Here is a 57,671-nt window from a genome sequence, read left to right as displayed (position 1 = left end):
CATAGTTGCATTTTTAGCAGCCGGTACAGGGTAGTCTTGGAAATCAAGTAAGTTATCAAGTGCGCGTACTGCAAGTTCAGCTAGCTCTTCAAGCTCATCAAGTGACTCTATTGCACCTAGGTTAAACGCAGAAAGTGTACAAAGGGCAATTTCGCCTTCTTCGTCATTCACGTTATTAAGTGGCTTAGTTGGCAATGCAATTTCTAAACATAAGTTAGATTGGCGAATTGGCGCAACTTTAGAAATAAATGGGCTGTGTGTATTACAGTGATCCACATTTTGTAAATAAATACGACCAGTACTTGCACGCTCTTGCGCAAACATAGAGAAAAGCTCTATGGCTTTAATGCGTTTTTTACGAATAGACTCGTCTTGTTCATATTTAACGTAAAGTGCGTCAAACTCAGCTTGGTCTTCAAAAAATGCATCATAAAGGCCAGGTACATCTGATGGGCTAAATAATGTAATGTAATCATCTTTAATTAAACGAGAGTACATTAGTTTATTAAACTGTACGCCGTAATCTAGGTGGCGTACGCGGTTATCATCTACACCACGGTTATTTTTAAGTACAAGTAGGTTCTCTACTTCTAAATGCCAAAGCGGGTAGAATAATGTTGCTGCGCCGCCACGTACACCACCTTGTGAACAACTTTTAACCGCTGTTTGAAAGTGCTTATAAAAAGGGATACACCCTGTGTGATACGCTTCGCCGTTACGAATGTGGCTACCTAGCGCACGTATTCTACCTGCATTAATACCAATTCCCGCACGTTGTGAAACGTATTTAACAATAGCTGACGACGTTGCATTGATTGAATCAAGGCTGTCGCCACATTCAATTAATACACACGAGCTAAACTGGCGAGTAGGCGTACGTACACCCGACATAATTGGCGTTGGTAGAGATATTTTAAATAAAGATACTGCATCGTAAAAACGTTTAATGTAATCAGTACGTGTTTCACGTGGGTAATCTGAAAATAAGCTTGCCGCAACTAAAATATATAAAAACTGTGCACTTTCGTATATTTCACCCGATACACGGTTTTGAACGAGGTACTTACCTTCAAGTTGCTTTACAGCAGCGTAGCTAAAGTTAAGATCGCGAGAATGATCAAGGTATGCATCAAGCTCATCTAACTCTTGCTCTGTGTAATCTACTAGTAAATGAGCATCGTAGCGTTTATCGCCAACCATTTTTGTTACGTGGTCAAATAAACGTGGTGGCTCAAATTGACCGTACGCTTTTTTACGTAAATGGAATACAGCTAAACGTGCAGCTAAGTATTGGTAATCAGGCGATTCTTTTGAAATCTGATCCGCTGCTGCTTTAATGATGGTTTCGTGAATGTCTTTAGTACGAATACCGTCGTAAAACTGAATGTGCGACTTTAATTCAACTTGCGAAACCGAAACGTTGTTTAAACCTTCGGCGGCCCACTCAATAACGCGATGGATCTTATCCAGATCAAGAGGCTCTTTACGCCCGTCACGTTTGCTTACAGATAACTGTTGGTTCATTTGCCTGTATTCCTTGGGAATTATGTATTTTGACCAATGCTTTATACCTCGCCGGGGCAAGGTATATACTCATTTATTATAAGTTTCGCCATATTTGCGAATTTAATTGAATAACATTTGGCCACAATATCTGGTGTTGTTCAATTTAGAGATCACAAGATAGTGTGGTCTGAGTTGTTTTGCAAGGGACATAATTGCCCCTATTTGTGGATAACTTCGGGATAACGTATTTGTGTTAGTAGACACTCACCTTCGAACAATCATTTAAGTTGAAATATGCAAAAATCAACTAATGATCTGCTAAATTTACGCATTTTAAAAATAAATTTTGACTGCTTTTTTTATCAGCAAGCTTTGCGTAAAAACTAACACAATCACAATATATAGTGTTTATTAATTAACATGGCACTATATATGGTTAAAACCATCAATTGGGCTTTGCCAGTTAAAATCAGCATTCCAGCTGTTGGCTTCATCAATACTTGGTATGTAGCCCCAAAGTGCCGTTGCTGTGCGCATACCTGCGGCTTTGCCTGCTTGTATGTCTCGCTGTGCATCACCAATGTACAAACAGCGTTTTGGTTGCACTCCCATAAGCTGTGCACAGTGTAGCAGCGGTAAAGGGGATGGCTTAGCTTCAGCTAAGGTGTCGCCACTTATTACTACACTAGCATTTTTCAATGCGGGAATTGCTGCCACTAAAGGATCAGTTAAAAACCCTGGTTTGTTAGTCATGATCCCCCATTTGATCTTTTTCTGATCAAGGGCAATAAGCAACGATTCAACACCGCTGAAGCAATGCGTGTGATTTGCTATGTTTGCAGCGTATTCGCCAACTAATTGCTTAATAAGTTCGCTTTGAGGTTGTGTGTCCCATAACTCTTTAAAACCAGCCTCTAATAATGCGCCTGCGCCGTGAGATGCCGCAGGGCGGTATACATCACTACTAACAGGCTCTATTTTATTATTAATGAGAACTGCATTTAAAGCCGCACCTAAATCATCAGCGGTGTCGAGTAGAGTGCCGTCTAAATCAAATAAAAATGCATCGTACTCAATAAGGGGGAGGGGGGCTTGAGAGTTAGCCATTAAGCTAACTTCTCAAAGTACAGTATGTAATTTACGCTAACGTCACTATTGAGCGTATATTGCTTTGATAGTGGGTTATAAGAAAGGCCTGTACTTGCACGAACTTTTAAACCCGCTTGCTCTGCCCATGCAATAAGCTGCGCAGGTTTTATAAACTTTTTATGGTCGTGTGTACCTTCAGGGACCATTTTTAATAGCTTTTCAGCGCCAATAATAGCGTATAAATATGCCTTAGGTGTTTTGTTTAGAGTTGAAAAAAACACGTCTGCGCCTGGTTTGGCAAGTGCGGCTACGGCATGAATGATAGATGCAGGATCGGGAACGTGCTCAAGCATTTCCATACAGGTTATTACATCAAAGCGCTCTGGGTGTTGCGATGCAAACTCTTCTGCTGGCACTTTTATGTAATCTACATTTACGCCAGTTTCTAAACTGTGCAACTTAGCAACAGTTAAAGGCTCTTGCCCCATGTCGATGCCAGTTACTTTTGCGCCCATGCGCGCCATGCTTTGGCTTAAAATACCGCCACCACAGCCAACATCGAGTGTTTCTTTATCGAATAAGCCTTGCGTTTTGTTTGCTATAAAGTCTAAACGTAACGGGTTAATTTCGTGAAGAGGTTTGAATTCTCCGTCTAGGTCCCACCAACGCTCGGCGATGGCTTCAAATTTTGCTATTTCTGCGTGATCTACATTTTGATGTTCGGTCATAAAATACTTCCTCGTCAATCTGAGGCCATTATATAGGGCTAAATTGATAAATCGCAAAGTTTTGCGCCTGTAAATTAAAATTAATTGTGATAGCATGGCTGTTAGAAATAATAACAATACTCTTAATACCCAATACCGGGTTGTTGAGAGCTGATACTGAAGGAATGTGATATCAAATGACTGATCTCGCCAATGAAATTCTGCCAGTCAATATTGAAGACGAGTTAAAAAACTCCTACTTAGATTACGCAATGAGCGTAATTGTAGGACGTGCATTACCAGACGTACGTGACGGCTTAAAACCTGTTCATCGCCGCGTTTTGTTTGCAATGAACGAGCTTAGTAATGACTGGAACAAGCCTTACAAAAAATCGGCCCGTGTGGTCGGTGACGTAATCGGTAAATACCACCCACACGGCGACAGTGCAGTTTATGACACGATAGTTCGTATGGCTCAGCCATTCTCACTGCGTTATATGCTAGTAGATGGCCAAGGTAACTTCGGTTCGGTTGATGGTGATTCAGCAGCGGCAATGCGTTATACAGAAGTACGTATGGCTAAAATGTCGCATGAGTTATTAGCCGATCTTGAAAAAGAAACGGTTGATTTCGTTCCTAACTACGATGGCACTGAGTTCATCCCTGATGTTTTACCAACGAAAGTTCCTAATTTATTAGTGAATGGTTCGTCAGGTATTGCAGTAGGTATGGCTACAAATATACCACCACATAACTTAACTGAAGTTGTAAATGGTTGTTTGGCACTTATTCAAAATCCAGATTTAACTATTTTAGAGTTAATGGATTATATCCCTGGTCCTGATTTCCCAACGGCTGCAATTATCAACGGTAAGAAGGGTATTGAACAAGCCTACTTAACTGGCCGTGGTAAAGTGTACATGCGTGCACGCGCCGACATCGAAACCGATGAAAAAACAGGCCGTGAAACAATCATCGTTCACGAAATTCCTTATCAAGTTAATAAAGCTCGTTTAATTGAAAAAATTGCTGAGCTAGTTAAAGATAAGAAAATTGAAGGTATTAGTGCGCTACGTGATGAATCAGATAAAGACGGTATGCGTATCGTTATTGAAATTAAACGTGGTGACGTAGGCGAAGTTATTTTAAACAACTTGTATTCACAAACTCAGTTACAAACTGTGTTTGGTATGAATATGGTTGCGCTAATTAATAACCAACCTAAATGTTTCAATTTAAAAGAAATGTTAGAAGAGTTTATTATTCACCGTCGTGAAGTAGTAACTCGTCGTACAGTATTTGATTTACGTAAAGCCCGTGACCGTGCACACACGCTTGAAGGCTTAGCGATTGCGCTTGCAAACATTGACCCAATTATCGAACTTATTCGTAAATCCCCAACACCTGCTGAAGCTAAAATTGCTTTAACAGCGCGTCCGTGGGAATTAGGTAATGTACAAGGTATGCTTGAAAAAGCAGGTGAAGATAATGTTGCTCGTCCAGATTGGTTAGCGAGCGAACTTGGTATTCGCGATGGTCAATATTATATCTCTGAGCAACAAGCTCAAGCAATTCTTGATTTGCGTTTACATAAGCTAACAGGTCTTGAACACGAAAAAATCTTGACCGAATACCAAGCGTTATTAGAATTAATTGCTGAACTACTTTATATTTTGGCAACTCCTGAGCGTTTAATGGAAGTTATTCGTGACGAGCTAGTTGAAATTAAAGAGCAATATGGTGATGAGCGTCGCACTGAAATTAATGCAGCTGCTCACGATATCAGCCTTGAAGACTTAATTACCGAAGAAAACGTAGTAGTAACGCTTTCTCACGAAGGTTATGTGAAGTATCAAGCATTGTCTGATTACGAAGCACAGCGTCGTGGTGGTAAAGGTAAGTCAGCAACGAAGATGAAAGATGAAGATTTCATTGAGCGTCTATTAGTTGCAAATACACACGATACTATATTGTGTTTCTCTACGGCCGGTCGTTTATATTGGCTTAAAGTGTATCAGTTACCACTAGCGAGTCGTGCAGCGCGCGGTAAGCCAATTGTTAACTTGTTACCACTTGAAGCTGATGAACGTATTACTGCTATATTGCCAGTACGCGAGTACGCAGAAGATAAATACATCTTTATGGCAACAGCATTTGGTACAGTTAAGAAAACACCATTAACGGCTTACAGTCGTCAACGTGCAAGCGGTATTATTGCTGTTAACTTGAATGATGGCGATAGCCTGATTGGGGTTGATATTACCGATGGTAGCAACGAAATTATGTTGTTCACTGATGCAGGTAAAGTTGTACGCTTTAAAGAAGCTGAAGAAACAACAGTTGTTGATGAAAACGGTAACCCAGTATTAGACGAAGAAGGTAACCCTGAGATTCGTTTCAAAGGTGTTCGCCCAATGGGTCGTACTGCTACAGGTGTTCGTGGTATTAAAATGGCCGATGATCAACGCGTAGTATCGTTAATTGTACCAAAAACTGACGGTGCTATTTTAACGGTAACTGAAAATGGTTACGGTAAGCGTACACAACTAGAAGATTACCCATCTAAGAGCCGTGCAACACAGGGTGTTGTATCTATCAAGGTGAGTGAGCGTAACGGTGCTGTTGTTGGTGCTGTACAAGTTGATGATAACGACGAAATCATGATTATTTCAAATCGTGGTACCTTAGTACGTACTCGCGTTAATGAAGTTTCTACGGTTGGACGTAACACCCAAGGTGTTATTTTGATCAGAACTATTGACGAAGAGCAAGTAGTTGGTTTACAACGTATAGAAGAGATTGAAGTTACAGAAAGTGACTTGATTGATATTGAAGACGTTGAAACTGTAGATACGGTTATTGATGAAGTAGCGGATGATAATCCTCCTTCAGAATAATTGATATTGAAAAAGCGGCCTTGGCCGCTTTTTTTAATGTTGTTGAAAAAAATTAATAGGGTGTGAAGTTATATTCACTCACTAAAACTCAAAGGTTTAGTGGGTGGGTATTGAGCGTTCATGCTTAGTAGTTAAATTACTGGAATGAGGCAAAGGTAATGAGTAAATATAATTTTTGTGCGGGGCCAGCTATGCTTCCGCAAGCGGTTATGAAAAAAGCACAAAAAGAGTTTCTAGATTGGCAAGATTTAGGTGTGTCTGTGATGGAAATAAGCCATCGTAGCAAAGAGTTTTTAGCCCTTACAGCTAAATGTGAAGCCAGCCTTCGTCGTCTAATGAATATCAGTGATGAATTTGAAGTGCTGTTTATGCATGGCGGTGGTCGTGGTCAGTTTAGTGCTGTGCCATTAAATTTACACCAAGAAGGCAAAGTTGCGGTTTATTGCGAAAACGGCGTGTGGTCAAAAAGTGCAACAGACGAGGCCAACAAGTTTACTCAAGCAACCTCTATTGATGTGCGTAATGATGACAATGGCGAGTTTTCTATTAAACAGGTTGCTGATTGGGTGTTACCAGAAGATGCATCTTACATTCACTATTGCCCTAACGAAACGGTTGACGGCTTAGAAATTTTTGATGTACCAAGCCACCCAATTGCACCGATCGTTGCTGATATGTCGTCAACTATTTTATCACGCGAAATAGACGTTAATAAATTTGATTTAATTTACGCTGGTGCGCAAAAAAATATCGGCCCGTCGGGCATATCAATCGTTATTGTTCGTAAAACATTACTTGAGCGTGAAGGCTTACCTAAGCCAGGCATTTTAGATTACGCATTAGAAGCAAAACAAGGCAGCATGTTTAACACGCCTCCTACATTTGCTTGGTATTTAGCTGCTGAAGTATTTCAATGGCTTGAAAGTAATGGTGGCGTAAAAGCGATGGAAGTTCAAAATATTGCTAAAGCGCAGCTACTTTATGACTTTATTGATGAATCGAGCTTTTATACCAATAAAGTAGCTAAACATTGCCGTTCACGTATGAATGTTCCGTTTTGGCTTAATGATGAAAGCTTAAATGATAAGTTTGTTGCTCAGTCTAAAGATGCAGGGTTACTTGCTCTTGAAGGCCACAGAATTGTGGGCGGTATGCGCGCAAGTATTTATAACGCAATGCCTATTGAAGGTGTTCAAGCACTTGTAGACTTTATGGCTGCTTTTGCAAAGGAGCACAGCTAATGGAGCAGCTTCGTTTAGAACCTATTTCTAGAGTAAATGGCACAGTAACCCTACCAGGTTCAAAGAGTCTATCGAACAGAATTTTATTATTAGCAGCACTTGCAAGCGGTACTACCGTTGTAGAAAACTTACTTGATAGTGACGATATACGCCATATGCTGGGCGCCTTAAAGTTATTAGGTGTAAATGTAACTTTAAATGATGAACGCACTGTAGCCACCGTAGAGGGTGTTAGTGGTGTGTTTAATACACCGACTGAGCCATTGTTTTTAGGTAATGCGGGTACTGCTTATAGACCTTTAACGGCAGTACTTGCTGCCGTTGCTGGTGAGTACGAGCTAATAGGCGAGCCACGTATGGAAGAGCGCCCAATAGGGCACTTGGTTGACGCGCTGCAAGCATTGGGTGGTGATGTTACTTATACAAAGCACAAAGACTACCCACCACTTAAAATTGTGGGTGGCCAAATAAAAGGCGGTGAAGTTGAAATTGACGGCAGTATTTCAAGTCAATTTTTAACCGCTCTATTAATGGCAGCGCCATTATTTAACGGTGATACAACAATAACTATTAAAGGTACTTTAGTCTCTAAACCTTATATTGATATTACACTTGATGTAATGGCACGTTTTGGGGTTAATGTTGAGCACAGTGATTATGCAACTTTTAAAGTTAAAGGTGGTCAACAATATCAATCATTAGATCGCATAATGGTTGAAGGCGATGCATCTTCTGCTTCTTACTTTGTTGCTGCGGCTGCAATTGCAGGCGGTGAGATTGAAATTAAGGGCGTTGGCGCTAAATCGGTTCAAGGTGATATAGGCTTTGCCAAAGTAATGGAGCAAGTAGGCGCAAAAATTGATTGGTATGATGAACGTTTAGTTGTTCGCAAAGGCGAATTAAAAGGCGTGGATATTGACGCCAATGCAATTCCTGATGCAGCCATGACTCTTGCAACTGTTGCTCTTTTTGCCAAAGGCCCAACAGCCATTCGTAACATTTATAACTGGCGAGTAAAAGAGACAGACCGTTTATATGCAATGGCAACTGAGCTTCGTAAAGTAGGCGCACAGGTTGTAGAAGGTGAAGATTTTATAGAGATCACCCCACCTGAAACATTTAATGATGTTGCTGTTGATACTTACGACGATCACCGTATAGCCATGTGTTTTGCAATGGTTGCCGTTGGTGGAAAGCCAATAACAATTAATGATCCAAAGTGTACCTATAAAACATTTCCTACATTTTTCAATGTTTTAGCGTCAGTCAGTGAATAAGCTAATTAGAAGTAATTACAAAAGTTACACACTAATAGCAGATATATTTTAATAACTGACGTATAATGTCGCGGTTTATTTAGGTGTGCATTGCAGGAGGTTTTAAATGCAGGCGTTATTAATGCCCGTGATCACCGTTGATGGCCCAAGTGGTTCAGGTAAAGGAACTGTTTGTCGCTTGTTAGCCGACAAGTTAGGGTGGGATGTATTAGATAGCGGTGCGATTTATCGTGTTTTATCTTTAGCTGCACTTCATCACCAAATTGCATTAGACAATGAAGAAGGGCTTGTCCCGCTTGCTGCAAATTTAGATGTGCAGTTTTTGGTAGATAGCCAAACTAATGCAGGAAAAGTTATTTTAGAAGGCGAAGATGTAACCACTACTATTCGTAATGAAGAAGTAGGCGCTGCGGCTTCAAAAGTTGCAGCATTACCTCGCGTTCGTGAAGCGTTATTACGTCGTCAGCGTGCATTTCGCACTGAAAATGGCTTAATTGCCGATGGCCGTGATATGGGCACTGTGGTTTTTCAAGATGCGCCGTTAAAAATATATTTAACAGCAAGTGCACAAGAGCGTGCTCGTAGACGCTTTGTTGAGTTGAATACGCGCGGCCTTGATGTTACACTAAGTGGTCTATTACAGGACATTCAAGCTCGTGACGAGCGCGATATGAATCGCACCGTTGCTCCGCTTGTACCTGCAGAGGATGCTATTGAGATCGATACTAGCGATCTTAATGCACAGCAAGTGTTTGATAAGGTAATAACTTTATTGGATATTGCTATCTCTGAAGGTAAGCTTCCTAAACGAAGCTAAACACATTTTATGCGCCAGCAGGATGCCAGTGCTATTTTAACAACCCCATGCAGCATGGTTGCTTATTGGTATTAATATATGAGACGTATATTCGTATGTCAGAAAATTTTGCGCAGTTATTTGAAGAAAGCTTAAAGGGTTTTGAAGCAGAGCAAGGCTCTATCGTTAAAGGTACAGTAATCTCTATCGAGAATAACATTGTACTTGTAGATGCTGGTCTTAAATCAGAAAGTGCTATCCCTGCAGAGCAGTTCAAAAATGCTGCTGGTGAACTAGAAGTTGCTGTAGGCGACGAAGTAGATGTTGCACTAGATGCAATTGAAGACGGTTTCGGTGAAACTATCCTTTCTCGTGAGAAAGCTAAGCGTCACGAAGCATGGATCCGTCTTGAGAAAGCATGTGAAGAGCAAGAGACTGTTACTGGTGTTATCAACGGTAAAGTTAAAGGCGGTTTCACAGTTGAAGTTGATTCAATCCGTGCTTTCCTACCTGGTTCACTTGTTGATGTTCGTCCAGTACGTGACACAACTCACCTTGAAGGCAAAGAGCTTGAATTTAAAGTAATCAAGCTTGACCAAAAACGTAACAACGTTGTTGTTTCACGTCGTGCAGTTATCGAATCTGAAAACTCACAAGAACGTGAAGAGCTTCTTGCTAACCTTGTTGAAGGCCAAGAAGTTAAAGGTATCGTTAAGAACCTTACTGACTACGGTGCATTCGTTGACCTTGGTGGTGTTGATGGTCTACTACACATTACTGATATGGCTTGGAAGCGTGTTAAGCACCCTTCAGAAATCGTTAATGTTGGCGACGAAATCGCAGTTAAAGTTCTAAAATTCGACAAAGATAAAACTCGTGTTTCTCTAGGCCTTAAACAGCTTGGTGAAGATCCATGGGCAGCTATCGCTGGTCGTTACCCAGAAGGTTCTAAACTTTCTGGTCGTGTTACTAACCTTACAGATTACGGCTGTTTCGTGGAAATCGAAGAAGGCGTTGAAGGTTTAGTACACGTTTCTGAAATGGATTGGACTAACAAGAACATCCATCCTTCAAAAGTTGTAAGCCTTGGTGACACTGTTGAAGTTATGGTTTTAGAAATTGACGAAGAACGTCGTCGTATTTCTCTTGGTCTTAAGCAATGTATTGCTAATCCTTGGCAGGAATTTGCTCGTCTACAAAACAAAGGCGATCAAGTTACTGGTAAGATCAAATCAATCACTGACTTCGGTATCTTTATCGGTCTTGACGGTGGTATTGACGGTCTTGTACACCTTTCAGACATTTCTTGGAATACACCTGGCGAAGAAGCTGTACGTGAATTCAAGAAAGGCGACGAAATCACTGCTATCGTATTGCAAGTTGACCCAGAGCGTGAACGAATCTCTCTAGGTGTTAAGCAAATCGAAGCTGACCCATTCAATAACTACCTTGATGCAAACAAAAAAGGTGCTATTGTTAAAGGTAAAGTGACTGAAGTTGATGCGAAAGGCGCAACTGTTGAACTTATCGAAGGCGTTGAAGGTTACATCCGTGTAGCTGATATCGCTCAAGAGCGCGTTGAAGATGCAACTACTGTAGTTTCTGTAGGCGACGAGATTGAAGTTAAATACGTTGGTGTTGATCGTAAGAACCGCACTTTAAGCTTATCTGTAAAAGCTCTTTTCGAAGCAGAAGAGAAAGAAGTACTAGAGAAGCTTAAGAAAGAAGAGCCAGTGTTTGAAAACGCAATGGCAGCTGCTTTCGCAAATGCACAAAAAGACTAATATATAATTAGTTTTTAGTTGGAAGGGCATTTTTTGCCCTTCCTATATCTCTTTTTAAGGAAACGCTATGACTAAGTCAGAATTGATAGAAATACTTGCGGAACAACACGCACACGTTCCAGTGAAAGATGTTGAGAATGCTGTAAAAGAAATTCTTGAACAAATGGCCGGCTCATTATCTACTTCAGATCGTATTGAGATCAGAGGTTTTGGTAGTTTCTCTTTGCATTTCCGCGCTCCTCGCACAGGTCGTAATCCTAAGACTGGCGATACAGTTGAGCTTGAAGGAAAGCATGTACCTCATTTTAAACCAGGCAAAGAATTGCGCGACCGCGTGAATGAAAGCATTGCCTAGTTAACTTAGTGGAGTAGTTACTTGTTCAAGGTATTAAAAATTATTCTGGTTGCACTATGCCTTATCAGTGCATTTGTATTAGGGTCACAAAACCCACAGTTAGTACAAGTAAATTACATTATAGCCAGTAATACACTACCTTTAGCTGTAATAATAAGTATCTGCTTTTTATTAGGTGTTTTGATTGGTTGTTTTATTAGCTTTAAATTGTTTTCGCAATTAAAGTGGCAAAACTACCGCTTAAAAAAGCAATTAGCGCCTGAAAAAGATAAAAAAAAGCTTGCCGCGAATAAAGACACCTAACTATGATTGAGCTTTTGTTTTTACTATTACCTGTTGCCGCTGGTTACGGTTGGATTATGGGTAAAAACAGTGCTAAAAACCAAGCTCATGAACTTAATCGTCAGATCACTTCTGAATATAGCAAAGGCTTAAAATTTCTACTCGATAGAGAAGAAGATCAAGGCTTAGAGCATTTAATCAACTTACTTGAAGTTTCAGCCGACTCGGTTGAACACTATTCTACACTTGCCACCATGTTTCGCCGTAGAGGTGAATTAGACCGCGCAATAAAAATTCATGAACTTCTGTTAAAACACCCAAGCTTAAATGAACAACAAGCTGCAACTAGCCGTTTAGAACTAGCCGAAGATTATATAATGGCCGGACTACTAGATAGTGCGGAAGAGCACTTAGTTTGGTTAGTTAAAGCAGGGCATGTAGAAGCGCTGGACCCTATTATCACTTTATATTCGCAAACCCGTGAGTGGGAAAAAGGCATCAACATGTTTGAAGCTCATAGCGAACTATTTTCAAAAGAACAGCAATTTAAAGCAATTGCTAATTTTTATTGTGAGTCAGCTTTAAGTGACAATACACCCCAACTAATGAGAAAAGCGATTAGCTTAAATTATAAAGCCGTGCGTCCGCTTTACGAGTTAGGGTTAGTTGCTTACGCAAAAGAAGATTACGTTAAAGCTATTTATTACTGGCGTGAACTTGTCTCTCAATTTACCTTGTTTGCTCCGTTGTTTATTGATGAGCTTGCACACAGTTATAAACAATTGAATTTGACGCATCAATTTCACGAGTTAGTCAGTGACTTGTTAGAGAAGGGCGGTGTATTAATTAAAATAAAGCATTGCCAAGCATTACTTGAGCAAGGTCACACCAAGCAAGCCTTTGAATTTTTAACTGATAGCTTAAAACGTCAACCTACTATTCGTGGTTTTAGTTTTTTACTGCAATTAATGGGTGACCAAAATAAAAATACTAAAGAAGTACTTAACGAAATTGATAAGCTTGTAACCTCTTATATTGCTACAAAACCAGATTTTCAATGCCAGCATTGTGGTTTTACAAGCTACACCATATATTGGAACTGCCCTTCTTGTAAGCATTGGGAAACCATTGTTCCAAGTCGAGGCTTAGACGGATTTTAATAACCCCATAATTAATAACTTTACTGCCATTCACTAGGATAGTTATGTCTTTCGAACACTCAAAAAAAATTCTTATTGCATTAGATTACGATGATCAAGAAGTTGCTTTAAACTTTGTTAAACAACTTTCTCCTGATACTTGCCGTCTCAAGGTCGGCAAAGAAATGTTTACCTATTTTGGACCTGCATTTGTTAAAGAGTTAATTGATTTAGGTTTTGATGTTTTCTTAGATTTAAAGTTTCATGATATTCCTAATACAGTAGCTAAAGCGGTTACTGCAGCTGCTAAAATGGGTGTGTGGATGGTAAACGTTCATGCTTCTGGTGGCTTTGAAATGATGAGCAAAGCTAAATCGGCTCTAGAGAAATTTGGTGACAAAGCGCCATTACTTATCGCTGTTACTGTATTAACAAGTATGGATGAAACAGAGCTTAAGCGTTTAGGTGTTGATAAATCAGCTCAAGAGCAAGTTATCTATTTAGCTAAGCTTGCAAAGGAAGCTGGGCTTGATGGTGTTGTGTGTTCTGCACAAGAAGCAAAAGCTTTAAAAACAGAGTTAGGTGATAGCTTTAAGCTTGTTACGCCTGGTATACGCCCTGAAGGGAGTGATGCGGGTGATCAAAAGCGTATAATGACTCCTAAGCAAGCTATAGATTCAGGAAGTGACTATTTAGTTATAGGCAGACCGATTACTCAAGCAGATAATCCTGTAAAAGTGCTTAGTGATGTTAATAACTCTATAGCTTAATTTAACAATAAGCAGTCATATAGTGCTAAAACCCCTTACCTTATGTGAGTTTTATGTTACATTAATAAAATCAAAATGTAGTAGGGGTTTGTTTTGAAGTTATTTTTTGGTTCTATAATAATTGTTATTGCGGGTTTTTCAGTAAATAAGTACGTTTTTTCTAATAAAGCATACGACGGTGTAACAACCGTTACAGATATAATTCCAACGTACCCAGTCGATATGTTTGATTTTAAAAAAACAATGCAAGATTATGCTCATCATCTGTGTTACAAAAATGAAGATACACTTATATCTCAGCATGTAAGCGTTAGTGAATGTATATCAAAGCTTGATGATAAAAAAACAGAATGTGAAAAAAAGGTTTTTCGTTTGGCACCGCTCAATCTTGAGTCGGAAGTTGAAGTGCTTGATTATTCAAGGCAATATACGCAATGTACATTGCCTTATAAATATATTTTAGGTTAATTACTAACAGGTATTATTAGTAATTACAGCCAATTATAATTAAGATCTTAAGCGAATGGATTTCGCTTCAATATCTATTAACTCTTGTTTAAATAAGCCACCAATTGCTTTTTTATAATTAGCCTTACTTGTAGAAAACATCTTTTTTATTGCTTCAGGATCAGACTTATCACCAAGTGGAATAACACCGCCTTCGTTTTTAAGCTTTTGCATAATAGTTTCACCAAGGTCACTTACTTTTCCCATACCTGGCTTTTCTAGTACAACATCAATTTTTCCGTCGTCACGTACTTTTTGAATATAGCCTTTAAGCTTTTGACCCACAAATAAGCTTTTAAATACCATATTGTAAAAAACAACACCGAAGTGCGACTCTTCAATTAATACTTTGTAGCCAATATCTGTTTTACCAGCAACAATTAAATCCACTTCTTGTAAGTGAGTATATTGCGGCTCATCTTTTGATAGGAAACGATTAAAGTTGTTTGAGGCACAAATACGTTGGCTTGCATTATCAAGATACAGACGTACTAAATAAGAATGTCCTTCTTGCATGCGTGGCTTTTGTTCATTAAAAGGTGCAAGCACATCTTTCTCAAGCCCCCAATCTAAAAATGCCCCAATACTATTTATTTCTTTAACGCGTAGTAGGGCATACTCGCCAACTTGAGCATGTGGTTTCTTTATTGTTGCTGTGGCTAAATTAGCATTGTCTAAAAAGATAAATACACTAATACTATCGCCCGCTTCAAGCTCATGTTTTATTTCTTGTTTTGGTAAAAATACTTCACCTAAATCATGGCCGTCTAAGTAAGCACCTTCGTTACTCACTTCTTTTACAAATAATGTTTGTGTGGTTCCTAGGTAACTCATAATTATTCCTGCTCAGGCTTTTTTTTACGGCGCATTGGTGTATCGCCATCAATGTTCATCGGTGCTTTAATTGGTGCTGTAGGCTTTTTAGGTTTAGCTTTGCGTTTAAATACAGGCTTTTTAACAGCGGTGGCTTTTTCTTTAGATTTGTCCCACGCTGCCTCAGGTTTTTTCTCTTTTAAACCTTTAAACTTAGCTTTTAAGCTCTCTACGCTCGCAAATTTTAATTCGTCATTTAAAAATGCTTTAATAGCTAAATAACTTGCCCAATCTTTTGGGCCAACTAATGAAATTGCATTTCCTTTAAAGCCAGCACGTCCTGTACGACCTATGCGGTGTACATACTCTTCGGCGTGTTTTGGTAAATCAAAGTTAATAACGTGCGTTACGCTCAACAAATCTAAACCACGAGATGCAACGTCGGTGGTGATCAATATTTTAAAGTTTTCGCGACTAAACGAATCCATGATATCTAAACGTTTGTTTTGCGTTAAATCACCAGCAAGCGCTACAGATTTGAAGCCTTTAGCATTAAGGGCTTCACTCAAACGGCTCGTGTCAGAACGCGTTGCTGTGAAGATAATACATTGACCAACATCATCTTGGTTTAAAAAATGCTCTAATAGCGCTTCTTTATGATCAAGGTGATCGGCAAGGTATAACGTTTGTTTAATATCGCTATGTTGCTCATTTGCTGCACTTAGCGTAATTTGCTTTGGTTTTTTTAATAGGTTACGTGATAGTGCATCTACTTGTGCATGGTCAAGTGTTGCAGAAAACAATAACGTTTGACGTAGACGGTGATTAGCTTGCTCGTTAATCATTTTTAACTGCTCGGTAAAGCCTAAATCTAAAATACGATCGGCTTCATCAAAAATAAGCAGTTCTAGTCCACTCAATTGTAATGAGCGTTTTGTAATGTGATCAGCTAAACGCCCAGGTGTAGCAACTACGAATTGTGGGTCGTTTCTAAGTGCTTTTATTTGGTCATTAAAGTTTTCGCCGCCAAGTATTTTAACTGCCTTAATAGCTGTGCCTGCAATTAATAAACGCAGCTGAGTAAATACTTGCGTAGCAAGCTCACGCGTAGGAGCAACAATAAGTACACGAGGATCGCGTTTACTGAGTGCTTTTTGTTTCATAACCCTTTGTACAGCAGGTAATAAAAACGCCAAGGTTTTGCCCGACCCAGTTTTAGACTGAGCGAAAATGTCATGCCCTGCAAGTGCGGTAGGCACTGCATGCGCTTGAATATCGGTGGGCTGGGTGATCCCTTGATGTGCTAATTGTGTTTCAAGGCGTGTATCAATCCCAAGATCAGTAAACTGCAATGTGTGTTTCTCCAAAATGAGCAAATTAACTCTATAAATTTATTAGCGCATTATAGCTTACACAGCTAGGTCGCTAACAGTAAAAACCAATCTATAGCGCTATTTTTTGCAATTAAACTAAAAAAGCGTAAAATACGCGCCCCATATGCGCCGGATTTACGATTCGGTAAACGCCAATATTGGCTAACAAGGCAAAATAGGAAATATAATGACTGTTGTTCATAAAGATAATGTAACGGGCGATCACTTTGTAGTATGTGCGCTGTATAAGTTTGTAGGTTTACCTGAATTTGAAGCTATCCGTAAGCCATTACTAGAAGTGATGGAAGCAAATGAAGTACGCGGTACTTTATTGCTCGCTGCCGAAGGTATAAACGGCACTGTTTCTGCAAAACGTGAAGGGATAGACAACTTATTAGCATGGTTAGATGAGCAACCAAATTTAAAAAACATCGTTACAAAAGAATCTTACGACGATGAATGTCCGTTTTACCGCACTAAAGTAAAACTAAAAAAAGAAATTGTAACGATGGGCGTTGAAGGCGTAGATCCGCTTAAAGTTGTGGGTAGCTATGTAAAGCCAAATGAATGGAATGCACTTATATCTGACCCTGAAGTCATTTTAATTGATACACGTAATGATTACGAAATTGAAATTGGTACATTTCAAAATGCGGTCGATCCAAATACCAAAACGTTCCGCGAATTTCCACAGTGGGCAAAAGAAAACTTAGACCCTGAAAAACACAAAAAAGTGGCGATGTTTTGTACCGGCGGTATCCGCTGCGAAAAATCGACAGCCTACATGAAAGAGCAAGGTTTTGATGAAGTTTATCACCTTGAAGGCGGTATTTTAAAATACCTAGAAGAAGTGCCAAAAGAAGAAACCATGTGGGAAGGCGAGTGTTTTGTATTTGATAATCGCGTTGCGGTTGATCACGACTTACAAAAAGGTTCTTATGATCAATGCCACGCGTGTCGTATGCCAATTACAGAAGACGAAAAGTTAAAGCCTGAATACATGGAAGGCGTCTCTTGTCATCATTGTATTGAAGAAGTTACGGACGAACAACGCGCACGTTTTGCAGAGCGCCAAAAGCAAATAGAATTAGCGCAAGCGCGTGGTGAGGGCCATATTGGTAATGAGGCTCAAGCTGTTTTACAGCAACGTAAAGAAGCTAAAAAAGCCCAAAAAGACGCTCAGCGCGGTAAATAAATTTATACAATAAGTATTACATTTAAAGAGTCTATTTAGGCTCTTTTTTTGTGCCTAAATTTGTACAGTAATTGTTTTCACACCCCGATGATAGTGTTAATCTGCAAAACAGATTTAGTCATTTTAATGCGCATACAGGAAGGGATTTATGCAAGCCGAACAAGTTGAAATCGCACAATTTTTAGCACAACATCCTCCTTTTGATGACTTACCTCAAAAAGCGCTTAATGAGCTAGCTCAACAAGTAGAAGTGGCTTATTTTAGAGCAAAAACTGATATATTGAGTTTTGGACAAGACATTTCTGATTTGTATGTAATTAGAAGTGGTTCTGTAGAAATGTATCGCCGAAATGGCGAGCTGTACAATCGTTTGGCTACCGCAGGTATATTTGGTCAAATGGGTTTATTGATGAACCGTAAGGTGCGTTTTCCTGCAACTGCTCTGGAAGATACATTAGTATATTGCATAAATGTTGAGCTATTTAATCGTTACTGTGATGAGTTTGATGCGTTTGCTGATTACTTCGAAACAGACGGTAACGTGCGTTTGCATCAAGCTATTGTCGAGCAAGCCGATGGCAATGACCTGACAACCGCGAAGGTAAAATCATTAATTCACAGAGATGTAGTCACCGTAGATGCAACCTCTACGATACAAGATATCGCTAAATTAATGACCGAAGAGGCGGTATCGTCAGTGTTGGTAACCGATGTAAATAAACCGATAAATGATGACCCAGAAGAAGATGATGGACAAGTAGTTGGTATAATAACCGATAGGGATTTACGCACTAAAGTAGTGGCAAAAGGGCTTGCCTTTAACACGCAAGCAAAAGACATTATGTCCACTAACTTAGTGCTTTTAGATGCTAATGACTATATTTTCGAAGCTGTATTGGCCATGCTTAGAGATAACTTACATCATTTGCCAGTAGTACAAAAAAGACGCCCAATAGGCGTTATCTCCCTCTCTGATATTTTGCGTTATGAATCCCAAAGCAGCTTATTACTTGTACGTGGCATACTGGCTCAACAAACAATAGAGGATTTGGCGCATTATGCACGCCAATTGCCCAATGTGTTTGTTCGTATGGTGAATGAAGATGCAAACTCACACATGGTTGGTACAGCCATGGCTGTTATAGGGCGTACATTTAAACAAAGACTACTTGTATTAGCAGAAGAAAAGTTTGGGCCACCTCCTGTGCCTTACTGTTTTATTGCTCTGGGCTCAATGGCTCGAGACGAGCAACTTATTGTAACCGATCAAGACAACGCGCTTATTTTAGATGACAGTTACGACGACGAGAAACATAACGCGTATTTTCAAAATATTGCCGATTTTGTGTGTGATGGTTTAGCGCAGTGTGGTTACACCTACTGCGATGGAGAAATTATGGCGTCGTTTAAAAAATGGCGTAAAACTCGCTCACAGTGGTTCGATCAATTTGCAGATTGGATAGCGCAGCCAAAACCACAAGCACTGCTTAATAGTTCTATATTTTTTGACTTAGACGGTGTGTGGGGTAAAACCAAGTGGGCCGACGAGCTTAAAATATTTATAGCAAAACAAAGTAAAGTAAATCGCGTATTTTTAGCTAATATGGCAGCAAATGCTAGAAATAGAACACCTCCACTAGGTTTCTTTAAAGGCTTTGTTATGGAACATAATGGCCAACATAAGCGTTCAATGAACTTAAAGAGAAGAGGGACTGCACCTCTTTCTGATGTTATTCGCGTGCACGCATTGGCTATTGGTTCGCGTAAACAAAATTCGTTTGAGCGACTAGAAGACATTATTGAAGCGAAACTTTTACCACAGGGTAAAGCGCAAGATTTACGTGATGCACTTGAGTATATTGCCATGATGCGAATTCGCCATCAAGCGTGGCAAATAGAGAAGGGCGAAGAGCCCGATAACGACTTAGATCCACATTTACTTTCTCCGTTCGAGCAACGAAACTTAAAAGAGGCATTTGCCATTTTAGAAAAAGCACAAAGCTATTTAAAATTTAGCTACACAGCAAACTCTGGTGTGAAGTAGCCTATGAATCCGCGTAATCATAAAGCAATTGATTGGCAAGCTAGGTATAACGAGCTTGCCAATAGCACCAAAAATAAACTCTTAAAACACTTTTATGCGGGTGCTTATAATCAAGACAAAGCTGCAATAAAAGACGTACCTTTTGTAGCAATGGATTTTGAAACAACAGGCTTAAATAGCCAAAACGACGATATAGTGAGTGTTGGTTTGGTGCCGTTCAATTTAGAGCGCATTTATTGTAAGCACAGTCGGCATTGGGTTGTGCAGCCTAGGCGAAATCTTCATGAAGAGTCTATTTTAATACATGGAATAACGCACTCTGAGGTGGACGACGCCCCCGACTTTAATCAAATTATAGAGCCTTTACTTGAAGCGCTCAGTGGTAAAGTTGTCGTGGTGCATTATGCCGCAATAGAACGTCACTTTTTAAATAATGCGTTATTGTTAAGGCTTAAAGAAGGTATTGAGTTTGCACTTGTTGATACAATGGAAATAGAAAAAAGAGCACTAAAAGCAAGACAGGGGTTATTAGGGCGATTGTTTAACACAAAATTAGGTTCTCTTAGGCTAACAGATTGCCGTGCGCGTTATTCCCTACCAGCATATCAAAATCACAATGCGTTAACGGATGCACTTGCTACAGCAGAACTTTTACAAGCGCAGCTGAGTTATCATTATCGTGTAGATACTCCAATCTCAGAGCTGTGGCTCTAGCTTTTAATGACCTAACAAAAAAACGCCGCAAAAATTGCGGCGTTTTCGTTACTAATTAAAAGTATTACTTACTAGAAATATTATTTAACTGGGCGAGGCTCAGTTCGTAAACCTAAAACTAAGCTTAAACACATAAATAATAATACAATAGTAAATGGCAACCCTGTAGAGACAGCGCCTGCTTGTAGTGCTTCAATTGCTTGTGTGCCACCAATCCAAAGTAAAGCAGCTGCAATTGCGCCCTCAACCGATGCCCAAAATATACGTTGTGGTACCGGTGCATCAATTTTACCGCCAGCTGTAATTGAATCAATTACTAATGAACCAGAGTCAGATGACGTAATGAAAAATACCAACACTAATAAAATTGCAATAAACGATAAAATATTAGATAAAGGTAATTCATCAAGCATTTGGAACATAGCTAAAGGTACTTCAGTTAAACCATTAGTGCCTAACGCACCAACACCATTAACTACTTGATCAATCGCAATACCGCCGTAAATAGACATCCATAAAACGGTAACTAGAGTAGGAATAAGTAAAACCGCAATTAAGAATTCACGAATTGTACGACCACGTGATACACGCGCGATAAACATACCTACAAACGGTGACCAGGAAATCCACCAAGCCCAGTAAAACACAGTCCAACCATGCATCCATGTTTCGTCTTCACGACCGTGAGGATTACTCAATGGAATAATATTTTCTACGTAGCCCATCACGGTAGTTGGTACATTACCCATTGCTACGGCAAAGCCTACTAAACATACAAACAATAATAATGAAAACGCAATTAGCATATTTACATTACTTAGTAGCTTCACACCACCGTCAATACCACGAACCACAGAGACAATGGCTAAAAGTGTTACACCCGCAATAACTAGAATTTGAGAGCCAATGCCACCTTCTGTACCAAATACGTGGTTAATGCCTGCAGAAGCTTGCTGCGCACCTAAACCTAAAGATGTTGCAAGGCCAAATAATGTAGCAAGTACAGCTAAGATATCAATGATATGACCAGGCCAACCCCAAGCTCTATCACCTAATATAGGGTAAAAAATAGAACGAATTGAAAGCGGTAAACCTTTGTTATAGGTAAAAAACGCAAGAGATAAACCAACAACAGCGTAAATAGCCCAAGGGTGAAGACCCCAATGAAACATAGTTGCGCCCATTGCTAATTTTGCAGCTTCTGGTGTATTAGCGGCTACATTTAGTGGGGTTTCGTACCAACCAGTAAAGTAAGCAACTGGTTCAGCAACGCCCCAAAACATAAGGCCGATACCCATACCCGCAGCAAATAACATAGCAAGCCATGAAACGCGAGAATGAGAAGGTTTAGCGTCATCACCACCAAGGCGAATATTACCGTAAGGAGAAACAATAAGTGCTAAACAAAAGAGTACAAAGAAGTTAGCAGCCCACATAAATAGGGCATCAAAATTATTAATAATATCGGTCTTGATACTATCAAGCGCTGTTTTTGCAGTTTGTGGGTCGGTAACAAGTATGGCGATTAAAAAGATGACAATCAGGCCCGCACTAGTTCCAAAAACAGGGTTGTGAATATCAAACCCCCACTTTTGTACGTTGTCCTGACCTACGGTGTAATCCGTGTTGTCAATACTATATTTGTCATGATTTTCCTTCATGCAATACCTCTTTAGTTGTCCTAACAAGCCAAAATAAATTCGGCGTCATATCGAATTACATTAGTCTTTAAATATTAAGTAAAAAGTAATACCGTAATTATTTGAAGACTAACTAATTTGAAGCGTGATCATACAGCTAGTAGTGTATGAGTTAAATATTAAATGTAAATGAATTTGTATTTAAAACGCTGTTTATATGGCCAAATTCATGATTCTTTCATTTAAAAGCCCTAAATTCAAAAATTCAGTGAACGTTAAAATTTAGTTTGCTATTAAAAGTATTAATTTACTTGGTTAAGTAAAAAAAGATCATTTTTAAGTAGCTTAATTAATGCTTAAATATTAGGGCTTGTTAGTCTTTTAGGATTGAAATTTATTAAATCTAGGCGCAATTTAATCGCTCCTAGATTTATAGCTTAGCGGTTCGGTAACAGCTTATGCGTTATTTTTCATGCTTGCATGCAAATAAAAATAATCAAAAGCCGGCTAGCAAAGAGCAAATTTCTCTTCAAGGCTATTATAAATTTATAAGCCGATAAGCATCTTTAATCAAGTTGTAATATGAATATGATTTAACACAACATTAGGGTATGTTGAATTTTGGCGATTGAATTTGCAGTAGTGTGTTTGGTTTTTAGGCAAGGCAGAGGCTATGTAGTGTGGTCATTCCCCATAAATAGGCGATAACGCAGCATAAATACCAAACATACACTGCCCTTTGGGTTCTTTCTAGGGACGATTAACTCTTTGTTACTCGGTTTTTACTTAGCCCACTAGGTTACAAACCTCGTGCCGCGATTTAATCGCCCCTAGATTGAACAAATTTCAATCCAAAAAGCTCAGCATGCCCTAAGCTATATTTTATAAATAGATAGGCAAAGGATTAATACTATTATGCGAGAAAGCGTTACAAACGATACCAATCAAAACGAACTTGTTAAACGCTTTTGCAGCGTTAGAGACGAAAGCCTAGCTATTATTGAGCCACTCACTGTAGAAGATTGCCAATTACAAGCTATGGCTGATGCCAGTCCCACTAAATGGCATTTAGCGCATACCACGTGGTTTTTTGAAACGTTTTTACTTAGTGTTCATTGTAAACAGTACGCAGTGTTTAATCCTCACTATAAAATGCTTTTTAATTCTTACTACAATGGGATTGGAGAGCAATTTAAACGGGCAAACAGAGGAAGCTTATCTAGGCCAGGTTTAGACGAAGTGCTAGCTTACAGAGAACATGTAGATATCCGTGTGATTGAATTACTTAAGACTGACGTTAACCCGCACATTAAAGATATTATTGAACTTGGGTTAAACCACGAGCAACAGCATCAAGAACTAATGCTTATGGACATCAAATATAACTTTTCAGTAAATCCAATATTTCCTCAATATAAAACATCGCTTTTAAATAGCCAAAAAAAATCAGCTGATATTAAACCCCTTAATTTTATCAATTTTGAACAAGCCATTATTAATATTGGCACAAATGCCGACGATGAATTTGCATATGATAACGAGTGCCCCAAACACCAAGTACTAATTCATCCATTCAGTTTTGCTAATAGATTGGTCACTAATGGTGAATATTTAGACTTTATAAATGTCGGTGGATATAGCAATCCACAATATTGGTTAAGCGACGGTTGGGCGCATATTCAAAACACTCGTTTAACGCATCCATTATATTGGCATTACATAAATAACGAATGGTTTGAGTTTACACACTATGGATTGCAGCCTTTAAATTTAAGTGCTCCCATCAGCCATGTTAGTTATTTTGAGGCCAGCGCCTTTGCTAATTTTGTAAAGGCTCGCTTGCCTACAGAGTTCGAGTGGGAATATGCAGCTAAAAATACACCTTCAACAGACACTAATAATAACTACCTAACACCACAACAAGCAAAAGATGATACTGAAATAAACCAGTTAACGGATTCATGTTGGCAATGGACAAACAGTGCATATTTGCCATACCCCGGTTTTAAGCCTATTGAAGGAGTAGCAGGGGAATACAATGGTAAATTTATGAATAACCAAATGGTGTTACGGGGCGGGTGTGTGTTTACCCCTCAAAACCATTTACGACAAACATACCGAAATTTTTATTACCCACATCAAGCGTGGATGTGCAGCGGGATAAGACTAGCTAAGGATATAGTATGAGCCAAGTAACAGCGATTAAACAAAGTAACATAACCGACACTGAATTTTTAAACGACGTGATAAGCGGATTAACTCAACAACAAAAAACGCTTCCGTGTAAGTATTTTTACGATGATAAAGGTGCTGCATTATTCGAGCAAATAACATCCTTACAAGAGTATTATGTTACACGTACGGAGTTGTCTATTTTAGAGCAATACTCGCAGTCAATTGCTCAAATGCTACCTGAAAACCTTTCTATTATTGAGCCTGGGTGTGGTTCGGGTAAAAAGGTCGCGTATTTATTAGCGCACATGGCAAACGTAAAAACCTTCGTACCATTTGAAATTTCTGAGGAGATGCTCAGTTATTCACTTGCACATTTGTCGCCATTATTTCCAGATTTGGCAATTTCGCCATTACTAGGAGACTTTACACATAGCCAAATGGTTAAACAGCTAACCAAAGACACCGCTTTAGACAGTCAAACTAATTTGGTGTACTTTCCGGGCTCTACTCTTGGTAATTTTGCCCCAGTTAAAGCCATAGAAATTATGAATAATTTCCATCGCTTATGTGGTGTAAACGGTTATGTATTAATTGGGGTTGATTTAGTAAAAGAGCGCCAAGTGTTACTTGATGCATATAACGATAAAGCGGGGATCACCGCTGCATTTAATAAAAATTTACTACAACGTATTAATAACGAGCTAAGTGGCACATTTAATTTAGATAACTTTAGCCACGAGTCACGCTTTAACGAGCAACATAGCCGCATTGAAATGCATTTAGTAAGTAACTGTAATCAAAGCGTGATTATAAATGATCAGCAAATAGACTTTATTGAAGGCGAAAGTATCCATACAGAAAACTCTCACAAGTACACGCTCGAATCGTTTAAGCAGCTTGCAGCGCAAGCTAATTTAAAGTTAGAGCAAACATGGCAAGACGATAGTAATTATTTTGCATTGTGCTTATTAAGGCCGCTATAAACGTTACTTAATATGTTTAGGGCGTGTTGATCTTTGATAGGCGATAACGCAGCATAAATGCCAAACATGTGCTGCCCTTCGGGTTCTGCCTAAGGGCGATAAACTCTTTGTTGCTCGATTTTTACTTAGCCCACTAGGTTACAAACCTCGCGCCGCGATTTAATCGCCCCTAGATTGAACAAATTTCAATTCGCAAAGGTCAACACGCCCTAGTAAATGACAACTTTAGCATTGTTAAACTCATAGTTTAGCAATGCGCCACTATTTGATTGCTGTACAAGCATAGCTTTATTTAAACCGTACAGTCTAAATAGCAGGGGGGCAATAATAGATACCGCAGAGCCCGTTGCACTGTCCTCATTTACTCCAAACTGGGGTGCAAAATATCTAAAATGCGCTATGGCATTTTTCTTGTCTTTATTTTTTATACTAAGGGCAATTACTGCATTTTTGTGGAGTTTACTCAACGCTTTAAAATCAACGTGTAAGCTTTTTAAATCGTCTTTTTCAACGTCTTTACTAAATTCTTCATTAAATAATACAACCGTATAACCGTTTTTATCACCGGTACTGTAGGCTGCTTTTATTGCGGATGAAAACACACTTTTTAACTCACCTTTAGCTAATTCGCTTTTTTTAGGCTCTATACTTTTTAGTAACAACTGGGCGCGTTGTTTTTTTACTCTTATAGTAAAGCGCTCATGACTCATTGATGTAAATACTTCAGGGCAATAACCAAAATACTTTATTAAAAAATTAGCGGCCGCTAAAGTACCATGTCCACAGCGTTTAATTTCACTTGTTTGGTTAAACCAGCGAATATTACAATGGCGTTTAGTTATCTCATTTTGATTTAAAAATACGGTAGCAGGGTGGTTTGATTGTGATGCAATATATTGCATTGTTTTTGATGTTAACCCAATTTTATAAATAACAATTAAAGCACTTGAGCCTTTTAAGTTATTTGCAGGGCTATAAAAAACAGATTCGGTGGAAGTGAGTTTTATACAACGAAGCGTAAGCCATTTGGGCTTACGCTTCGTTAAACAAAGAGTGTTATCCTTTGCTTGCATACGCGTCGTTATGAACGCCCGCAGCACGACCTGATGGATCTGCATTGTTTTGGAACGATGCGTCCCATGCAAGTGCTTCAGGAGTCGAACACGCTACCGATTTACCATGCGGCACACATTTAGCTGATGCATCACCCGGAAAGTGCGATTCAAAAATAGTACGGTAGTAGTAAGCTTCTTTTGAATCTGGCGTATTAATAGGGTATTTAAATTTAGCATTTGCAAGCTCTTGATCGCTCACTTGCTCATTTACAAACTCTTTTAACGTATCAATCCAGCTGTAACCAACACCGTCTGAAAATTGCTCTTTTTGGCGCCATAAAACTTCATCAGGCAAGTAGCCATCAAAACCTTCACGTAAAATGTGTTTTTCAATTTTGCCATCTTTACACATTTTGGCTTCAGGGTTGATACGCATAGCAACATCAACAAATTCTTTATCAAGGAACGGTACACGTGCTTCAACGCCCCATGCTGCCATTGATTTATTAGCACGTAAACAGTCAAACATATGCAGTTTTGATACTTTACGGTTTAGCTCTTCATGAAACTCTTGTGCGTTAGGGGCTTTATGGAAGTATAAGTAACCACCAAATAGCTCATCAGCACCTTCGCCAGATAACACCATTTTAATGCCCATCGCTTTAATTTGGCGAGCCATTAAGTACATAGGTGTAGAGGCACGAATCGTTGTTACATCATACGTTTCAATGTGGTAAATCACTTCACGCAGTGCATCAATACCTTCTTGAATGGTAAAAATGATAGGGTGGTGAATAGTACCAATCATGTCAGCTACTTTTTGGGCCGCGGCTAAATCAGGTGAACCCTCAAGGCCTACTGAAAAAGAATGCAACTTAGGCCACCATGCATCGCTTTCGTCGTTATCTTCAATACGTTTTGCAGCAAAACGCTGGGTAATAGCAGAGATAACCGATGAGTCTAAACCACCAGAAAGTAATACACCGTAAGGCACGTCACACATTAGCTGGCGTTTAACGGCCGCTTCTAATGCATCTTTAACGTCTTGTGCTTGTGCGCTGTTATCTTTAACTGCATCAAATGTTTCCCAATCACGCTTGTAATAAGGTGTCATTTTGCCATCTTTGCTGTACAGGTAATGCCCTGGTGGAAATTCTTCAATATGCTTACAAATTGGAGAAAGTGCTTTTAACTCAGAAGCAACGTAAAAGTTACCGTGCTCGTCGTGACCAGTGTAAAGCGGGATAATACCAATATGGTCACGGCCAATTAAGTAAGCGTCATTTTCTTCATCGTATAAACAAAATGCAAAAATGCCATTTAGATCATCTAAAAAGTCAGGCCCTTTTTGTTTATAAAGCGCTAAAATAACTTCACAGTCTGATTGAGTTTGAAAAGTAAAATCAACATCTAGCTCTGCTGCAAGTTCTTTATGATTATAAATCTCGCCATTAACCGCTAAAATATTTGTTTTTTCAGGATTGTATAAAGGCTGTGCACCGCTTGATACACCAACAATAGCTAAACGCTCATGTACTAAAATAGCTTTTTCAGATGCATATACACCAGACCAATCTGGGCCACGGTGTCTAAGCAGCTTTGACATTTCAATTGCTTGGGTACGCAATTGAGCGGGATCAGATTTAATATCTAATACCCCAAAAATTGAACACATAGTAACTCCTCATTCCTATTATGTGTGCAGCAAAGCCAATTTGCTGTGCTGCGAAACCTTGTTTTATCAGAAAAAATTACTCAAGTCACATAGCTTTTACAATTAATTAAGAATAATTTATGCACCAAGTTATATGTAACCGCACCAAAGTGGTCAATGCGTGGTGCCTGCTGCTATTTTTACGTCGTTATTATTGTTCAAAGCTTGTGCAATCATCACTTTTAGCGCGTTAATAACAGTGTCTTCACACATGCTAGGTGCGCCATTGTGGTGCACAGCTTGGCTTGGTAAATAAGGAATATGCACAAAGCCACCTTTCATTACAGCGCAGTGATCATTTATGTAATGCATAAGACCATACATAACGTGATTACACACATACGTACCTGCCGTATTGGAAATGGCAGCAGGTATATTGCTGTTGTGCAATGCTTGTAACATGCGCTTTATTGGTAAGTTTGTGAAATAGGCATCAGGGCCATTTTTTTCTATTGGTGTATCGATAGGTTGCTTACCTGCATTGTCTTTAATGCGTGCATCGTCAACGTTTATTGCAATACGCTCAATTGATATTTCGCTGCGCCCACCAGCTTGACCTATACATAAAACAACCGCCGGATTATGTGACTCAATGGCGTTTATAAGCTGACTAATAGACGTATTAAACTCACAGGCAAGTTCTAGTGTACATATTTTGTGTTTCATGATGATAGTTTCATCAAGTTTTTGCACTGCTTGCCAAGAAGGATTGATAGCTTCGCCACCAAAAGGAGCAAAGCCAGTTATTAATACACACGGCATAGTAGAAGTTGATTTAGTCATTAAACACCAAGCTATACATTAAAATAATATTAACGGCGAGTAAGATAACGGCCGTCGGAATTTGAACCTTTATTACATGGTACCTATTTTAAAATCTAGGGCGTGTTGATTCTAGAATATTTTATAGGTTATTTTTAAGTGCAAGGCTCAATTGATGTAGGTGTCCGTCAAGTTTCTGCTTCGCCTTTGCTGCTTCTTCAAACGTTACATATTTAAACTCAACAGTATCTAAAGGTCTAAATTGTGCAAATTGACGTAAGTCGGCTTCAATAACAGTCCCTAACAGAGGGTAGCCCCCTGTGGTTTGGCCATCATTTAGTAACACAATTGGCTCTCCACTTGGTGGTAATTGAATACTCCCAGGACTCACCCCTAGTGATGGCAAAGAGTGCGAATGCCCCAAATTATTTTTATGCTCAAGCCTTACGCCCATTCGGTTACTATTATTGCTGACTTTAAAAGCGGTAGACACAAAGTTGCTAAGTAAAGGCTCGCCTAATAAGTCGGCATGAGGACTTGGATGCAGGCGTATAAGCTTGCGCTGGGCGGGAGCAATTGCGCCTACCTTTATAAACTCTCCATAATAAGGAGTAATAGGTATTTCATCACCAGTGATGAGAGATCTACCTTCAAAACCACCAAGACATGCGTTTAAATCTGTAGATTTAGAACCCATAATCTCAGCATTTTGTATACCGCCTTTCACTGCTAAATAAGCTCTTAAGCCTGCTCTACCAGTAGCGAAACTTAGGACTTGTTTGTTTTTTACTGCGTATGTCCAACCAGGATAAATTGCATGTCCATCAAGGGTTGCTTGCAAATCTGCACCATGAAGAGCAATTACTGTGTCGCAGGTAAATTCCAGTTCGCACAAACCTACAGTTATTTCTAAAACGGCATCATTGTCGTTATTGTTAAGTAATCTATTAGCAATGATTTGTGCATAAGGGTCTAGGCTACCCGCTTTGCTTACACCTAAATGGCGGTAGCCCTCACGGCCAAAATCTTGAATTGTAAGTAATACACCACTTTTAAGTACTTTAATCATGATTTGCTCCTTTATTAACGAGCGGAACAAATTCAAGCGTATCGCCTGGTTGAATTAAACAAGGTTGCTCAGAGGTCGAATCAAACAAAGCAGTATCTGTATGACCTATTATATGCCAACCACCTGGGGTATCTGCGGGGTAAATGCCGGTTTGTGCAGCACCTATCGCAACAGAGCCTTTAGGAACTTTAATGCGTGGCTCATCACGTCTTGGTGTATGTAATTGCTCATTTAAGCCATGTAGGTAAGCAAAACCGGGCTGAAAGCCTAAAAATAAAACGTGGTACTTGGTTTTACTATGAATATTAATAACTTCATCGGCACTTAAATTATGATAGCGAGCCACGTAATTAATGTCCTCACCCTTGTATGTGGTTTTGATTAAGTGATGCTGCCCCTTAAAAGTACTTGTTTTAATCTCATTCCACAGCGAAGGTAGCACTTGTAACCACTGTTTTAAGTGTTTATCTGATTTTAAATAAAGAGTGAGCGAGTTCATGGCGGGCACCAAATCGCTAAATTCATCAGTGCTTTTACAGTGGCTAGCTAAAGCCCAAATTTTCTTTTGAATAGAGAGTATATCTGTAGCGTCTAAATGCGATGCATCAAACAGTAAACTACTGTTTGTTAATGCATAAATATGAGGAGCTGGCTTCATTAAATAAACCTATTTGTACAACATTATTTAAACGTAACACAGTTTTATTAATTTATTTACACCATTGCGACTAAGTGGTTATGTTTATTGCCCAACTTACTTTAAGAGTAGTTTTATATTCAATTAATCGTATTTAATTTATTGAAGACCAAAACTTAATACGTTTCGTACTAAATAAGTAATTAGGCTGAAATGAAAATTAGGATAAGGAGGTCTTAGTTAGCACGCACTTGTTTAAGAGGTACTTTATGAAACACCAGCATTTATTATATTTATCAGGCGCTGCTATTATATTTAGCGCAGGCAGCTTTGCTTTATCTATGGAAAAGGTTGAGCACAGTAATGTAGAAGCCACCATGCATGTAGAAACCATTGTACTTGGATCGGGTTGTTTTTGGGGAGCCGAAAAACGCTACGAAGCGCTTAATGGCGTTATTGATGCTGAATCGGGGTACGCTGACGGCAATGGCTTTAAAGCTACCTACAGAAATATTACTGATCAGTCTCGTCGTTTTGACGAGAACAATTATGCTGAAGTTGTACAAGTTATGTATAACAGCAATATAATTTCAGCAGAAGATCTCTTAAAAAACTATTTTGAAAGTCACGACCCTACACAAAAAAATCGCCAAGGTAACGACATTGGTACGCAATATCGCTCAATTGTATTAACGACTACTGATGCACAAGCTAAAGTAGCTGAGCAAGTTAAATCGCAATATCAGCAGCTTTTAACCGATGCGAGCTATGGCAAAATTGAAACAGTTATTAAACCGCTTCAAGGTTTTGTATCGGCAGAAGAGTATCATCAAAATTATTTAGAAAAGAATCCTAATGGCTATTGCCCAGATCATTCTACTGGTGTTGTTTTTAATAAAACACCTGTAGAAAAAGTAGATAACACTGCTTTACTAACAGGAAAGCAAATAGTGGTACTTGATTCACGTGAATACTGCCCATATTGTGAAAAGTTTAAAAAAGCAGTCGCAAATGATTACAAAGGAACAATACCAATGTCGTTTCGCCATGCTGACCAACTTGATGATTTAACTATTAAGTCAGCCACGTGGGCAACACCAACCATTTTGTTTTTAGAAAATGGCGTTGAGGTATATGGTCGTCAAGGTTACGCAACGCCCGAAGAGTTTTATAAAGCATTAGGCGCTTTTAAATTAGGTAACGGTGATGCTTATAAAGTTGCATTTGATGCACGAACAGATAGACCTTACTGTAAAGAGTACAAAGAGTTTAAAAATACACCTGACGGTACTTTTGTTGATAAATTAAGTGGTGAGCCACTATTTGATACAAGCGATAGGTTTAACTCAGGTACTGGTTGGTTGTCGTTTACTCATCCTGTAAAAAACAACGTAACACAGCACGACGATAGCAGCTGGGGGATGACACGCATTGAGCTTCGCTCTAAAAGTACAGGCATACACTTAGGACATTTATTTCCAGGTGAAGGTCCAAGAGGTCGCGATCGTTACTGTATTAATGCAACAGTCCTTGATTTTGTACCGAGAGATAAAAGCTAAACCCTTTCTTTGCGAAGCCTGATTTTAATCAGGCTTTTTTTGCATAAAACAAAATAGGCTTATCATAATCTTTGCAAATTTGTTAAAATTTAAGCGTGCAGCTAATCGTCAATAATATTACTTAGGTTATTAATGAATCAATTAAAAAAAATAGCAACGCAGTTAATATATTTGCCATTCGCTTTACTGCTTTTAATAAACAACGCTAAATCAGCGACTCATTACGTAGTAGGCGTAGAGAATATAGAATACCTTCCATACTACGATGGTAGTGGGGCTGATAACCGCGACTATTATGGTTTCAGTCAAAAGTTACTTACCTTGTTTGCCCAGCAGCATGATTTTAAGTTTGAGTTTTACACACTACCTATTAATCGACTTTACAAAGAATTTGTGGAACATCGCCATGTCGACTTTAAGTATCCAGATAACCCTAGCTGGAAACCAAGCTACAAAGCTTTATTTATTGATGTAAATAAAATTATTTATTCGCAGCCAACCGTTGTGACTAAAACGGGCATTGCGAGTTTAAATAAAAATATCACTATTGATGAATGCATTAGTTTTGCAACGGTAAGAGGGTTTACGCCTCAAAGCTTTAAACCGTTAATGAATAATGAAAACGTTGAGTTAATAGAAACAGCTAACGTAATTGAATTAATAGAGTTGCTTTTAAAAGAGCGAGTGGAGTGTATTTACATATCTAACGATGTATTAAATTATAACCTCCAAAAATACTTTAAATTAACCCGACCTGTTTATTTTCAAAACGAATTGCCGACAGATTTACAAGCCTTTTTATTATCGTCGATTGACTACCCTGACATAATCAAGAAATTTAATACCTTCTTGATTTCACATAAAGTGCAAATAAGTAAATTAAAAAAAGAATATCAAATTAAAAATTAACTAAAAAAGCCCCGTAAGTTATAACTTACGGGGCTTTTAAAAGTATTAAACTTATATTGCATATCATGTGGTTTGCGCCAAAAATAAAAACAGTTCAAGCCAAGTCACCACCTAACTTGAACCGCTTTTTCACACTGACAACATCTTCACACACAATATAAAGATTCTGTTTACTACGCTTTGGTAGCTTTGTATTACATATCATGTGGTTTGCGCCAAAAATAAAAACAGTTCAAGCCAAGTCACCACCTAACTTGAACCGCTTTTTCACACTGACAACATCTTCACACACAATATAAAGATTCTGTTTACTACACGTTGGTAGCTTTGTATTACATATCATGTGGTTTGTGCCAAAAATAAAAACAGTTCAAGCCAGGTCACCACCTAACTTGAACCGCTTTTTCACACTGACAACATCTTACACACACAATATAAGATTCTTTTCACTGCTACGTTTGAGTTACTAGAACTCTAAAGGTTGCATTTATTGCTCTTAAGAAACAACTTAACTAAGTTGTTTTGAGCTGATAGAGCAACTTTAATATTTAACTTTATTTTCGACAAACGATAAAAACGAAACCAATGAGTGAAAAAAATTAAACTATAGACTTTAGTCTAATGTGTGGCGCTAAGTTTATGTATTTAATTAAAAAATATTATTCAAATTTGCAGGAAGTTATACCAATCTGCTTATATATGGGGTCTATTTAACGTTAAGAAAATTACGCTATAACTAGGCAAAAATTTTTGTATCTAGTTGTTCTCGGCAATTGCTCCCTGCATTGCTCTACCTCCTGCATCCATGCAGTCGTAAATAAAAAATTTTTAACGACGTAATAGTGCAATTTAATTCGTTAAATTGATCAAAGATTTATGCAGGTTGGTATTAGACGAGTTCAGTAATACAACACAGAGTTGGTTGTATTACTGAACTCACTTAATAGGGGATTATTCTTGGATTTTTCTAAACGTATTTACAACCCACTTCGCAAATAAATCAAGGGGGTGATTAGGCGTGCTTGATTCGTGCTGCACTAAATAGTATTTATCTTTAGTTGTTAAAGGCTGTTCGAATAACTTGTAAAGCCATTGCTCATCTAGCCAGCTTTGGCTAATAGGCAGTGGGATAAGTGCAATGCCCATGCCTTGCTGCGCTGCACGCGCTACACCAAACATGCTATCTATTTGAATAATCTGCGAAGGAGAAAAGTCATCAATCCCTGCTTTTTCGGCCCACTGATGCCAAGCCCAAGGGCGAGCTTTGTGCAAGATTAGCGGAACTTGGTTAAGGGCTTGACGATGATCGTCCCTCCACTGATCGAGCAATTTTTTATTACATGCAGGAATATATTCAAGGTTAAACAACTCAGTCGCTAACCCTTCAGTAGGTTTACCTGAGGACAATACAATAGATAAATCGCTATGACGCGTTAATTCTTTGCGTGTTTTAAGCGTGTCCATTTGCAGGTTTATATTAGGGTGTTCTGACGTCCACTCACTTAATTTAGGCATGAGTAGTTCGCTGGCAAAAAATTCAGGCAGCGTAATCGTCAAATTTGTATTTTGCTGCATCTGACTAAACTCATTAATGGTGCTCTCTAGCATTGTGATGATAGGAGACACAGCATCAAAAAAGTTTTTACCCGCTGTGGTTAAGCTAATTGAACGCGTTTTACGTTGAAAAAGCTCAATACCAAGTTGTTCTTCAAGTTGTTTTATTTGATGGCTTACCGCAGACGGCGTTAAGTACAGCTCATTAGCTGCATGCTTAAAACTTAGGCTTCTTGCGGCAAAGCAAAAAGAGCGAAGGCCACGAATAGGAGTTTGCATGTTTTCCAGAATTATTTAATTTATTGAGACGCCTTACTTAGGCAAAATTTGAACCAACTATTTAATGTTTAAATATCAGTAGGTTAAAAATAAAATTAACGCTAGTTCACAAAAAGGGTGCAGGCTATCCACAAAATAGTGCAAAGAATCTAAGCGCTTACATTTAATTTATATTTGTATTATAGATAAAATTTACTACAGATGTATGAATGACGGTAAAAATAATGACAAAAGATAAAAAAAATCCCTCGTAAGAGGGATTTTGGGTAACTCAGCGCCATTGGCACTGGGAATGAGGTCGGTACAGGGTAAAGCGTTATTTTAAGCTAAAGCCTAAAAAACCATTTCTGGAACTTCACCGTCAACAAGTAATTTACCTGCTGTTTTACTAATGATTTCATCAACAGATACGCCCGGAGCACGTTCTAATAGATGAAATGCGCCGTCTTTGACTTCTAATACGGCTAAATCTGTCACTATTTTTTTTACGCAATTAACGCCAGTAAGCGGTAAAGAGCAGGCCTCTAATAGTTTAGAGTCACCATGCTTACTTGCATGGGTCATAGTAACAATAATATTTTTCGCGCCAGCGACTAAATCCATCGCGCCACCCATGCCTTTAATCAGCTTTTTAGGGATCATCCACGATGCGATGTTGCCGTTCTGGTCAACTTCAAATGCACCCAGAACGGTTAAGTCTACATGACCACCCCGTATCATGGCAAAACTATCTGCACTATTAAATATGGCTGCACCTGTGGCTGCTGTCACGGTTTCTTTACCCGCGTTAATCATATCGGCGTCTAGCTCTGCTTTAGTTGGGTACGGGCCCATGCCTAAAAGGCCATTTTCGGACTGTAACATAACTTCAATATCATCTGGTACATAGTTTGCGACGAGTGTCGGAATTCCTATGCCCAAATTTACGTAGTAACCGTCTTGAAGTTCTTGTGCAACGCGCATTGCAACTTGTTCACGTGATAATGCCATAATTATGCTCCTGCTTAATCTCGTGTTATTACACGTTCAATGCGTTTTTCAAAGCTGCCTTTAATAACGCGATTTACAAAAATACCTGGGGTATGAATTTGGCTTGGCTCTAGCTCACCCGGTTCTACAATTTCTTCTACTTCGGCAACGGTAATTTTGCCCGCTGTTGCCGCCATTGGATTAAAGTTCATGGCGGTGTGTCTAAACACTAAATTACCAAAGCGGTCGGCTTTCCACGCTTTAACAATAGCAAATTCACCCGTTATAGATTCTTCTAAAATATACGGGCGACCATTAAACTCTTTTACGTCTTTGCCTTCAGCAACTGGAGTACCGTAACCGGTTGCGGTGTAAAACGCAGGTATACCCGCGCCACCAGCACGCATTTTTTCAGCTAGTGTACCTTGAGGCGTAAGCTCTACATCAATTTCGCCACTTAATAACTGCTGCTCGAATAGGGCATTTTCGCCAACGTACGAGGCAACTACTTTTTTAATTTGTTTGTCTTGTAATAAAATACCTAAACCAAAGTCATCAACACCACAGTTATTAGATACTACGGTTAAGTTTTTTGTTTGCATGTGCTTAATTTGTTTAATTAAGCCCTCAGGAATACCACATAAACCAAAACCACCGGCAATAATGGTATCGCCGTCTTTTAATCCTTCCATTGCAGCTTCGTAACTAGAAACTACCTTATCAAAACCGGCCATGAGTCTCTCCTCATTGTGTGCTATTTATTGTTAACTATCGTGAATCATCATTTCATAAGATAGCTATTTAACCTGAACTCTGGTTAATAGATTTACTAACATATGAATCAGGGTGATATTTAAATTTATTTTCTCTAGCCAGAGATTTTCAGTGAAAACAAGGCGAATTTACGCGTCAATAGCTGGCCTATTGCAAGTAAATTCAACGCAGTTAGTGCTGAAAATAGCTGCTCGAGATAGATTTATTATCCAGAGCTCAGGTTATTTTGTGTGTAGTGCCACAGATACTTTGCTCACAGGTTGCTTACCAAGTGCTTTGGTTATTTCCCAGCCAGTGTCACTTAACCTTTGTAAATCAATTCCATGCTCAATGCCAAGCCCTTGCAGTAAGTAAACTACATCTTCGGTGGCAACATTTCCTGACGCACCCTTAGCATAAGGACAGCCACCAAGGCCCGCAACTGCCGCGTCAACCGTTGCAATACCTAGGCTTAAAGCTGCGTAAATATTTGTGAGCGCTTGGCCGTATGTATCATGAAAATGCACGGCCAACTTGGTTTTATCAATGTGCGTTAAAAGTAACTCGATTAACTGCGTTACTTTTTTAGCGGTGCCAACACCTATGGTATCGCCAAGGCTTACTTCGTAACATCCTAAATCTAGTAGCTTTTGCGATACACTCAGTACTGCTTGTGGGTCAATTTCACCCTCATAAGGGCAACCTAGCACACAGCTTACATAACCACGTACGCGAATATTATTCGCTTTAGCAAACGCCATTACTTCGCTAAAACGTTCAATACTTTGCTCTATTGAGCAGTTGATATTTTTTTGACAAAACGACTCACTCGCAGCTGTAAATATAGCAAACTCTTTAATGCCAACAGCATGCGCTGCTTGTGCACCTTTTAAGTTAGGTGTAAGAGCACTTAAATTTACGTCAGGTAAATCTAGCGCTGATATTACATCCGCTGAGTCTGCCATTTGCGGCACCCACTTAGGGGAGACAAACGCGCCCGCTTCAATATCTTTTAAACCTGCAGCACTTAGGGCGTTAATAAGCGCTACTTTATCGGCTGTGCTTACTGTTTTTTCGTTTTGTAGGCCGTCTCGCGCACCAACTTCAACAATACGTACTTTACTTGGAAAGGCACTCATTATGCACCTTCCTCAGTTGTATCTTCGACAATAGCAAGCAGAGCACCATGCGTTACTAATTCGCCTTCACCAAAACAATAGCTTTTTAAAATGCCGTCGTGTGGTGCGTTAAGCGTGTATTCCATTTTCATGGCTTCGATAATAACAACCGCATCGCCTTTGGTAATTGTGCTACCAATGTCGATTAAGTGCTTAACTACTGTGCCATTAAGGGGCGCGGCAAGAGGCAGTGCTTCGCTTTCGTGCGAACTAATATAATGTTTATCAACTAGCTCAAACTTAGTTTGCAGTGCTTTATTCATAACAGTGACAATATTGGCTACGGTACTATTGCCAACAGTATTATTACCTACCGTAGTTACGTGCGCGCTATGTTTTTCACCGTTAATAAATACACTGCAAAGATTATTATTTAATGTGCCTTGTAGATTAAAAACGTGCTCGTTATGCCTAATACTATAGCCTGCTGTCGTTTTTATAGCGCTTAGCTGCAAATCGGAAAAAGGGACTTTAATTGCTTGTGGTGCATTGAGTGTAAATCCAGTTAGTTGTTGCCACGGGCTTGCACTGTTTTGCGCATTTTGGGTATTAGTTAGCGATTCTAAATATGCAAAAGCAGCAATAAGCTGGCTCGTTTGTAATAACGATTCGTCAACCGCAACTAACGAGTCGCCTTGCTCTGCAATAAAGTGTGTGCTTGGCGCACCTTGTTTAAAGGTAGGGTGGCTTGCTAAATTATGTAAAAAGCCAATGTTAGTGCTAAAACCCGCTAAATGAAATTGCTCAAGGGCTTGTTGTAAGCGGCTCAGTGCTTGTTCGCGATTGTCGTCGTGCACAATAAGTTTTGCAATCATTGGATCGTAAAACGGGCTGATTTCGTCGCCTTGTGCAATGCCTGTATCAATGCGTACAAATTCACTGTTAAGCGGTGTGTGTAGTGCTTCAATAGTGCCCGAGCACGGAATAAAGTCGTTGGCTGGATCTTCTGCGTATATACGTGCTTCAAAGCTATGACCCTGCAATTGAATATCACTTTGTGTCAGTGGCAATGTTTGCCCACCCGCAATATTAATTTGCCAATTGACTAAATCTACACCCGTTACCATTTCGGTCACAGGGTGTTCTACTTGAAGGCGCGTATTCATTTCCATAAAGAAAAATTCATCGCCACAAAGTAAAAACTCAACCGTACCTGCGCCTCTATAATTTATAGCCAGAGCACAGCGTACAGCCGCTTCGCCAATTTCTTTGCGTAGTGCGTCAGATAAACCCGGAGCAGGGGCTTCTTCAATTACTTTTTGATGACGACGTTGCAAAGAACAATCACGATCGCCTAAATAAACACAGTTGCCATGGTTATCTGCAAATACTTGCACTTCAACATGGCGAGGCTGGTTTACATAGCGCTCTAATAACACTAAGTCGTTACCAAAACCGGCAATCGCTTCACGTTGCGCACCTTGTAGTGCGCTCATAAAGTCTTTTGCTTTTTGTACAACGCGCATGCCTTTACCACCGCCACCAAAGGCGGCTTTAATTAGTACAGGGTAGCCAATTTTTTCAGCTTCACTTTGTAAAAAAGCAGGGTCTTGCTCATCACCGTAATAACCAGGTACTAACGGTACGTTAGCAGCTGCCATTATTTCTTTAGCGCGGGTTTTAGACCCCATTGCTTCAATACTGCTTGCTGGTGGCCCTATAAAAGCAATGTTGTTAGCTTCGCAGGCTTTAGCAAATTCGCTGTTCTCAGATAAAAAACCATAGCCTGGGTGAATACAATCAGCGCCGCAGTCATTGGCAACTTGTAAAATTTTGTCTGCTACTAAATACGAATCTTTACTTGGCGCGGCACCAATATGGTAAGCCTCGTCAGCCATTTTTACGTGCTGGGCATGTTTGTCTGCATCAGAATAAACCGCGACCGTGGTTAAGCCCATTTGTTTTGCGCTGCGCATTACACGGCACGCAATTTCTCCACGATTGGCAATCAGTATTTTTTGTAATCGTTGTGTGTTCATAATCAATCCTACAGTTGCCAAGCGGGTGGGCGTTTATCAAAAAAAGCACTTAGCCCTTCTTGACCTTCTTCAGATACGCGAATTTTTGCAATACGCTCAGCGGTAAGCTCAATGAGTTCATCGGTTATTGGTTTATTTGCTACATCGTTAATTAATGCTTTTGCGGCTTTTACTGCAACAGGTCCGTTATCAATCAGTGTTTGCAGCATATTATCGAGTGCACAGTCTAAATTACCGGTTACTTGATGAATTAAACCAAGTTGCTTAGCAGTATGGGCATCAAACACTTCAGCCGTTAAAAAGTACCTGCGAGCAGCGCGCTCACCAATGGCTTTAATGACATACGGGCTAATAACCGCCGGAATAAGACCCAGCTTTACTTCACTTAAACAAAATTGCGCATCGTCTTTACTAAGGGCTATGTCGCAACAGGCAATTAAGCCCAGAGCACCACCAAAAGCGGCACCTTGCACAGCACAAATTGTAGGATGCGGGGAGCTTGCCAATACCTGCATTAACTTAGCTAATTGCATTGAATCAGCTAGGTTATCGGCATAGTTGTTATCAGCCATTGATTTCATCCAGGCTAAATCGGCGCCTGCTGAAAAGTGTTTACCCTCAGTTTTTAAAACCAAAGCACGAATATCAAGCGTATTTGCATGTTCAATACACTGAATAAGTTCGTGTATTACTTCACTGTTAAATGCATTTCTTTTTTCTGGGCGACTTAACACAAGTACAGCCACATTAGATTTTGTTATTTGTAGTGTTACTGACATTTTGCGCTCCGGTTACATTCTAAATACGCCAAATTTCGAATCACGTTTTGGTGCGTTATTAGCAGCCGTTAACGCAAGCCCTAATACATTACGTGTATCGGCAGGGTCTATAATGCCGTCATCCCACAAGCGTGCGCTGGCGTAATACGGATGACCTTGCTCTTCGTACTGATCAATAATTGGCTTTTTAAAATCACTGATTTCTTGCTCGCTCATGCTTTGGCCTTTGCGTGCTAAACCATCTTGTTTAACTTGCGCCATTACACCGGCTGCTTGCTCGCCGCCCATGACCGAAATACGGGCATTAGGCCACATCCACATCATAGTTGGTTCAAATGCGCGGCCACACATACCGTAGTTACCTGCGCCGTAAGAGCCGCCAATAAGTACTGTGAATTTAGGCACGTCAGCACACGAAACCGCCATCACCATTTTAGCGCCGTGCTTTGCAATGCCTTCGGCTTCGTATTTTTTACCCACCATAAAGCCGGTAATATTTTGTAAAAACACTAAAGGAATATTGCGCTGAGCACACAGTTGAATAAAGTGCGCGCCTTTTTGCGCCGACTCACTAAATAAAATACCGTTATTAGCCACTATGCCAACAGGATTGCCATAAATATTGGCAAAGCCGGTGACCAGCGTTTCACCAAAATAGCGTTTAAATTCATCAAATGATGAGTCGTCCACTGTGCGCGCTATTACTTCGCGTACATCAAACGGCTTTTTAAGGTCGGTGCCTACAATGCCGTAAAGCTCGTTTATATCGTAACGGGGTGGTTTTACATCTTCTAGAAGAGGGGCGGTCTGACGTGTGTAGTTAATGCGCTCAATACATTGGCGCGCAATAGACAGCGCATGAGCATCGTTTTCAGCGTAGTGATCGGCAACACCCGAAATTTTACAGTGCACATCGGCGCCGCCTAACTCTTCGGCTGTTACTTCTTCGCCGGTTGCTGCTTTTACAAGTGGCGGGCCTGCTAAAAATATAGTGCCTTGATCTTTTACAATAATGCTTTCATCTGCCATTGCAGGTACGTACGCACCACCTGCGGTACATAATCCCATTACCACGGCTATTTGTGGAATACCTTTACCCGACATACGGGCTTGATTGTAAAAAATACGACCAAAATGCAACTTATCTGGAAATACATCATCTTGCTCTGGCAGGTTTGCACCGCCAGAATCCACCAAATAAATACACGGTAAGTGGCAGCGCTCGGCGATATCTTGTGCGCGTAAATGCTTTTTAACAGTAAGCGGAAAATATGTACCGCCTTTAACCGTGGCATCGTTTGCAATAATCATGCATTCAACGCCTTTAACACGGCCAATACCGGCTACAACGCCTGCACAAGGTATTGCTTGTTCGTACACACCAAAGGCTGCAAATTGCGAAATTTCTAAAAACGGTGAGCCTTCGTCAATTAATGTATTTATGCGGTCGCGTACAAATAATTTACCACGGCCTTCGTGGCGCTCTTTTAATGCAGCGCCTCCGCCTTGGCTAATTGTTGCTACTTTACTACGTAAATCATCCACCAGCGCTGACATATTTTTATGGTTTTGCACAAACGTTGGGTCGTGAGGATTAACGCTCGATTTTAAAATAGTCATGGTTTAATCCTTAACGGCTTTCTGTGAAAAGTTCGCGGCCAATAAGCATGCGGCGAATTTCGGATGTACCAGCACCAATTTCGTATAATTTAGCGTCACGAAGAAGACGGCCCGTTGCGTATTCGTTTATGTAGCCATTGCCACCTAAAATTTGAATTGCATCTAGTGCCATTTTAGTTGCAAGCTCTGCTGCGTATAAAATTGCACCGGCTGCATCTTTACGGGTGGTTTCGCCTCGGTCACACGCTTTAGCTACCGTATATACGTATGAGCGCGCAGCATTCATTTGTGTATACATGTCGGCTACTTTGCCCTGAATTAACTGAAATTGACCAATAGGGGTATCAAACTGTTTACGCTCATGAATGTACGGTACCACTATGTCCATACACGCTTGCATAATGCCAAGCGGGCCCGCTGCTAGTACTACGCGTTCGTAATCAAGGCCACTCATAAGTACTTTAACGCCTTCGTTTAAGTTACCTAAAATGTTTTCCTCTGGTATTTCACAGTTTTCAAATACTAGCTCACAGGTGTTTGAGCCGCGCATGCCCAGTTTGTCGAGCTTTTGCGCTGTTGAAAAACCAGGAAAGTTGCTCTCAACAATAAACGCGGTAATGCCTTTAGCGCCGGCGTTTAAATCTGTTTTAGCGTAAATAACGAGTGTGTGTGCGTCGGGACCATTGGTGATCCACATTTTGTTGCCGTTTAAAATGTACTTATCGCCTTTTTTCTCGGCTTTAAGTTTCATCGATACAACGTCAGAGCCCGCATTAGGCTCGCTCATTGCAAGAGCACCAATGTGCTCACCACTAATAAGCTTAGGTAAGTATTTTTCTTTTTGAGCTTGTGACCCGTTACGGTTAATTTGATTAACACACAGGTTTGAATGCGCGCCATAGCTTAGGCCAATTGATGCGCTAGCACGGCTTATTTCTTCCATAGCAATAACATGTTCTAAGTAACCTAAACCGGCGCCGCCAAGTTCTTCAGATACGGTCATACCTAGTACGCCCATTTCGCCCATTTGAGACCAAAGTTGATTTGGAAAAGCGTTATCTAAGTCCGTTTTTTCAGCAAGCGGGGCAATCTCCTGACTCGCAAAACTGTTTACGTGGTCGCGGATCATATCGGCGGTTTCGCCAAGGCCAAAGTTCATTTCTTTATATAGTGAAATAGTGCTCATGATTCATTCCTGTGTGACGTGTGTGTTGTCAGTGTGTTTTTATTTTAAAAATAAACTTACTCGTCTATTTTATTAAGCGTGTCTCTACAGCGGCGCTCGGCCGTCACTAACTCCATAAGAACAACTTTAATGTCGTCCATTTGTTGAGATAGGTCTGCTTTTTTTTCTGAAATAAGGTCAAGCATAGTAACCAACTGCTTAGCGCTTGATTTATCTGCGTCGTACAGTTCAAACAAACGACCGGTTTCGGCCAATGTAAAGCCCAATCGTTTACCACGTAATATTAGTTTTAAACGCACTTTATCGCGTTTTGAATAAATACGGGTTTGACCATTACGATCAGGCGTTATTAACCCTTGGTCTTCGTAAAAGCGAATAGAGCGGGTTGTAATGTCAAATTCTTTAGCGAGTTCGCTAATGCTAAATGTTTGTTCATTACTGGCCGGCATTTTGGCTGAGCTTGCAAAGTTTGTTTGATTATCTGGTTTCATAATTGTATTTACCTCATTCGAATAACTCCAATATAAGTGAAGTTTACGTAAAGGTAAAGCTTGGTGTGATTTGAAACTATTTATAAAGAGATGTTTGAGCGAGGTATTGATTTATATTATTAATACTCAATGGGTTACTTTTATTTTATCAGTGTAGTCTAACCGATGGAAAATAATCCTTACACTTATAAAACTAAAAATTAAGCTGTTTTTAGTTGACGTTGGCGTAAACGTTAGTATTGTGTAAGGGTATTAAATAATAAATGAATACTAAATTAATAGAGCAAATATACTAACAACTATTTGCATATAAATACAATGGAGTTAGTTATGACTTTAGAATCAGTGGTAATTGTAGCAGCAAAACGCACCCCAATGGGTGGTTTTATGGGAGCGTTAAGTGATGCGCAGTCTACCGAGCTTGGCGCTACCGCCATTGCAAGTGCACTTGCACAAACTGGTTTAGCTAATGATGCAATAGACGAAGTAATTATGGGCTGTGTATTACCAGCAGGCCTTGGACAAGCACCCGCACGCCAAGCAATGTTAAAAGCAGGCCTTGCACTTAGCACTGGCGCTATAACAATTAACAAAGTATGTGGCTCTGGTTTAAAAGCGGCCATGCTTGCAAACGATTTAATTAAAGCAGGCTCTATTCAATCTGCTATTGCTGGTGGCATGGAAAGCATGACAAACGCACCGTACTTCATACCAAAAGCGCGTGGCGGTATGCGCATGGGACATGGCGAAATAAAAGATCACATGATGAGCGATGGCCTTGAAGATGCTTACGACAACAAAGCAATGGGTTGTTTTGCACAAGACACCGCCGACGAATACGGCATTGGCCGCGAGCAAATGGATGCGTTTGCATTAGGCTCATTAAGTAAAGCTAAAGCCGCGATACAAAATGGTAGCTTTGATAACGAAGTTGCACCGCATACGATGCAAACACGCAAAGGCGATGTAACAGTATCGATTGATGAGCAACCAGGTAACGCCCGCCCAGAAAAAATTCCTACCTTACGTGCAGCTTTTAAAAAAGACGGCACTATTACAGCGGCTAATTCATCGTCAATTTCAGACGGTGGCGCAGCGCTTATATTAATGAGCGAATCAAAAGCAAAAGAGCAAGGCTTAACACCGCTTTGTAAAATTGTGGCGCACAGTACTCACTCTCAAAAACCAAGTGAATTTACTGTAGCACCAGTAGGCGCTATGAACAGCGTGCTTGAAAAAGCAGGTTGGGCTGTAAACGACGTTGATCTTTGGGAAATTAACGAAGCATTTGCCATGGTAACCATGCTGGCTATTAACGAGTTAAAACTTGATGAAAGCAAAGTAAACGTCAATGGCGGTGCATGTGCACTTGGTCACCCAATTGGTGCAAGCGGCGCGCGCATTTTAGTAACGCTTATTCATGCCCTTAAAAACCGAGGCCTTAAAAAAGGCATTGCGTCTTTATGTATTGGTGGCGGTGAAGCGGTTGCTATGGCCGTAGAAGCGTATTAACTAGGTATTTAATAGTTATAAGAAAGCTGTACGAATAACTATAAAAGCGCTGCACTAATAATACTAACAAAGCGGCGCTACCAATTTTAAAAGAGAACACACAACTCACACACTAGGATTTAATCATGCACCAAGTACCACTACTTATTAATGGCGAATTTATTCAATCAGCATCAAAAGAGCTTATCGATGTTATAAACCCAGCAACTCAAGAAGTACTTGCACAAGTGCCATGTACCACAGAATCAGAAATGGACGCAGCAATTGCCTCAGCCTCTGAGACGTTTAAAACATGGAAAGACGTACCCATTACTGAACGTGCTCGCATTATGATGAAGTACGCGGCGCTATTAAAAGAACATCACGATGAGCTTGCTACCATAATTTGCCACGAATTGGGTAAAACATTTGAAGATGCAAAAGGCGATGTTTGGCGCGGTATTGAAGTAGTAGAACAAGCCGCTAACGCACCATCATTAATGATGGGTGAAACAATGGAGAACGTAGCGCGTAAAATCGATACGTATTCTTACATGCAGCCACTTGGCGTGTGTGCGGGCGTTACTCCGTTTAACTTCCCTGCAATGATCCCACTTTGGATGTTCCCGCTGGCTATTGTGTGTGGTAACACCTTTATTTTAAAACCGTCTGAGCAAGACCCACTTACACCAATGCGCTTAGCTGAGCTATTTATTGAAGCCGGTGCACCAAAAGGCGTATTACAAGTTGTTCACGGTACAAAACCACAAGTAGACCGCCTATTAGAAGATAAGGCAGTGCGCGCTATTTCGTTTGTTGGCTCGTGTGGTGTAGGTGCTTATATTTATTCTAAAGGCACACAAAATCTTAAACGTGTGCAAGCGTGTGTTGGTGCTAAAAACCACATGGTTATTATGCCTGATGCAAGTAAATCGCACGTCGTAAATAACTTAGTAGGCGCATCGGTCGGTGCTGCTGGCCAGCGTTGTATGGGCATTTCGGTTGCTGTATTTGTAGGTCAAGCAAGTCAGTGGGTAGATGAAATTAAAGCAGGCTTTGAAAATGTACGCCCAGGCGTGTGGGATGATGCAAACGCGGCATACGGTCCACAAACATCAAAAGCAGCAAAAGCACGTATTTTATCACTCATTGCTGGTGGTAAAGAGCAAGGCGCTACCTGTTTAATTGATGGTTCTGACTTTACGGTTGAAGGGTATGAGCAAGGTAACTGGGTTGGCCCAACGTTATTTACCGATGTAACCAAAGAGATGGATTTATACAAAGAAGAAATATTTGGTCCAGTACTGGCGTGTATGTTTGTAGACACGCTTGATGAGGCAATCGCACTTATTAACGACAGCCCTTACGGTAACGGCACCTCGTTATTTACCTCAAGCGGCGCAGTGGCTCGTAAATTCCAACACGAAATTGAAGTAGGCCAAGTAGGTATTAATGTGCCAATTCCGGTGCCACTTCCGTTCTTTTCGTTCACTGGTTGGAAAGGCTCATTTTATGGCGATACTCACACGTACGGTAAACAAGGTATTCGTTTTTATACAGAAACTAAAACGATTACATCACGTTGGTTTGAAGACGACATTGCGTCGGGTCCAAACATGAGTATTAACTTAAAATAATCGTAATTAAAAAATTAGTAAATAAAAGAATAATTAATAAAAAAGATGGGCGCGAAGGCTACTTCACACACAACACACACATAAGCCTTCGCCGCTCGTCACAAACTATCCCTGTGACGGGAAACACTAACAACACAACTAACACAATTAAAGAGGTCTACCATGGACTTTAACTTATCAGAAGATCAACAAGCCTTTGCTCAAACAGCACGCCAATTTGCCGAGTCAGAACTTGCGCCCCATGCCGCAAAATGGGATCGCGAACATATTTTTCCTAAAGACACGATTAAAGCTGCGGGCGAGCTTGGTTTTTGTGGTTTATACACGCCAGAGGAAGCAGGCGGCCTTGGTTTATCTCGTTTAGATTCGAGCATTATTTTTGAACAACTTGCTATGGGCTGTACCGCAACAACGGCTATGTTAACCATTCATAATATGGCTACCTGGATGGTAGCAAGTTTTGGTACCGATGCCGTTAAAGACAAATACGTAGAGCAATTAGTAATGGGCGAGTTACTTGCCTCTTACTGTTTAACAGAGCCAGGCTCGGGCTCAGACGCCGCATCACTTAAAACCAAAGCCGTGCTTGAAGGTGATGAGTACGTTATTAATGGCTCAAAAATGTTTATATCGGGCGCGGGCGAAACCGAAGTATTAGTGGTAATGGCACGTACAGGCGGCGAAGGCGCTGCGGGTATTTCGGCATTTGTAGTGCCTGCCGACGCAAAAGGCGTGCAATACGGCAAAGCTGAGGAAAAAATGGGTTGGAACGCACAACCTACACGCCTAATTAGCTTTGAAGATGTACGCATTCCTGCACATAACTTGTTAGGCGCAGAGGGCGAAGGCTTTAAATTTGCGATGCAAGGCCTTGATGGCGGTCGAATTAACATTGCCACATGTTCAATTGGTACAGCGCAAGCGGCGCTTAATACAGCCCGTGAATATTTAAAAGAGCGTACACAATTTGGTAAGCCATTGGCTTCGTTTCAAGCATTGCAATTTAAAATTGCCGATATGAACACCGAGCTTGTAGCTGCGCGCCAAATGGTTAGGCTTGCTGCATTTAAACTTGATAATAACGACGTTGAAAAAACCACTTACTGCGCCATGGCTAAACGTTTTGCTACCGATGTTGGCTTTACTGTGTGTAACGACGCACTGCAAATTCATGGTGGTTACGGTTACATAAAAGAATACCCGCTTGAGCGCCATGTACGTGATGTACGCGTTCATCAAATTTTAGAGGGCACTAACGAAATTATGCGTGTGATTATAGCGCGCCGTATTTTGGCTGAGTCTGCAAGCGACGTTTTATAAGGAGCAATGTATGTCAGAATCTAAATCTAATCCGAGTATTGAACTTACAACCGAAGGTCATGTTGCTATTTTAACTATGTCTAACCCGCCAGCAAACACCTGGACAAAAGACACCCTAGTTGATTTAAAAAATACCGTTAACGCGCTTAATAATAATAAAAATATTTATGCATTAGTACTGACTGGTGAAGGCGAGAAGTTTTTTAGCGCGGGTGCCGACCTAAACGTATTTGCTGGTGGCGATAAAGGCGTAGCCGCCGATATGTCGCGTGTATTTGGTGAAGCATTTGAAGCGCTTGCTAATTTTAGAGGCGTGTCGGTCGCGGCCATTAACGGTTACGCAATGGGCGGCGGGCTAGAGGTGGCGCTTGCGTGCGATATACGTATTGCGGAAGAGCAAGCACAAATGGCGCTCCCTGAAGCTAAAGTTGGCTTATTACCCTGTGCGGGTGGTACACAAAATTTAGCATGGCTAGTAGGCGAAGGCTGGGCAAAGCGCATGATTTTATGCGGCGAGCGCTTAAAAGCTGATAAAGCCTTGCAAATCGGCTTAGTAGAAGAAGTAGTACCACAAGGTGAAAGCTTTGCGGCAGCACTAAAACTGGCCAACCAAGTGGCCGATCAAAGCCCCACCTCAGTGGCTGCATGTAAAACATTGATTCAAAAAGGGCGCCAACAACCAATGGCAAGTGTATTACCTCTTGAGCGCGAGTTATTTGTTGGTTTATTTGATACCGAAGATCAACAAGAAGGTGTAAATGCCTTTTTAGAAAAACGCCGCGCTAACTGGGTAAACGGCTAATGAGTGCTTTAACATTATTAAATAGCGCCGATGAGCCCGTGGTATTTGAAACCGCAACCGCAGAAAACGGCAGTTTAATAGGGATTATTACACTCAATGCGCCAAAAGCGTTAAATGCACTTAATTTTGAGATGATCAAATTACTTGAACCACAATTGCGAGCTTGGCAAGATGATGATGCTATTGCAATGCTCTTGTTAAAAGGCGCAGGCGATAAAGCATTTTGTGCAGGCGGCGATGTTGTAAGCCTTCATCATGCAATGGCGCAAGGTAAACCAACAAGCTTAGTTGAAGAGTTTTTTACACTAGAATACAAGCTTGATTATCTTATTCATACCTTTGATAAACCTATCCTCGTTTGGGGTAACGGCATAGTGATGGGCGGCGGTTTAGGGCTAATGGCCGGTGCTAGCCACCGTGTTGTTACAGAAACATCACGCATTGCCATGCCAGAGCAAACCATAGGTTTATACCCTGATGTAGGCGGTAGTTACTTTTTACATAAAATGCCACACAGTGTTGGGTTATTTTTAGGGCTAACGTCGGCATCAATTAACTGTGACGACGCGCGTTTTGTATCGCTTGCCGATCACTTTATCGACAGCACTAAATATGATTCCATGCTTGCGCAAATTTTAGCAGCTAAATGGGGCAAAACCGCAAGCTTAAATCATGAGCGTTTAACTAAGTTATTAACCGATTTAGACAACCAATCTGCGCGTATGCCTAAAGGCAATATAAAAGCTAATTTAAAAACGATTCAAAAGCTGGGTGAATTTACAACCTTGCAGGAGCAAGTTGATTATATTTTAGGGCTAGCTACTGACAATAAATGGCTACAGCGCGCTCAAAAGTCACTTAAACACGGATGCCCACTAAGCTGCGCACTTGTAAGTGAGCAATTAAAAACAAGTAAAGGCAAAAGCTTATTAGCGTGTTTTAAAATGGAGCTGGGTATGTCGGTTCGCGCTGGCGAAGTAGGTGAGTTTCAAGAAGGTGTAAGGGCGTTATTAATAGATAAAGACGGGGCGCCTAATTGGCAGTACAAAACACTTAGTGATGTCCCACAAACAATAGTAGACAGCTTTTTTGCTAATCGCTTTGGCGAAAACCACCCACTCAATGGCTTAGACACGCCAACACACAAATAAAGGAAAGACGATGACTAAACTCAATATTGGTTTTATCGGCTTAGGTAATATGGGCGGCCCAATGGCGGCTAACTTAATTAAAGCTGGACATACTGTGAGTGTGTTCGATTTAAACCAGTCGGTCGTAAATGAACTTGCAAGCAAAGGCGCAAAAGCAGCAGTTGATGCAAAGCAGTGCGCAACCAATGCTGACGTACTTATTAGTATGTTACCTGCGGGCAAACATGTTAAATCGCTGTATTTAGGTAATAACGACGACAGCGGTTTAATTAACGTGCTGAGCAACAATACATTAGTAATTGATTGCTCAACAATAGATGCAGAATCAGCACGCACTGTAGGCAGTGCACTTGGCAAGCAAGGCATAAGCTTTGTAGATGCACCGGTATCGGGCGGCGTTGCAGGCGCAACTGCTGGCACTCTTACTTTTATTGTAGGCGGCGAAAAAGCCGCGTTCGATAAAGCAAATACAGTGCTTAGTGATATGGGTAAAAACATATTTCATGCAGGCGATATTGGCGCAGGGCAAGTAGCAAAAATATGTAATAACATGCTACTTAGCATTTTAATGGCAGGCACCAGCGAAGCACTGCAGATGGGTATTAATAACGGCCTCGATCCTAAAGTACTTAGCGACATTATGACCGCAAGTTCTGGCCGTAACTGGACGCTTGAACTTTACAACCCTTGCCCAGGTGTAATGGATACAGCCCCTGCAAGCAATGATTACAAACCAGGCTTTATGGTTGATTTAATGGCTAAAGATTTAGGGCTTGCCATGGAAGCCGCACAGCAAAGTAATTCATCAACCCCTATGGGTTCAATGGCTAAAAATTTATACACTATGCTACAACACCAAGGTGCGGGTAGTGATGACTTTAGTGCCATTTTTAAACTGTTTTCTAAGTAGGAGCAACGCGTGGAAATTAAAAATAACACGGTAGTAATAACCGGTGGCGCACAAGGTTTAGGCTTTGCAATGGCGCAAAAGTTTGCACTTATGGGTGCTAACATTGCTTTAATAGATATGGCGCAAGAACTTCTAAATGCCGCATGCGAAGAACTCACACAGCTTGAAGGTGTAACCAGCAACATAAAAGGTTATGCCGCAAACGTGACAAATGAGAGCGAAGTAGAAAACGTATTTAATACCATTAACAGCGATTTTGGCCACATTGGTGTGCTTATAAACAACGCCGGTATTTTACGCGACGGCATGTTTATAAAGGCTAAAGACGGTAAAGTCGTTAAAAAAATGTCTCTTGAGCAATTTCAATCAGTGATTGATGTAAACCTGACAGGTGTGTTTTTAGCAGGGCGGGAAGCTGCAAGCCACATGATTGAATCAGGCAAAGGCGGCGTTATAGTTAATATGTCGAGCGTAGCGCGCGCAGGTAACATAGGCCAAACAAACTACGCGGCATCAAAAGCAGGCGTAGTGGCACTTACCACCACATGGGCTAAAGAACTTGGTCGATTTGGTATACGCGTAGGCGCTATTGCACCAGGTGTTATAAACACCGCCATGACCGACGCCATGAAGCCAGAAGCCAAACAACGTATGCTTGCAGTAACGCCAGTCGGGCGTTTAGGCGAAAGCGACGAAATTGCGCATACTGCACAATACATAATCGAAAACGACTTTTTTACCGGCCGTGTGGTTGAAATAGACGGCGGCATTCGTTTGTAAACCGAACTGGATTAAGGTTGATTAAAAGCATAGCTCTTTGGGTTATGCTTTTTTGTTTTAAATCGGGGAGTTTATAATCTTGCAAAAGGGCTGATAACGGCGTTGACATTTTGTTGTGAAATTAGTTGCTCGTTTGCTCTTAATAAAACCTAATGAGAGTGGCTTTTTAATCACTTCTTTAAATAAAAAGCTCAACGCATTTAAGGCTTGTGTTTGAGTGTTAGGAGCAACATTTTGTTGGTTGACTAAACGAGTTTAAAAAGCTAAAAAAGTTCGACCTCATTATCTCCCATCGTTGTTGGGTGCCTCATAGAATTAAATCAAATAAACGAAGCTATCCAGTATAAATACGCTTTAATAGTACTTTTAGCATAACGCTTTAGATACATTTGTTCGGCTATCATAGTTAAAAAAGATGATTTCATGATATGAATCTCTAGGGCGTGTTGATCTTTGTGGATTGAAATTTGTTCAATCTAGGGGCGATTAAATCGCGGCGCGAGGTTTGTAACCTAGTGGGCTAAGTAAAAACCGAGCAACAAAGAGTTAATCGTCCCTAGAAAGAACCCAAAGGGCAGCGCATGTTTGGTATTTATGCTGCGTTATCGCCTATTCATGGGGAATAACCACACTACATAGGCTCCGCCTTGCCTAAAAACCAAACATACTGCTGCAAATTCACCCACCAAAGATCAACACGCCCTAGTAAAAGTTAACTGTATATATAAACAGAACCTGTTGTTTTATCCAATATTACTGATCTTCACCATTTCGGTGTATTTGTGCATTGATTAAAAATAATTTCCAGTTAACTAATTGTTTACAGGTGTTTATTTGATGATTAAGATAAATACACTGTAATATATGGACATTTGTCGGTTTATAAAACGACAAATGTCGTAGACAAAATTGTTATAACCAAAGGAGTTGTAGTGGATGGAATCAAAAGTAAAGTTAACTGGTGGCACGTTATTCGTAATAGCGTTAATTGTTCTCTTTTTGGGGAATGCACGTTCCATAGAAATTGTAGAAAAACTAGATGAGATACAGTCTGATGTTTCTAGCTTAAAAAGTGAAGTTGCATCTTACAAGCAGCAAGTTGAAATATTGAAAAATGAAAACCTTAACTTAAAAGAACAACTTAGAAGTGGTAATTAGTTATAACAGAATAATTAACAGAATTAACAGTGACACCCATCCTAAATTTTGCACTTTATGGAGTTAGAGGCTAGCCTTTATTTAGTGCAAAAAACAAGCAGGGTGTCTTATGGCAATTGCAAGAAAGCGTCAAATAAGTCTGGTTGATACAAAATATTACCATTGTATTTCGCGTTGCGTACGTCGTGCATTTTTATGTGGCGAAGACCGTTTTACATGTCAATCTTACGAGCATCGACGAGGTTGGGTTGAAGATAAGTTACTTATGCTCGCAAAAATATTTTGTATTGATGTATGTGCTTATGCCGTAATGAGTAATCACACCCATTTGGTACTATATGTAGATGATAAGAAAGCAAACAGGCTGAATGATAAAGCGATTGTTATTCGCTGGCATAAACTCTGTAAAGGCACATTGTTAACGCAAAAATATGTACAAGGTGAAAAGCTAAGTAAAGTTGAACTTATCATTTTTAATCAAACAGTAAAGCAATACCGCGAACGCTTATCAAGTATCAGCTGGTTTATGCGGCTATTAAATGAAGACATTGCCCGCAGAGCAAATAAAGAAGATAACTGCACGGGTAGATTTTGGGAGGGTAGATTCAAATCGCAAGCATTACTAGATGAAGCAGCACTTGCAGCTTGTATGGCCTATGTCGATTTAAATCCCATTAGGGCTAAAATGGCTAACACACCAGAAGAGTCAGACCATACCAGTGTACAAAATCGCTTAACATGCGCGGCAGAAGGTAAACAACCTAAGCAGTTACTACGTTTTGCAGGCATGCCACGTCAGCTTATGCCTAAAGGGCTGCCGTTTGAGCTTAAATCGTACCTTGAACTTGTTGAGCTAACAGGGCGAATAATACGAGAGAATAAACGCGGGTATATTGATAACATGAACCTTCCTTTGCTAGAAAGGCTTAATATATCCCCAGATAACTGGCTAAAACTCACTACGCAATTTACGCGCGTATTTCATGGTGCAGTAGGCAGACCCACTTCACAAGCAAGTTACTGTGAAAATTTAAAGCGTAAACGGCGATCAAATATTAGCAATTGCGAAAAGCTACTCGCATAAATTAAAACAGTTCAGTAAAAGTTAAAAATGCCATTACGGAGTTATTTTCATGCGTGTAATTTGGGTTTAAAAATGTAATGACTTATTTAATAGATGAAATGAAAGCGACCCAGTAATAAAAGGTTAATTATGAACCTGAAGAGCTAATTTTGTGGCACAGTTTTGTTTGTTCAATTAAAGTGGCTGTCTGGTTAGGTCGGTATTAGCTCGCTATGTTTTATAAAGAACTTACTTAAAAGGCGTATTAAAGCTTTGTGTCTTACGGCTGTGTATTTGAATTTTCCAAAGAAGATGGATGGGTAATCATTGTTGCGTCTAGTTAATTGGTTTTTTGAAAACCTTAAGTATTTATATGTTTTGAGTGTTTGCAATTATGCATGCTCTTTTTATTTAAAGAGGGAATTTTGGCTAATTCAATTATATTAAAATCACTATTAGAAACAATTAAATGGCTACTCATTTGGCTAACTGTAGCAGGGCTTGTGCTAGGTGTTTTAAGTCAAGGCTTGATTTTTGATACAAGTGATGGGCTTGATATTTTATTAATTCTTGCGCTTTTGATGTTTCAACATCGATTAAAATTTGATGAACATAATAATCAAATTGATGTAAATTGTGCTGCTTATTTTTTTAAGAAAAAAATCTTCACGTTTAATCACCATACCATTGACACTAACACGATTAAAACAATTTCATGCCAAGATAATAAAGCCATTAGTGTGATTGATATTAATTACACCTCAGCAGATGGCAAGCTTAGTACCTACACGTTTAGGTGTTTTAAGCAATCTAAACAAGCGCAGCTAGTAGTGAATAAGCTTTCAACCGTTGAGCGTGTTTATACTGCTAAACGTGAAGAGGCCGAGGCTGAAAAAACAAACTCAGCAACAGTAAACAAATTTTCAAAAATATTCCCACAAAATACTATTTTAGGTAACGCTGAGGCTAAAAATAATATTCCTATACTTAGATGTGCGCTACCGCTCCCTAATAGTAAGAAAAATTTAGTTCATTTCATCGTGTTGTGTTTTGCTTTGCTTACGCTATTTATTGCGTTTTCATCACAAAATTGGAAACCCTCTTTTGCATTTTTAATAATAACTTATGCAAGTTATTATTTTGCTAGAATTATTATTTGTAATAAATACTATTTTATAAAAACAGCGCCCTTAAGCTCCATAATAATAGATGATGATGAACTTTATTTACCCGCGTTATTATTCACTGATAAAACACCGCGCACACTAACTAAGCAGGATATTATTAGCATTGAGGCTAAATGGAATTACGATCACGACTCAGTTGAAGGCTCGATTGGCAGAACTTCAAAAAGGTCGCATTTAATCTCACTTGTATTTAATACAACAAAGGGGCAGAGTATCCCACTGTCTCATTGGAGTGTTGATAGTAAAACACTTGTGTTTTCATTATTAAAATATAAATATCCAGTATCGTTAGACAGAACAAGTCAAATGGTTTACCCATTTAAACTTCACGTGGGGCTATTCGTTTTTTTGTTTATACTCATTCTACTTGTTATGAGCCTACCAAAAATTATATCTACTTAATGTAAAGGTATTTTAGGCGCTGATAACAGTTCAATACAGCGTGGTTACGTCGCTTTTTAACAGCTAAATTTTAAGGATGAAATTTTGAAAAATATAGTTAAATTAATAATTATTCTCACTGCAAATTTATGTGGTTATGCACACGCACAAAATAACCTAACACTTAATTATCAAGTCACTAAAGAAATAAATCATTTCGCAGACATTAAAATAAAAGTCACCGATAACTACCTTCGTACAGACTATATTTTGCCAAATAAAACATTTACAGAAATGACTATTAAAGATGATGGACAATATATTTTAGATCATCAAAAAAATATCGCATACAGATTAGATTATACCGTAAATAAAGAAAATAGTGATAAAGCTTTAACGGGTATGCTGCAACACGCCCCAGGATTTACCAAAGAGCAAATTTATGAAATGAGCTTAGATCCTAAAAACGACCCTAATAACTATATTGCTTATGAAAAGGAAGGAGAAAACTTATTTAAAGGGTATTTTGATGGTGAAAAAGTCCAGACAGTTAAAACACTTACATTCCCAAATCAGTTTTTATCATCTACTGAATATACTTGGCTTTTAAAACGAGCAAGAGAGGATACTTATTTTGGAAAAGCATTTGTTGGTTTTTTAGATGTGCCTTTAATTGACTTTATACGTAAATTTAAGTACGACACAAATGAAATGCCGACGGAAATCACACTGCATAATGAAGGGAAAACCATTTTTTTAAAGGCTCCTAGATTCTAATTGGAAGTGCACCACCTAATTCATTATAGACTTCATTTGGTGTTTTAAATCCTAAACATTTTCTAGGGCGATTATTTAGTTGTTCCTCTACTTTTTTAATTGCTGATGGCTTACTTTGCTAAAGTTTGTTTTCTTCGGGTAATACCTTCTAATTAAACCATTTATTTGTTCTACAGCACCTTTTTCCCAGCTGTGGTAAGGCTCACAAAAATAAGATTTATTTTTCAAAATGGCTTCTACTTTTTTAAACTCTGTATTTTCAGAGCCATTGTCATAAGTTATCGATAAACAAGAACTCGGTGGGTAAATAGATAGTTTTTTACATATTGCATTCGATGTCGCTAGAGCTTTTTTAGATGGTAATTTGGTGATATGACACACTCTAGAAACTCGTTCAAGTAACACATTCAGCGCACATTTTCTGTCGCTAGATTCAACAGAGTCACTTTCCCAATGCCCAAAGTTTTTTCTGAGATTAATGTCATCTGGCCTGTCTAAAATACTACATCTTTGACCCCAAACTGTTTTCGTTTTACGGGTTGGATATTTTTTCTTACGTTTTTTATGTTGCCTAGCTAAATATACAATAAGTGATGGTTCATTCTTGTATATATATTGATTAATGGCCTCGTGAGATACGTTGGGTAAGGTTTTATCAAATTTTATTCGCCCAGCTATGATCTCTGGACTCCACCCAAGCTTGAGCTTATCAGTCACATATCGTTGAGCTTCAACAGACTTAAGCTTAACTCGCTTAGCTCTCTCCCTTACCCTTACTTCGTAATACATTTGAGCTGGATGAGGGTAATAAGTTGGTACGTAATAATCATATTTATTACGCTTTAACTCTCGGCTAATAGTGCTATGTGAACGATTTAGTAATCGGCTCACCTCACGTATTGATTTTTTTTGGTAATGATACCACTCAAATAAACGACAACGTTCAAAGTTAGATAAATGTGAATATTGGGTACCCATGGCACACCTCCTGAACTTATAGTTTAGTAAAGGTGGTGCACTTCGACCTTGAATCTGCCCCCATTCTACAAACGTTTGCCTTAAAAACTTAGTGCATGAGTACCGCCAGTGTATCCATTCCTTTTTGCCACTGCGTTCGAAATAAACTAGACATCCTTTCTAAATTTTATGAAAAACACTAGGGCGTGTTGATCTTTGTGGTATGAAAAACAAACAGCATGAAGATAAGGTATAATTGAATTCGCCAGAAAACTTT

At 39.7% G+C, this 57,671-nt stretch carries 49 protein-coding genes and 2 pseudogenes (1 of these 51 running past the window's edge); 28 read left to right on the top strand and 23 right to left on the bottom strand.

The window, feature by feature from the left end; genetic code table 11:
• From nrdA to ubiG, 3 genes are all read right to left on the bottom strand, one after another.
• Nucleotides 1–1,524, bottom strand: the 5' portion of a protein-coding gene (nrdA, locus tag I6E69_RS17895; RefSeq protein ID WP_002961160.1) for a class 1a ribonucleoside-diphosphate reductase subunit alpha. 759 nt of this gene lie to the left of the window's left edge; the window shows 1,524 of its 2,283 coding nt (coding positions 1–1,524); its start codon is at nucleotides 1,522–1,524; the stop codon falls past the left edge of the window.
• Between the two features lie 408 nt (nucleotides 1,525–1,932).
• The gene (locus I6E69_RS17890) at nucleotides 1,933–2,613 is read right to left on the bottom strand and encodes an HAD-IA family hydrolase (protein WP_197121797.1); all 681 of its coding nucleotides are present in this window, start codon (nucleotides 2,611–2,613) and stop codon (nucleotides 1,933–1,935) included.
• A complete protein-coding gene (ubiG, locus tag I6E69_RS17885) occupies nucleotides 2,613–3,323 on the bottom strand; it encodes a bifunctional 2-polyprenyl-6-hydroxyphenol methylase/3-demethylubiquinol 3-O-methyltransferase UbiG (RefSeq protein WP_197121795.1) in 711 nt (236 codons plus the stop codon). Before ubiG ends, I6E69_RS17890 begins: the two co-directional genes overlap by 1 nt.
• 176 nt (nucleotides 3,324–3,499) lie before the next feature.
• Here ubiG and gyrA point away from each other — a divergent pair, with 176 nt between their 5' ends.
• From gyrA to I6E69_RS17835, 10 genes are all read left to right on the top strand, one after another.
• Nucleotides 3,500–6,199 carry a DNA topoisomerase (ATP-hydrolyzing) subunit A gene (gene gyrA / locus I6E69_RS17880; protein ID WP_002961163.1) on the top strand — a complete coding sequence of 900 codons (2,700 nt, stop codon included), beginning with the start codon at nucleotides 3,500–3,502 and terminating at the stop codon, nucleotides 6,197–6,199.
• A gap of 158 nt (nucleotides 6,200–6,357) precedes the next feature.
• On the top strand, nucleotides 6,358–7,440 hold the full coding sequence (gene serC / locus I6E69_RS17875; RefSeq protein WP_197121793.1) for a 3-phosphoserine/phosphohydroxythreonine transaminase: 1,083 nt from the start codon (nucleotides 6,358–6,360) through the stop codon (nucleotides 7,438–7,440).
• Nucleotides 7,440–8,717, top strand: coding sequence for a 3-phosphoshikimate 1-carboxyvinyltransferase (aroA, locus tag I6E69_RS17870; RefSeq protein ID WP_039489784.1), 1,278 nt, complete (start codon nucleotides 7,440–7,442; stop codon nucleotides 8,715–8,717). The genes serC and aroA overlap by 1 nt, the downstream gene beginning before the upstream one ends.
• 106 nt (nucleotides 8,718–8,823) lie before the next feature.
• A complete protein-coding gene (gene cmk, locus I6E69_RS17865; RefSeq protein WP_002961166.1) occupies nucleotides 8,824–9,534 on the top strand; it encodes a (d)CMP kinase in 711 nt (236 codons plus the stop codon).
• Nucleotides 9,535–9,629: 95 nt separating this feature from the next.
• The gene (gene rpsA, locus I6E69_RS17860; protein WP_002961176.1) at nucleotides 9,630–11,297 is read left to right on the top strand and encodes a 30S ribosomal protein S1; all 1,668 of its coding nucleotides are present in this window, start codon (nucleotides 9,630–9,632) and stop codon (nucleotides 11,295–11,297) included.
• A gap of 67 nt (nucleotides 11,298–11,364) precedes the next feature.
• Nucleotides 11,365–11,652 (top strand): integration host factor subunit beta, encoded by a 288-nt coding sequence (gene ihfB, locus I6E69_RS17855; protein WP_002961178.1) that lies wholly within the window; start codon nucleotides 11,365–11,367, stop codon nucleotides 11,650–11,652.
• Nucleotides 11,653–11,673: 21 nt separating this feature from the next.
• Nucleotides 11,674–11,955: a lipopolysaccharide assembly protein LapA domain-containing protein gene (locus I6E69_RS17850; RefSeq protein WP_039489780.1), complete on the top strand. Its 282-nt coding sequence runs from the start codon at nucleotides 11,674–11,676 to the stop codon at nucleotides 11,953–11,955.
• Nucleotides 11,956–11,957: 2 nt separating this feature from the next.
• Nucleotides 11,958–13,094 (top strand): lipopolysaccharide assembly protein LapB, encoded by a 1,137-nt coding sequence (lapB, locus tag I6E69_RS17845; protein WP_197121791.1) that lies wholly within the window; start codon nucleotides 11,958–11,960, stop codon nucleotides 13,092–13,094.
• A gap of 44 nt (nucleotides 13,095–13,138) precedes the next feature.
• Nucleotides 13,139–13,843 carry an orotidine-5'-phosphate decarboxylase gene (pyrF, locus tag I6E69_RS17840; RefSeq protein ID WP_149602755.1) on the top strand — a complete coding sequence of 235 codons (705 nt, stop codon included), beginning with the start codon at nucleotides 13,139–13,141 and terminating at the stop codon, nucleotides 13,841–13,843.
• 93 nt (nucleotides 13,844–13,936) lie between these two features.
• The gene (locus I6E69_RS17835; RefSeq protein WP_039489775.1) at nucleotides 13,937–14,311 is read left to right on the top strand and encodes a hypothetical protein; all 375 of its coding nucleotides are present in this window, start codon (nucleotides 13,937–13,939) and stop codon (nucleotides 14,309–14,311) included.
• A 39-nt stretch (nucleotides 14,312–14,350) separates the two neighbouring features.
• Here the strand turns inward: I6E69_RS17835 and I6E69_RS17830 are convergent, their stop codons facing one another.
• Together I6E69_RS17830 and I6E69_RS17825 are read right to left on the bottom strand one after the other, a co-directional pair.
• Nucleotides 14,351–15,184, bottom strand: a complete 834-nt coding sequence (locus I6E69_RS17830) for a S1 RNA-binding domain-containing protein (protein ID WP_002961188.1) — start codon at nucleotides 15,182–15,184, stop codon at nucleotides 14,351–14,353.
• Nucleotides 15,185–15,186: 2 nt separating this feature from the next.
• The gene (locus tag I6E69_RS17825) at nucleotides 15,187–16,515 is read right to left on the bottom strand and encodes a DEAD/DEAH box helicase (RefSeq protein WP_197121789.1); all 1,329 of its coding nucleotides are present in this window, start codon (nucleotides 16,513–16,515) and stop codon (nucleotides 15,187–15,189) included.
• A gap of 208 nt (nucleotides 16,516–16,723) precedes the next feature.
• Between I6E69_RS17825 and I6E69_RS17820 the strand changes: the two genes are divergently transcribed.
• The 3 genes from I6E69_RS17820 to I6E69_RS17810 all read left to right on the top strand — a co-directional run bounded on the left by I6E69_RS17820 (nucleotide 16,724) and on the right by I6E69_RS17810 (nucleotide 20,489).
• Entirely contained in the window at nucleotides 16,724–17,731 is a 1,008-nt protein-coding gene (locus I6E69_RS17820; RefSeq protein WP_002961191.1) for a rhodanese-related sulfurtransferase, read from the top strand.
• Between the two features lie 148 nt (nucleotides 17,732–17,879).
• Nucleotides 17,880–19,775: a DUF294 nucleotidyltransferase-like domain-containing protein gene (locus I6E69_RS17815; protein WP_039489770.1), complete on the top strand. Its 1,896-nt coding sequence runs from the start codon at nucleotides 17,880–17,882 to the stop codon at nucleotides 19,773–19,775.
• Between the two features lie 3 nt (nucleotides 19,776–19,778).
• On the top strand, nucleotides 19,779–20,489 hold the full coding sequence (locus I6E69_RS17810; protein ID WP_024595068.1) for a 3'-5' exonuclease: 711 nt from the start codon (nucleotides 19,779–19,781) through the stop codon (nucleotides 20,487–20,489).
• An 80-nt stretch (nucleotides 20,490–20,569) separates the two neighbouring features.
• Here I6E69_RS17810 and I6E69_RS17805 read toward each other — a convergent pair whose 3' ends face one another.
• Complete coding sequence (locus tag I6E69_RS17805) at nucleotides 20,570–22,150, bottom strand: BCCT family transporter (protein ID WP_007376589.1); 1,581 nt, start codon at nucleotides 22,148–22,150, stop codon at nucleotides 20,570–20,572.
• A gap of 894 nt (nucleotides 22,151–23,044) precedes the next feature.
• Between I6E69_RS17805 and egtB the strand changes: the two genes are divergently transcribed.
• Nucleotides 23,045–24,316: an ergothioneine biosynthesis protein EgtB gene (gene egtB, locus I6E69_RS17800; protein WP_197121787.1), complete on the top strand. Its 1,272-nt coding sequence runs from the start codon at nucleotides 23,045–23,047 to the stop codon at nucleotides 24,314–24,316.
• Nucleotides 24,313–25,287, top strand: coding sequence for an L-histidine N(alpha)-methyltransferase (gene egtD / locus I6E69_RS17795; protein WP_033041141.1), 975 nt, complete (start codon nucleotides 24,313–24,315; stop codon nucleotides 25,285–25,287). Before egtB ends, egtD begins: the two co-directional genes overlap by 4 nt.
• A 209-nt stretch (nucleotides 25,288–25,496) precedes the next feature.
• On the opposite strand, the gene I6E69_RS17790 is transcribed toward egtD, so the two are convergent.
• From I6E69_RS17790 to pxpB, 6 genes and pseudogenes are all read right to left on the bottom strand, one after another.
• Nucleotides 25,497–26,360: a PhzF family phenazine biosynthesis protein gene (locus I6E69_RS17790; protein WP_197121786.1), complete on the bottom strand. Its 864-nt coding sequence runs from the start codon at nucleotides 26,358–26,360 to the stop codon at nucleotides 25,497–25,499.
• Entirely contained in the window at nucleotides 26,344–28,017 is a 1,674-nt protein-coding gene (gene asnB, locus I6E69_RS17785) for an asparagine synthase B (RefSeq protein ID WP_138489011.1), read from the bottom strand. Before asnB ends, I6E69_RS17790 begins: the two co-directional genes overlap by 17 nt.
• Nucleotides 28,018–28,170: 153 nt before the next feature.
• Nucleotides 28,171–28,839, bottom strand: coding sequence for a pyroglutamyl-peptidase I (gene pcp / locus I6E69_RS17780; RefSeq protein ID WP_197121785.1), 669 nt, complete (start codon nucleotides 28,837–28,839; stop codon nucleotides 28,171–28,173).
• Nucleotides 28,832–28,915, bottom strand: a pseudogene (locus I6E69_RS20720) (hypothetical protein); the annotation flags it as partial. The gene pcp and the pseudogene I6E69_RS20720, both read right to left, overlap by 8 nt.
• Before the next feature lie 45 nt (nucleotides 28,916–28,960).
• Nucleotides 28,961–29,887, bottom strand: a complete 927-nt coding sequence (locus tag I6E69_RS17770) for a biotin-dependent carboxyltransferase family protein (protein ID WP_197121784.1) — start codon at nucleotides 29,885–29,887, stop codon at nucleotides 28,961–28,963.
• On the bottom strand, nucleotides 29,880–30,545 hold the full coding sequence (pxpB, locus tag I6E69_RS17765) for a 5-oxoprolinase subunit PxpB (RefSeq protein WP_197121783.1): 666 nt from the start codon (nucleotides 30,543–30,545) through the stop codon (nucleotides 29,880–29,882). The genes I6E69_RS17770 and pxpB overlap by 8 nt, the downstream gene beginning before the upstream one ends.
• 248 nt (nucleotides 30,546–30,793) lie before the next feature.
• Here pxpB and msrA point away from each other — a divergent pair, with 248 nt between their 5' ends.
• Nucleotides 30,794–32,083, top strand: coding sequence for a peptide-methionine (S)-S-oxide reductase MsrA (gene msrA / locus I6E69_RS17760; protein ID WP_149602673.1), 1,290 nt, complete (start codon nucleotides 30,794–30,796; stop codon nucleotides 32,081–32,083).
• Between the two features lie 132 nt (nucleotides 32,084–32,215).
• Entirely contained in the window at nucleotides 32,216–32,992 is a 777-nt protein-coding gene (locus tag I6E69_RS17755) for an amino acid ABC transporter substrate-binding protein (RefSeq protein ID WP_197121782.1), read from the top strand.
• Nucleotides 32,993–33,943: 951 nt separating this feature from the next.
• Here the strand turns inward: I6E69_RS17755 and I6E69_RS17750 are convergent.
• From I6E69_RS17750 to I6E69_RS17710, 9 genes are all read right to left on the bottom strand, one after another.
• Nucleotides 33,944–34,825: a LysR family transcriptional regulator gene (locus tag I6E69_RS17750; protein WP_002961883.1), complete on the bottom strand. Its 882-nt coding sequence runs from the start codon at nucleotides 34,823–34,825 to the stop codon at nucleotides 33,944–33,946.
• Between the two features lie 333 nt (nucleotides 34,826–35,158).
• Nucleotides 35,159–35,815, bottom strand: coding sequence for a CoA transferase subunit B (locus I6E69_RS17745; protein ID WP_039489749.1), 657 nt, complete (start codon nucleotides 35,813–35,815; stop codon nucleotides 35,159–35,161).
• A gap of 14 nt (nucleotides 35,816–35,829) precedes the next feature.
• Nucleotides 35,830–36,528: a CoA transferase subunit A gene (locus I6E69_RS17740; protein WP_197121781.1), complete on the bottom strand. Its 699-nt coding sequence runs from the start codon at nucleotides 36,526–36,528 to the stop codon at nucleotides 35,830–35,832.
• Nucleotides 36,529–36,789: 261 nt separating this feature from the next.
• Nucleotides 36,790–37,686, bottom strand: coding sequence for a hydroxymethylglutaryl-CoA lyase (locus tag I6E69_RS17735; RefSeq protein ID WP_197121780.1), 897 nt, complete (start codon nucleotides 37,684–37,686; stop codon nucleotides 36,790–36,792).
• The gene (locus I6E69_RS17730; RefSeq protein ID WP_197121779.1) at nucleotides 37,686–39,704 is read right to left on the bottom strand and encodes an acetyl/propionyl/methylcrotonyl-CoA carboxylase subunit alpha; all 2,019 of its coding nucleotides are present in this window, start codon (nucleotides 39,702–39,704) and stop codon (nucleotides 37,686–37,688) included. The genes I6E69_RS17735 and I6E69_RS17730 overlap by 1 nt, the downstream gene beginning before the upstream one ends.
• An 8-nt stretch (nucleotides 39,705–39,712) precedes the next feature.
• Nucleotides 39,713–40,483, bottom strand: coding sequence for an enoyl-CoA hydratase/isomerase family protein (locus tag I6E69_RS17725; protein ID WP_039489743.1), 771 nt, complete (start codon nucleotides 40,481–40,483; stop codon nucleotides 39,713–39,715).
• Nucleotides 40,484–40,495: 12 nt separating this feature from the next.
• Entirely contained in the window at nucleotides 40,496–42,103 is a 1,608-nt protein-coding gene (locus tag I6E69_RS17720) for a carboxyl transferase domain-containing protein (RefSeq protein WP_197121778.1), read from the bottom strand.
• 10 nt (nucleotides 42,104–42,113) lie between these two features.
• Nucleotides 42,114–43,289, bottom strand: a complete 1,176-nt coding sequence (locus I6E69_RS17715) for an isovaleryl-CoA dehydrogenase (protein WP_197121777.1) — start codon at nucleotides 43,287–43,289, stop codon at nucleotides 42,114–42,116.
• Nucleotides 43,290–43,345: 56 nt separating this feature from the next.
• A complete protein-coding gene (locus I6E69_RS17710; protein ID WP_165723432.1) occupies nucleotides 43,346–43,780 on the bottom strand; it encodes a MerR family DNA-binding transcriptional regulator in 435 nt (144 codons plus the stop codon).
• Nucleotides 43,781–44,110: 330 nt separating this feature from the next.
• Here I6E69_RS17710 and I6E69_RS17705 point away from each other — a divergent pair, with 330 nt between their 5' ends.
• From I6E69_RS17705 to I6E69_RS17675, 7 genes are all read left to right on the top strand, one after another.
• Nucleotides 44,111–45,292, top strand: a complete 1,182-nt coding sequence (locus I6E69_RS17705; RefSeq protein ID WP_197121776.1) for an acetyl-CoA C-acyltransferase — start codon at nucleotides 44,111–44,113, stop codon at nucleotides 45,290–45,292.
• A 125-nt stretch (nucleotides 45,293–45,417) separates the two neighbouring features.
• Nucleotides 45,418–46,908 carry a CoA-acylating methylmalonate-semialdehyde dehydrogenase gene (locus tag I6E69_RS17700; protein ID WP_007376568.1) on the top strand — a complete coding sequence of 497 codons (1,491 nt, stop codon included), beginning with the start codon at nucleotides 45,418–45,420 and terminating at the stop codon, nucleotides 46,906–46,908.
• 162 nt (nucleotides 46,909–47,070) lie between these two features.
• The gene (locus I6E69_RS17695; protein WP_007376567.1) at nucleotides 47,071–48,228 is read left to right on the top strand and encodes an acyl-CoA dehydrogenase family protein; all 1,158 of its coding nucleotides are present in this window, start codon (nucleotides 47,071–47,073) and stop codon (nucleotides 48,226–48,228) included.
• 10 nt (nucleotides 48,229–48,238) lie between these two features.
• Entirely contained in the window at nucleotides 48,239–49,030 is a 792-nt protein-coding gene (locus tag I6E69_RS17690; protein ID WP_007376566.1) for an enoyl-CoA hydratase, read from the top strand.
• Complete coding sequence (locus I6E69_RS17685) at nucleotides 49,030–50,181, top strand: enoyl-CoA hydratase/isomerase family protein (RefSeq protein WP_197121775.1); 1,152 nt, start codon at nucleotides 49,030–49,032, stop codon at nucleotides 50,179–50,181. The genes I6E69_RS17690 and I6E69_RS17685 overlap by 1 nt, the downstream gene beginning before the upstream one ends.
• Nucleotides 50,182–50,191: 10 nt before the next feature.
• Nucleotides 50,192–51,091 (top strand): 3-hydroxyisobutyrate dehydrogenase, encoded by a 900-nt coding sequence (gene mmsB, locus I6E69_RS17680; RefSeq protein WP_149605553.1) that lies wholly within the window; start codon nucleotides 50,192–50,194, stop codon nucleotides 51,089–51,091.
• Between the two features lie 9 nt (nucleotides 51,092–51,100).
• Nucleotides 51,101–51,871, top strand: a complete 771-nt coding sequence (locus tag I6E69_RS17675; protein WP_197121774.1) for an SDR family oxidoreductase — start codon at nucleotides 51,101–51,103, stop codon at nucleotides 51,869–51,871.
• Nucleotides 51,872–51,928: 57 nt separating this feature from the next.
• Here I6E69_RS17675 and I6E69_RS20715 read toward each other — a convergent pair.
• A pseudogene (locus tag I6E69_RS20715) lies at nucleotides 51,929–52,078 on the bottom strand (integron integrase); the annotation flags it as partial.
• Nucleotides 52,079–52,807: 729 nt separating this feature from the next.
• Here I6E69_RS20715 and I6E69_RS17665 point away from each other — a divergent pair.
• From I6E69_RS17665 to I6E69_RS17650, 4 genes are all read left to right on the top strand, one after another.
• A complete protein-coding gene (locus I6E69_RS17665; protein ID WP_002961860.1) occupies nucleotides 52,808–53,029 on the top strand; it encodes a hypothetical protein in 222 nt (73 codons plus the stop codon).
• Nucleotides 53,030–53,138: 109 nt separating this feature from the next.
• Nucleotides 53,139–54,113, top strand: coding sequence for a transposase (locus I6E69_RS17660; protein ID WP_197121773.1), 975 nt, complete (start codon nucleotides 53,139–53,141; stop codon nucleotides 54,111–54,113).
• 404 nt (nucleotides 54,114–54,517) lie between these two features.
• The gene (locus tag I6E69_RS17655; RefSeq protein ID WP_197121772.1) at nucleotides 54,518–55,681 is read left to right on the top strand and encodes a hypothetical protein; all 1,164 of its coding nucleotides are present in this window, start codon (nucleotides 54,518–54,520) and stop codon (nucleotides 55,679–55,681) included.
• An 84-nt stretch (nucleotides 55,682–55,765) separates the two neighbouring features.
• Complete coding sequence (locus I6E69_RS17650) at nucleotides 55,766–56,437, top strand: hypothetical protein (protein ID WP_197121771.1); 672 nt, start codon at nucleotides 55,766–55,768, stop codon at nucleotides 56,435–56,437.
• 87 nt (nucleotides 56,438–56,524) lie between these two features.
• Here the strand turns inward: I6E69_RS17650 and I6E69_RS17645 are convergent, their stop codons facing one another.
• Nucleotides 56,525–57,415 carry an IS30 family transposase gene (locus I6E69_RS17645; protein WP_197121770.1) on the bottom strand — a complete coding sequence of 297 codons (891 nt, stop codon included), beginning with the start codon at nucleotides 57,413–57,415 and terminating at the stop codon, nucleotides 56,525–56,527.
• Nucleotides 57,416–57,671 lie beyond the last annotated feature (256 nt).

It is taken from the genome of Pseudoalteromonas sp. NZS100 (genome assembly GCF_015864815.1).
Classification (GTDB): domain Bacteria; phylum Pseudomonadota; class Gammaproteobacteria; order Enterobacterales; family Alteromonadaceae; genus Pseudoalteromonas; species Pseudoalteromonas distincta.
This window is presented reverse-complemented; position numbering and strand designations above follow the sequence as displayed.

Excerpts from the sequence above, each read along its gene's own strand:
- I6E69_RS17710 (WP_165723432.1), bottom strand. The coding sequence starts at position 43,780 with ATGAAACCAGATAATCAAACAAACTTTGCAAGCTCAGCCAAAATGCCG.
- cmk (WP_002961166.1), top strand. The coding sequence starts at position 8,824 with ATGCAGGCGTTATTAATGCCCGTGATCACCGTTGATGGCCCAAGTGGT.
- egtB (WP_197121787.1), top strand. The coding sequence starts at position 23,045 with ATGCGAGAAAGCGTTACAAACGATACCAATCAAAACGAACTTGTTAAA.
- I6E69_RS17695 (WP_007376567.1), top strand. The coding sequence starts at position 47,071 with ATGGACTTTAACTTATCAGAAGATCAACAAGCCTTTGCTCAAACAGCA.
- I6E69_RS17725 (WP_039489743.1), bottom strand. The coding sequence starts at position 40,483 with ATGTCAGTAACACTACAAATAACAAAATCTAATGTGGCTGTACTTGTG.
- pyrF (WP_149602755.1), top strand. The coding sequence starts at position 13,139 with ATGTCTTTCGAACACTCAAAAAAAATTCTTATTGCATTAGATTACGAT.
- ubiG (WP_197121795.1), bottom strand. The coding sequence starts at position 3,323 with ATGACCGAACATCAAAATGTAGATCACGCAGAAATAGCAAAATTTGAA.
- aroA (WP_039489784.1), top strand. The coding sequence starts at position 7,440 with ATGGAGCAGCTTCGTTTAGAACCTATTTCTAGAGTAAATGGCACAGTA.
- I6E69_RS17790 (WP_197121786.1), bottom strand. The coding sequence starts at position 26,360 with ATGCAAGCAAAGGATAACACTCTTTGTTTAACGAAGCGTAAGCCCAAA.
- egtD (WP_033041141.1), top strand. The coding sequence starts at position 24,313 with ATGAGCCAAGTAACAGCGATTAAACAAAGTAACATAACCGACACTGAA.
- ihfB (WP_002961178.1), top strand. The coding sequence starts at position 11,365 with ATGACTAAGTCAGAATTGATAGAAATACTTGCGGAACAACACGCACAC.
- pxpB (WP_197121783.1), bottom strand. The coding sequence starts at position 30,545 with ATGAAGCCAGCTCCTCATATTTATGCATTAACAAACAGTAGTTTACTG.
- gyrA (WP_002961163.1), top strand. The coding sequence starts at position 3,500 with ATGACTGATCTCGCCAATGAAATTCTGCCAGTCAATATTGAAGACGAG.
- serC (WP_197121793.1), top strand. The coding sequence starts at position 6,358 with ATGAGTAAATATAATTTTTGTGCGGGGCCAGCTATGCTTCCGCAAGCG.
- I6E69_RS17810 (WP_024595068.1), top strand. The coding sequence starts at position 19,779 with ATGAATCCGCGTAATCATAAAGCAATTGATTGGCAAGCTAGGTATAAC.
- I6E69_RS17645 (WP_197121770.1), bottom strand. The coding sequence starts at position 57,415 with ATGGGTACCCAATATTCACATTTATCTAACTTTGAACGTTGTCGTTTA.
- I6E69_RS17715 (WP_197121777.1), bottom strand. The coding sequence starts at position 43,289 with ATGAGCACTATTTCACTATATAAAGAAATGAACTTTGGCCTTGGCGAA.
- I6E69_RS17700 (WP_007376568.1), top strand. The coding sequence starts at position 45,418 with ATGCACCAAGTACCACTACTTATTAATGGCGAATTTATTCAATCAGCA.
- mmsB (WP_149605553.1), top strand. The coding sequence starts at position 50,192 with ATGACTAAACTCAATATTGGTTTTATCGGCTTAGGTAATATGGGCGGC.
- I6E69_RS17740 (WP_197121781.1), bottom strand. The coding sequence starts at position 36,528 with ATGGCCGGTTTTGATAAGGTAGTTTCTAGTTACGAAGCTGCAATGGAA.
- I6E69_RS17830 (WP_002961188.1), bottom strand. The coding sequence starts at position 15,184 with ATGAGTTACCTAGGAACCACACAAACATTATTTGTAAAAGAAGTGAGT.
- I6E69_RS17805 (WP_007376589.1), bottom strand. The coding sequence starts at position 22,150 with ATGAAGGAAAATCATGACAAATATAGTATTGACAACACGGATTACACC.
- I6E69_RS17690 (WP_007376566.1), top strand. The coding sequence starts at position 48,239 with ATGTCAGAATCTAAATCTAATCCGAGTATTGAACTTACAACCGAAGGT.
- rpsA (WP_002961176.1), top strand. The coding sequence starts at position 9,630 with ATGTCAGAAAATTTTGCGCAGTTATTTGAAGAAAGCTTAAAGGGTTTT.
- I6E69_RS17705 (WP_197121776.1), top strand. The coding sequence starts at position 44,111 with ATGACTTTAGAATCAGTGGTAATTGTAGCAGCAAAACGCACCCCAATG.
- pcp (WP_197121785.1), bottom strand. The coding sequence starts at position 28,839 with ATGACTAAATCAACTTCTACTATGCCGTGTGTATTAATAACTGGCTTT.
- I6E69_RS17750 (WP_002961883.1), bottom strand. The coding sequence starts at position 34,825 with ATGCAAACTCCTATTCGTGGCCTTCGCTCTTTTTGCTTTGCCGCAAGA.
- I6E69_RS17720 (WP_197121778.1), bottom strand. The coding sequence starts at position 42,103 with ATGACTATTTTAAAATCGAGCGTTAATCCTCACGACCCAACGTTTGTG.
- I6E69_RS17660 (WP_197121773.1), top strand. The coding sequence starts at position 53,139 with ATGGCAATTGCAAGAAAGCGTCAAATAAGTCTGGTTGATACAAAATAT.
- I6E69_RS17755 (WP_197121782.1), top strand. The coding sequence starts at position 32,216 with ATGAATCAATTAAAAAAAATAGCAACGCAGTTAATATATTTGCCATTC.
- msrA (WP_149602673.1), top strand. The coding sequence starts at position 30,794 with ATGAAACACCAGCATTTATTATATTTATCAGGCGCTGCTATTATATTT.
- lapB (WP_197121791.1), top strand. The coding sequence starts at position 11,958 with ATGATTGAGCTTTTGTTTTTACTATTACCTGTTGCCGCTGGTTACGGT.
- I6E69_RS17770 (WP_197121784.1), bottom strand. The coding sequence starts at position 29,887 with ATGATTAAAGTACTTAAAAGTGGTGTATTACTTACAATTCAAGATTTT.
- I6E69_RS17890 (WP_197121797.1), bottom strand. The coding sequence starts at position 2,613 with ATGGCTAACTCTCAAGCCCCCCTCCCCCTTATTGAGTACGATGCATTT.
- I6E69_RS17745 (WP_039489749.1), bottom strand. The coding sequence starts at position 35,815 with ATGGCATTATCACGTGAACAAGTTGCAATGCGCGTTGCACAAGAACTT.
- I6E69_RS17735 (WP_197121780.1), bottom strand. The coding sequence starts at position 37,686 with ATGAGTGCCTTTCCAAGTAAAGTACGTATTGTTGAAGTTGGTGCGCGA.
- I6E69_RS17820 (WP_002961191.1), top strand. The coding sequence starts at position 16,724 with ATGACTGTTGTTCATAAAGATAATGTAACGGGCGATCACTTTGTAGTA.
- I6E69_RS17665 (WP_002961860.1), top strand. The coding sequence starts at position 52,808 with ATGGAATCAAAAGTAAAGTTAACTGGTGGCACGTTATTCGTAATAGCG.
- asnB (WP_138489011.1), bottom strand. The coding sequence starts at position 28,017 with ATGTGTTCAATTTTTGGGGTATTAGATATTAAATCTGATCCCGCTCAA.
- I6E69_RS17815 (WP_039489770.1), top strand. The coding sequence starts at position 17,880 with ATGCAAGCCGAACAAGTTGAAATCGCACAATTTTTAGCACAACATCCT.
- I6E69_RS17685 (WP_197121775.1), top strand. The coding sequence starts at position 49,030 with ATGAGTGCTTTAACATTATTAAATAGCGCCGATGAGCCCGTGGTATTT.
- I6E69_RS17730 (WP_197121779.1), bottom strand. The coding sequence starts at position 39,704 with ATGAACACACAACGATTACAAAAAATACTGATTGCCAATCGTGGAGAA.